The sequence below is a fragment of the Pseudoalteromonas sp. Ld20 genome (genome assembly GCF_045064175.1).
GTDB lineage: Bacteria > Pseudomonadota > Gammaproteobacteria > Enterobacterales > Alteromonadaceae > Pseudoalteromonas > Pseudoalteromonas neustonica.
Genome location: NZ_JBISHB010000024.1, coordinates 173,014 through 230,684 on the forward strand (window position 1 = coordinate 173,014; position 57,671 = coordinate 230,684).

The 57,671-nt window shown below is 39.9% G+C and carries 34 protein-coding genes and 3 pseudogenes (2 of these 37 only partly in view); 27 read left to right on the forward strand and 10 right to left on the reverse strand.

The window, feature by feature from the left end; genetic code table 11:
- Nucleotides 1-1,628: the 5' portion of a methyl-accepting chemotaxis protein gene (locus ACJJVX_RS01715; protein WP_405629761.1), read on the reverse strand. It extends 1,120 nt beyond the left edge of the window; the window shows 1,628 of its 2,748 coding nt (coding positions 1-1,628); the start codon lies at nt 1,626-1,628; the stop codon falls past the left edge of the window.
- Between the two features lie 221 nt (nt 1,629-1,849).
- Here ACJJVX_RS01715 and ACJJVX_RS01720 point away from each other — a divergent pair, with 221 nt between their 5' ends.
- Both ACJJVX_RS01720 and ACJJVX_RS01725 read left to right on the forward strand, forming a co-directional pair.
- A complete protein-coding gene (locus tag ACJJVX_RS01720; RefSeq protein WP_054205053.1) occupies nt 1,850-2,539 on the forward strand; it encodes a VC0807 family protein in 690 nt (229 codons plus the stop codon).
- A 136-nt stretch (nt 2,540-2,675) separates the two neighbouring features.
- On the forward strand, nt 2,676-6,014 hold the full coding sequence (locus tag ACJJVX_RS01725) for a methyl-accepting chemotaxis protein (RefSeq protein ID WP_054453954.1): 3,339 nt from the start codon (nt 2,676-2,678) through the stop codon (nt 6,012-6,014).
- A 184-nt stretch (nt 6,015-6,198) separates the two neighbouring features.
- On the opposite strand, the gene ACJJVX_RS01730 is transcribed toward ACJJVX_RS01725, so the two are convergent.
- Nucleotides 6,199-6,804: a TetR/AcrR family transcriptional regulator gene (locus ACJJVX_RS01730; RefSeq protein WP_054205055.1), complete on the reverse strand. Its 606-nt coding sequence runs from the start codon at nt 6,802-6,804 to the stop codon at nt 6,199-6,201.
- Between the two features lie 167 nt (nt 6,805-6,971).
- On the opposite strand from ACJJVX_RS01730, the gene ACJJVX_RS01735 reads away from it, so the two are divergent.
- The 3 genes from ACJJVX_RS01735 to ACJJVX_RS01745 all read left to right on the forward strand — a co-directional run bounded on the left by ACJJVX_RS01735 (nt 6,972) and on the right by ACJJVX_RS01745 (nt 15,193).
- Nucleotides 6,972-8,021: an efflux RND transporter periplasmic adaptor subunit gene (locus ACJJVX_RS01735; protein WP_405629764.1), complete on the forward strand. Its 1,050-nt coding sequence runs from the start codon at nt 6,972-6,974 to the stop codon at nt 8,019-8,021.
- Nucleotides 8,021-11,101: an efflux RND transporter permease subunit gene (locus ACJJVX_RS01740; RefSeq protein ID WP_405629766.1), complete on the forward strand. Its 3,081-nt coding sequence runs from the start codon at nt 8,021-8,023 to the stop codon at nt 11,099-11,101. The genes ACJJVX_RS01735 and ACJJVX_RS01740 overlap by 1 nt, the downstream gene beginning before the upstream one ends.
- 240 nt (nt 11,102-11,341) lie before the next feature.
- A complete protein-coding gene (locus ACJJVX_RS01745; protein ID WP_405629769.1) occupies nt 11,342-15,193 on the forward strand; it encodes a two-component regulator propeller domain-containing protein in 3,852 nt (1,283 codons plus the stop codon).
- A gap of 210 nt (nt 15,194-15,403) precedes the next feature.
- Here ACJJVX_RS01745 and ACJJVX_RS01750 read toward each other — a convergent pair.
- The 4 genes and pseudogenes from ACJJVX_RS01750 to ACJJVX_RS01765 all read right to left on the reverse strand — a co-directional run.
- Nucleotides 15,404-15,613 (reverse strand): annotated as a pseudogene (locus tag ACJJVX_RS01750) (alpha/beta hydrolase family protein); the annotation flags it as partial.
- An 83-nt stretch (nt 15,614-15,696) separates the two neighbouring features.
- Nucleotides 15,697-15,903: pseudogene (locus ACJJVX_RS01755) on the reverse strand (alpha/beta hydrolase family protein); the annotation flags it as partial.
- 95 nt (nt 15,904-15,998) lie between these two features.
- Nucleotides 15,999-16,205 (reverse strand): annotated as a pseudogene (locus tag ACJJVX_RS01760) (alpha/beta hydrolase family protein); the annotation flags it as partial.
- An 83-nt stretch (nt 16,206-16,288) separates the two neighbouring features.
- Nucleotides 16,289-18,733 (reverse strand): S9 family peptidase, encoded by a 2,445-nt coding sequence (locus ACJJVX_RS01765; protein ID WP_405629770.1) that lies wholly within the window; start codon nt 18,731-18,733, stop codon nt 16,289-16,291.
- Nucleotides 18,734-18,870: 137 nt separating this feature from the next.
- Here ACJJVX_RS01765 and ACJJVX_RS01770 point away from each other — a divergent pair, with 137 nt between their 5' ends.
- From ACJJVX_RS01770 to ACJJVX_RS01790, 5 genes are all read left to right on the forward strand, one after another.
- Complete coding sequence (locus ACJJVX_RS01770) at nt 18,871-19,878, forward strand: LacI family DNA-binding transcriptional regulator (RefSeq protein ID WP_054206709.1); 1,008 nt, start codon at nt 18,871-18,873, stop codon at nt 19,876-19,878.
- A complete protein-coding gene (locus tag ACJJVX_RS01775; protein ID WP_342884421.1) occupies nt 19,875-21,095 on the forward strand; it encodes a glycosyltransferase in 1,221 nt (406 codons plus the stop codon). The genes ACJJVX_RS01770 and ACJJVX_RS01775 overlap by 4 nt, the downstream gene beginning before the upstream one ends.
- Nucleotides 21,096-21,222: 127 nt before the next feature.
- Nucleotides 21,223-22,449 (forward strand): threonine/serine exporter ThrE family protein, encoded by a 1,227-nt coding sequence (locus ACJJVX_RS01780; RefSeq protein WP_082379074.1) that lies wholly within the window; start codon nt 21,223-21,225, stop codon nt 22,447-22,449.
- A gap of 1,002 nt (nt 22,450-23,451) precedes the next feature.
- Nucleotides 23,452-26,058 (forward strand): TonB-dependent receptor, encoded by a 2,607-nt coding sequence (locus ACJJVX_RS01785; protein WP_405629774.1) that lies wholly within the window; start codon nt 23,452-23,454, stop codon nt 26,056-26,058.
- A 227-nt stretch (nt 26,059-26,285) separates the two neighbouring features.
- Nucleotides 26,286-27,695, forward strand: coding sequence for a TonB family protein (locus ACJJVX_RS01790; protein WP_405629776.1), 1,410 nt, complete (start codon nt 26,286-26,288; stop codon nt 27,693-27,695).
- Here the strand turns inward: ACJJVX_RS01790 and ACJJVX_RS01795 are convergent.
- A complete protein-coding gene (locus ACJJVX_RS01795; protein ID WP_405629778.1) occupies nt 27,676-29,847 on the reverse strand; it encodes a winged helix-turn-helix domain-containing protein in 2,172 nt (723 codons plus the stop codon). The two genes, ACJJVX_RS01790 and ACJJVX_RS01795, sit on opposite strands and share 20 nt — an antisense overlap.
- A gap of 199 nt (nt 29,848-30,046) precedes the next feature.
- Here ACJJVX_RS01795 and ACJJVX_RS01800 point away from each other — a divergent pair, with 199 nt between their 5' ends.
- The 5 genes from ACJJVX_RS01800 (at nt 30,047) to ACJJVX_RS01820 (ending at nt 39,626) form a co-directional block, all read left to right on the forward strand.
- A complete protein-coding gene (locus tag ACJJVX_RS01800; protein ID WP_405629780.1) occupies nt 30,047-32,608 on the forward strand; it encodes a TonB-dependent receptor in 2,562 nt (853 codons plus the stop codon).
- Between the two features lie 92 nt (nt 32,609-32,700).
- Nucleotides 32,701-34,749 (forward strand): S9 family peptidase, encoded by a 2,049-nt coding sequence (locus tag ACJJVX_RS01805; RefSeq protein WP_054206714.1) that lies wholly within the window; start codon nt 32,701-32,703, stop codon nt 34,747-34,749.
- Nucleotides 34,750-34,978: 229 nt separating this feature from the next.
- Nucleotides 34,979-35,404, forward strand: a complete 426-nt coding sequence (locus ACJJVX_RS01810) for a hemerythrin domain-containing protein (RefSeq protein WP_405629782.1) — start codon at nt 34,979-34,981, stop codon at nt 35,402-35,404.
- Between the two features lie 269 nt (nt 35,405-35,673).
- Nucleotides 35,674-37,023, forward strand: a complete 1,350-nt coding sequence (locus tag ACJJVX_RS01815) for a flagellin (protein WP_054206716.1) — start codon at nt 35,674-35,676, stop codon at nt 37,021-37,023.
- Nucleotides 37,024-37,301: 278 nt separating this feature from the next.
- Nucleotides 37,302-39,626, forward strand: coding sequence for a TonB-dependent receptor domain-containing protein (locus tag ACJJVX_RS01820; RefSeq protein ID WP_054206717.1), 2,325 nt, complete (start codon nt 37,302-37,304; stop codon nt 39,624-39,626).
- Between the two features lie 60 nt (nt 39,627-39,686).
- Here ACJJVX_RS01820 and ACJJVX_RS01825 read toward each other — a convergent pair whose 3' ends face one another.
- Nucleotides 39,687-40,103 (reverse strand): hypothetical protein, encoded by a 417-nt coding sequence (locus tag ACJJVX_RS01825; protein WP_054206718.1) that lies wholly within the window; start codon nt 40,101-40,103, stop codon nt 39,687-39,689.
- 487 nt (nt 40,104-40,590) lie between these two features.
- Here ACJJVX_RS01825 and ACJJVX_RS01830 point away from each other — a divergent pair, with 487 nt between their 5' ends.
- The 12 genes from ACJJVX_RS01830 (at nt 40,591) to ACJJVX_RS01885 (ending at nt 55,088) form a co-directional block, all read left to right on the forward strand.
- On the forward strand, nt 40,591-42,921 hold the full coding sequence (locus ACJJVX_RS01830; protein WP_405629785.1) for a TonB-dependent receptor: 2,331 nt from the start codon (nt 40,591-40,593) through the stop codon (nt 42,919-42,921).
- Nucleotides 42,922-42,932: 11 nt separating this feature from the next.
- Entirely contained in the window at nt 42,933-45,086 is a 2,154-nt protein-coding gene (locus ACJJVX_RS01835) for an FAD-dependent oxidoreductase (RefSeq protein ID WP_405629788.1), read from the forward strand.
- A 37-nt stretch (nt 45,087-45,123) separates the two neighbouring features.
- A complete protein-coding gene (locus ACJJVX_RS01840) occupies nt 45,124-45,888 on the forward strand; it encodes a DUF547 domain-containing protein (protein WP_405629806.1) in 765 nt (254 codons plus the stop codon).
- Between the two features lie 55 nt (nt 45,889-45,943).
- A complete protein-coding gene (locus tag ACJJVX_RS01845; RefSeq protein WP_405629809.1) occupies nt 45,944-47,119 on the forward strand; it encodes an ABC transporter substrate-binding protein in 1,176 nt (391 codons plus the stop codon).
- Entirely contained in the window at nt 47,119-48,876 is a 1,758-nt protein-coding gene (locus tag ACJJVX_RS01850) for an ABC transporter permease (protein ID WP_405629790.1), read from the forward strand. Before ACJJVX_RS01845 ends, ACJJVX_RS01850 begins: the two co-directional genes overlap by 1 nt.
- Nucleotide 48,877: 1 nt before the next feature.
- On the forward strand, nt 48,878-49,531 hold the full coding sequence (locus tag ACJJVX_RS01855) for an ATP-binding cassette domain-containing protein (RefSeq protein WP_054206723.1): 654 nt from the start codon (nt 48,878-48,880) through the stop codon (nt 49,529-49,531).
- Nucleotides 49,525-50,151 (forward strand): CDP-alcohol phosphatidyltransferase family protein, encoded by a 627-nt coding sequence (locus ACJJVX_RS01860; protein ID WP_342884408.1) that lies wholly within the window; start codon nt 49,525-49,527, stop codon nt 50,149-50,151. The genes ACJJVX_RS01855 and ACJJVX_RS01860 overlap by 7 nt, the downstream gene beginning before the upstream one ends.
- A complete protein-coding gene (locus ACJJVX_RS01865; protein ID WP_170174517.1) occupies nt 50,141-50,929 on the forward strand; it encodes a sterol desaturase family protein in 789 nt (262 codons plus the stop codon). Before ACJJVX_RS01860 ends, ACJJVX_RS01865 begins: the two co-directional genes overlap by 11 nt.
- 167 nt (nt 50,930-51,096) lie before the next feature.
- A complete protein-coding gene (locus tag ACJJVX_RS01870) occupies nt 51,097-52,950 on the forward strand; it encodes a CIA30 family protein (protein WP_405629793.1) in 1,854 nt (617 codons plus the stop codon).
- Nucleotides 52,951-53,054: 104 nt separating this feature from the next.
- Entirely contained in the window at nt 53,055-54,038 is a 984-nt protein-coding gene (locus ACJJVX_RS01875) for a sensor histidine kinase (RefSeq protein ID WP_405629795.1), read from the forward strand.
- A complete protein-coding gene (locus tag ACJJVX_RS01880; RefSeq protein ID WP_405629798.1) occupies nt 54,035-54,823 on the forward strand; it encodes a LytR/AlgR family response regulator transcription factor in 789 nt (262 codons plus the stop codon). The genes ACJJVX_RS01875 and ACJJVX_RS01880 overlap by 4 nt, the downstream gene beginning before the upstream one ends.
- 82 nt (nt 54,824-54,905) lie before the next feature.
- Nucleotides 54,906-55,088 carry a DUF6435 family protein gene (locus ACJJVX_RS01885; RefSeq protein WP_054206734.1) on the forward strand — a complete coding sequence of 61 codons (183 nt, stop codon included), beginning with the start codon at nt 54,906-54,908 and terminating at the stop codon, nt 55,086-55,088.
- Between the two features lie 123 nt (nt 55,089-55,211).
- Here the strand turns inward: ACJJVX_RS01885 and ACJJVX_RS01890 are convergent, their stop codons facing one another.
- Both ACJJVX_RS01890 and ACJJVX_RS01895 read right to left on the reverse strand, forming a co-directional pair.
- The gene (locus tag ACJJVX_RS01890; protein ID WP_054206729.1) at nt 55,212-56,813 is read right to left on the reverse strand and encodes a hypothetical protein; all 1,602 of its coding nucleotides are present in this window, start codon (nt 56,811-56,813) and stop codon (nt 55,212-55,214) included.
- A 689-nt stretch (nt 56,814-57,502) separates the two neighbouring features.
- The coding region annotated (locus ACJJVX_RS01895) for a transposase (protein WP_405629800.1) crosses the window boundary (this coding region is incomplete at its 5' end): on the reverse strand, nt 57,503-57,671 show 169 of its 534 nt. Its footprint extends 365 nt past the window's final position.

The following is a 57,671-nucleotide window of genomic DNA, read 5'->3' on the forward strand; positions in this document are numbered from 1 at the left end:
ACTCCAATTGAAATACTATCAAGGTACTTTGTTGTTAACTGTACAGGTTCAATAATTGAATCCAGTGTTGAGTTAAAACCATGTATTATTTTTTTAAAATCACCTTGGTGATGCGTTTCTTCGGCGCGCTTTGAAAGCTGCCCGTGTGATGCAGCCGCCACCAGCATATTTGTATCGTCTATTAACTGTATGATTGCTTTGGTTGATGTCTCAAGACTCTGTTTTATTTCTAAAAATTCGCCATTATATTGTCCGGTTATTACGGTTGGTATATCCCCTTTTGCTATCTGATTTAGATAATCACGGGTTTGATGAATGGGGCTAACAATTGCATCTAACATCTGATTAATACCATCAGCAAGCGTCAACATAAACCCCGTGTAACCAACTGTACTTAAGCGAGATCCAAGCTTTCCTGCTACCGCAGCTTTAATGATACTGTCTATGTGTGACTCAGCTTGTCGTTGCTGAGTTAAATCTGTTAATTCATAAACTATGCCTGATGTTTTACCACTTTCATCAATCACAGGGTTAGCGATAATATTAAATACAATATGAGCAAATGTAACCTCGCAGCACACTTGCTCAGAGTGCGCTTGTTGTAATGTGGAAAGTTGCGTTTGGTTAATAAATAGCTTATCAATCGTTGCCACTTCTAATACGTCTTTATATCCTATGATGTCTTCGTAGGTTGTAAATAACGCGTGGCATTGTTGGTTAGCATATATTATTTGACCACTTTTAGTTGCTAGCATGACAGGTGACGTGGCGTTATCCAATGCTTGCTTTATACGACCATTTTCTTGAGCCTGCTCTCGTTGTTGTTCAACTTTTAGCTTTAAATCACATTGCATGTCATCAAGATTTGACTGCATCGTATTTAAATTAATAAGTAATTTACCTATTTCGTCATGACTACTAACCAAAATAGTATTTGAAAAATTGCCTTTTGCAATTTGTTCAGCAATATGTGAAGCACTTAAAATTGGACTAATAATCAATTTTTGCACGTAAATAGTCATAATAACGATAATAAAAAATGCCAAAACGATTAAAGCGATTGTACTTTGCGTAATAAATTTTTCTTTTTTAATAATGAGCTGTTCAGTTTTTTCACTCACTAACTCATCAATACTATTGTTTAGCTCCTCTAGCAGCATAGCCGATGCCCTATCAATCCCTTTTACTGCTCTATCACCTGCTTGCGTATTAAAATCGGCTTGTTGAAATTGCTCAAGCCCTATCATATATTGCTTACCCAGTTTGGCATGCTCGCTTTTAAACGTTTGTAACTGTTTAATCATCGCTGCAGGTAAGTGAGATGTGTTTATCAAACTATCGGTTAAACGTACGATGTCTTTTTCTCGCGCTTTAAATCGCGTCAGGTATTTGTCATATTGAGGTTCATCAAAGCCACGAATGAGGATATTTTTCCACTCTTGAACTTGCGATTTAAACTCGATCAATACTTGGCTAACTTGCTGGCGTGACTGTAACTCTTGATTTATTAAATCATCTAAATCCTTAGCCACCCCCTTTACAACTGACAATGCGAATAGAGCACCAAACACAATTGCAATAAATGCCCCAATAACAGTCAACATAAGCTTTGATTTAATACTGTTCATAATAACGTATTCCATGTTTATTACTTTTTCATTACACAGTTAAAATGTAGTAAGAAAATAAGCTTTAACAACTATTTATTTAATTCTGATACTGATACTGGTACTGGTACTGGTACTGGTACTGAAGATACTAATTTTATAGATACCTCACCGCGAGTAGTGACGCAGTAAAGAGATAGTTGGTATACTTTGCTCAATTGATGTTAAGGACAAGTACCTAAATGACCACAAAAACAAAAAAAAATAATTTTTTTAGCAATATCATTTTTAATATTATTTTACCTGCGATTATTTTAAGTCGCTTTAGCACTGCTGACACGCTCGGTCCAGTGTGGGCTGTCGTGGTCGCACTGGCATTTCCAATACTATTTGGTTTATGGGAGCTTAAGCAATCTGGGAAAGTTAACTTTTTCTCAGTATTGGGCATCATTAGCGTATTACTAACGGGCGGCATCAGCTTATTGAAGTTAGATCCATCTTATATTGCGATTAAAGAAGCAATGGTGCCGGCTATTATTGGCGTGATTGTACTGATCAGCCAATACACTCCTTACCCTTTAATACGTAAACTTTTGATCAACCCAGATATTCTTGATACAGAAAAATTGGCAAGTGTATTAGAGCAACATAATAATACGGCTGTGTTCAATGCTAAAATGCGCTTGGCTGGATTCATTGTAGCGTGTGCGTTCTTTTTATCTGCAACGTTAAACTACTTTTTAGCAAAAGCGATTGTAGTGAGCCCCGCTGGCACTACCGCTTACGCAGAAGAACTAGGCCGTATGACATGGTTGAGCTACCCCGTCATTGTACTGCCAACTATGGTTATGCTTATTGGCGCGATTATTTTTACATTTATGCAAATTGGTAAATTAACAAAACAATCAATTGATGAATTTATCTTGCCCTAATACATTATGACCCACTGATATTAAATGGTGGGTTTATTTGATGTCCCTTTTTCTTCATACTATTTCATTTTATTGCCTATACTCTGTGTGACATTAGTTTTTTAGCTAACTTAACTACAGGGTATAAGGGAATAGTATGGCCTCAACACGCTCCTCATTTAATCTATTAACCTCGTTACGTGCCAAATTGATCGGTGCTTTTTCTGCAGTGATGATCATTCTTGCCATTATCGGTTTAACCTCCTTTTTCGCATTAAAGTCCGCCTCTGATGGTTTTAAAGATTATCGCGAACTAGCACGAGATAGTAATCTTGCCGGAATTTTACAATCAAATATGCTTATGGTGCGTATGAACGTAAAAGATTTTTTGCTCACCGGCAGTAACAAAGATATTGAACAATACACACAATATTTTAATGATGTTGATGCCCTACTCAAAAAGGCCAAAACCGAAATTAATAACCCCCAAAGAGCTGAAATGGTTTCAGAGTTGAGCTTAGAAATAAATACCTACAACGCAACTTTTGACGTAATTAAACAATACAGAGTTGAACGAAACATATTGGTTAATGAACAACTCAATACCCTCGGCCCACAAATGGAGAAAGATCTCACCGATTTAATGTTAAGCGCTTCAAATAGTAACAATATTCAAGTCGCACATTTGGCTGGGCTGGCAATGCGCAACTTGTTACTTGGTAGACTTTACGTTATTAAATTTCTAGAAAGCAATGAAGAAAGCGCTGCGCAACGTGTACGTCAAGAATTTTCAGCATTCGATACTCAAATTGCACAACTTCAAACGGCCTCTGCTGCTGGCAATAGCCAATCCTTGATCAATAAAGTAAATGATAATCGAAATAGCTATTTAGATGCTTTTGAGCAAACCGTTAATATTATTAATGATAGAAACGATAAAGTAACCAATACCCTTGATGTGATAGGGCCTAAATTTGCAAGCTTGGTTGATGATCTAAAGCTCTCAGTTAAGCGTGACCAAGATCAACTTGGCCCACAGTTAAAAACTAAAAACGAAAATGCAATCAATCAAATTGTAATCTTCTTTAGTGCCGCTTTAGCGCTCAGTGCTGTTATTGTGTTTTTCTTAACGAAAGTCGTTATGAAGCAACTTGGCAAAGATCCTACTGAGCTTGAGCACATTGCACTGGCTATTGCTAAAGGTGATCTAGACCAAGAATACGACGAACACAAACCCGAGGGAGTGTTCAAATCAATGTTATCAATGCGAGATAACTTAAAAATCGGTCGTGACAAAGAAATGCAAGAACGTCGTATTGCACAAGTTAATGCGCGCATTAAAAATGCGCTCGATAACGCCAGTTCAAGCGTGATGATTACTGATAAAGATCATAATGTCATTTATATGAATGATGCCATAAATACGATGTTTAGTAATATCGAGAAAGACATCCGCACAGAGTCACCTGGCTTTAATGCAAAGCAAATCATCAATACTCCACTGGCGACCCAGTTTGATTATTTTAAAACTATACAAAACGATATCAATCACTTAACGAATGTTTTTAATGGCCAATTTGTTATCGGTGGCCGTACTTTTATTTTGGTTGCAAGCCCTGTGATCGTTGATAACCAGCGTGTTGGGACCGTTTTTGAATGGGAAGATAAAACAGATTGGCTCACACAAGAACAAGAAAAAACACGTATAGCATCTGAAAATGCCCGTGTAAAATATGCCTTAGATGGCTCATCCGGCCGAGTAATGATCACCGACAAATCATACAATGTGATTTATCTAAATGACGCTATAAAAACCATGTTTGCAGAGGCTGAAAATGCAATCCAATCTGTGGTTTCAGACTTCACTGTACAGGCAGTTTTAGGCGCAAAACTCGATACTCACTTTTCGCACTTCAGTGATTTACTAAACCAGTTTGATGATCAACAAAGTAGTATTAAAACAGAGCTTATTATTGCGGGTCATACTTTTAGTATTGTGGCGAGCCCTGTAAATGTTAATGATGAACGCGTAGGTACCGTTATTGAGTGGGAAGACAAAACACAATGGCTTGCACAAGAACAAGAAAAAACACGTATCGCATCTGAAAATGCACGGGTTAAATACGCCCTAGATAGTGTATCTGGTAATGTCATGATCGCAGATCCTGATCTGAATATTATCTATGCCAATAACGAATTAAAAACAATGTTTAATAATGTTGAAGCAGATCTTAAAACTCACATAAACAATTTTGATGCACAAAACCTCTTTACCTTAAGTATTGAACAGTTTTATCTTGAACCAGAGCAACAAAAACACACCTTTGAGGCACTAACAAGTACATACCGTAGCACAGAGCATATAGGTAACAGTGTCTTTGCACTCACGGCAAATCCTATTTTTGTTGATAATCATCGCATTGGCACCGTCCTTGAGTGGGTTGATAGGACTGCTGAAGTAAATATAGAAAAAGAGATAGACACAATAGTTCATGCTGCATCGCACGGCGATTTAAGTAAAAAAATAGATATTCAGGGTAAATCAGGATTTTTTGAAAAACTGAGTACCGGATTAAACTTACTCGTAGAGACCGTAGAAGTTTCTGTTAACGATGTAACCTTAATGCTTGGTGCAATGGCACAAGGGGATTTATCAAAACGTATAACCAATGAGTACGCTGGTACGTTTGGTCAATTAAAAGAAGATACCAATGCAACAGCAGATAAATTAACCGAAATTATTTTTGGTATTCGTTCTGCTGCTAGCAGTATTTCTCAAGGTGCTAACGAGATAGCTCAAGGTAATGCTGATTTAAGTCAACGTACTGAAGAGCAAGCAAGCAGTTTGGAACAAACTTCTGCAAGCATGGACGAAATAACTGAAATAGTGCAACAAAGTGCGGTCCGTTCAGAGGAGGCTAACGATCTCGCCCAAGAAGCAAAAGAACGAGCGGAATCAGGCGGCAATATTGTTAGCCAAGCAGTTAGTGCGATGCGCGAAATAAACGACTCAAGTAAAAAAATTGCCGAGATTATTTCTGTGATTGACGAAATAGCCTTTCAAACAAACTTACTAGCATTGAATGCCGCCGTAGAAGCCGCAAGAGCGGGTGAACAAGGTCGAGGGTTTGCAGTCGTCGCTGGTGAGGTAAGAAACTTAGCACAACGTTCATCTAGTGCAGCAAAAGGTATTAAAGATCTCATTCGTGATAGTCAGGTCAAAGTTGCCGAAGGCACCGAGCTGGTCAATCGTTCGGGTGATACATTACGCGAAATAGTCGAATCCAATGCTAAAGTCCGCGATATGATGCAAGAGCTTGCAGAATCAGCGAGACATCAATCTGATGGTATACGACAAATAAACTCAGCCGTTACTCAAATGGATGAAATGACGCAACAAAACGCAGCACTTGTTGAGGAGGCTGCCGCTGCCGGTGAATCAATGGCAGAACAAGCAAGAGGAATGAATGAAACAGTTGATTTTTTCAGAACTTAAACGAACCATTTAAAGGCTCTGAGTATAATTATGCAACAGAGCCCATTGAGCTTTTAAAATTGATATTCGCAATCTTTGGGCTATTTAATCGCGGCACGGAGTTTGTAATGCAACCCTAAAAAGCTCCCCCTAATAACACCTCTCTTTTAAAGTAAGGTGTTATTAGGGTACTTGCTTCAGACATCTAACTATATGCTTTAATAAAACGTGATACGCAGTCTTGAATATACGTATCAGGTGGTAACTCTCCTTCTTTAGCCTGGCCTAAAGCATGGCGCATTTTCCAATCCCCTTGTGTCATGCCTAATAACTGTAAAGTAGCAAATGTTGAATTTTCAATATTGAGCAAGCCCTCTTGCGCCATACACTGCAAGCAGGTTTCAACTTGCTGTAGCACCATTTTTGGTGCAGCTTCATAGAAGAACACACCTAACTCTGGGTATTCATCTTTATGTGCAACACATGTGTCGTACACTCTCAGCGCTTCTGGCGAAAAGACTAAAGCAATAAAATTAGTCACTACTCGTAAAAGATTCGATTCAACACTTTGTCCGACGTCAAATTGTTCTTTTCGTAAATTAGACGATGAACAATGTGCCGTTATTGTTTCAACAAACAAGTTATTTTTATCTTTAAAGTGGCTATAAACAGTTTGTTTAGAAACCTCAGCCAATTTAGCAATTTGATCCATGCTGGTATTAGGAAAGCCTTTATCCATAAATAATGTGGTTGCAGCTTTAATAATCTGCTGTCGTTTTTGTTCTGAACGGCTCAGGGTCGTTATTTCCATTATCACCTCAAATCAAACTAGACAGTCTAGTTTGATTGGTTTATATTTATTCAAAATTAGACTCATTAGTCCAATTCTAAATCATTCTGCGTGTGTAGCAAAGTGCTGCACGTTTAATACGTATGTAATACAGGCTCATTTAGCGTGACTACAATATGGATATACCGATGAAAAAACACCTGTTTGGAGCAATAATTTTACTTGCCCCCTTTTTAAATAACGCTCAAAACCTTGTCCATGTGGCAGCTTACACGGTAAAAAAACAAGCTGGCTATAATCAAACGCGCAAGCTCAGCGGTCAAGTTATTAAACAACATGACGCCAAATTGAGCTTTGAATTTTCGGGTAAGATTGAACAAATATATTTTGACCAAGGGCACACAATTAAACAAGGTGAGGTCATTGCACGTCAAGATACACAGCTTTTAGCCATTGAAAAACAAAAACTACACGCCCAAAAACAACGAACTCAAGCACAGCTTACATTAGCTAAACTGGAAAAAAACCGTTTAATAGAGCTTGATAAAAAAAATTACTCGGCCACCTCCGCCCTTGATCAAGTTAAAACGAATATCGCAGTACTTAATGCCGAACTCACAGGAATAGAAGCAAGTTTAAATGAAGTAAGTATTCGCACTCAAAAAGCGCATTTAACAGCTCCCTTTAATGGTATTTTAGGCCAACGCTTTGCATCACAAGGCGAGATTGTCGCAGCAGCTACACCCATTGTTCGTTTAATCGAAAACCAACACGCGCAAGTAAGCATAGGTATTCCACTCACATTAAAAAGTACCATTAAAAATAGCATGGATATTGAAATAGCTGGGCAAACCTTTGCAGCACAATCACTCAGTAAAGGTGCGAGTATCGACTCACGAACGCAAACCTTAACCATACGCTTTTCATTACCTAACCACGCAGTGGTTTACTCCGGTCAGTTAGCAAAATTAGCACTGCATCAATATCAACAACAAACCGGTTTTTGGGTGCCACTAGATGCCCTTGCAGATGGTATTCGTGGTACTTGGCAAGTTTACCAAATTACAGACAACATTTTAAAACCTATCATAGTTCAACTTTACTATGCTCATGATGGTTACGCATTTATTGGTGCGCCACTGCAAGATGGCGATCAAATTGTAGCCAATGGCATGCATAAGTTATCAGCCAATATTTTAGTTAATATTGTTGAAAATAAACCGACTAAGGTGTTGTGATGATCCAGTATTTATTTAACCATGGCCGCTTTCAGGCGTTACTGGTTGCGTTGCTTATTGTTAGTGGTTTAGCCGCAATTAATGGCCTACCGCGTACTGAGGATCCGCGTATATCGAATCGTTTAGCTATTGTTACCACAGCATTACCCGGTGCCAGTGCCGAGCGTATGGAAGTGCAAGTCAGTGAAAAAATCGAACAACGACTTAAATCACAAGCCGAAGTAAAACATGTATCGTCTATTTCTCGCCCAGGATTGTCGGTCATTACCGTCGAATTAAAAGATGAGATAACCCATGCACCACCGGTTTGGTCACGGATGCGTGATTTACTCGGTGATGTTCGCAGTCAACTTCCCGAAAACGCTGCACAGCCGCTACTTGATGACGAGCGCGGATACGCTTACACCCGAATTGTATCTGTTAATGCACGCGACGACTCTATTACAATGGCAACACTTAATCGCTACGCTAAAGAGTTACAAAACCAATTGCGTAACGTCTCCGGCGTTGAGCTTGTACATATATTTGGCCAAGCCGAAGAAGAAATTCGTGTTACTGTCGATCAACAAAAAGCCAGCCTTGCTGGTATTTCGCAAGCTCATATTCATGCAGCAATAAAGGGCGCTGATGCAAAAGTGGCTGCGGGCACATTAACCAATGATAAGTCACAAATGCAAATAGAGGTTACAGGTGCTTTTGATTCTGTTGCACGTATTGGTGCAATTCCCGTCAGTAGTAATCACACTGCTAGCCAATATCAACTCTCTGATATCGCAGACATATCACGCACAATTAAAACCCCAGTCAGTGAAATTGCATTAATTGATGGTAAACCAGGCCTATATATCGCCATTCGTATGTTACCTAAATTACGTATTGATAAATTTTCAGATAAAATCGATGTCGTTGTACAACAATTTGAGCTAGAACTGCCCAATCAAATTGAACTACAAAACATTTTTGATCAACGTGGTTATACCCAAGAACGCTTAGGTGATTTACTCGGTAATATTGCCGTAGGTTTTATACTTATATTAGCTGTATTATTTATTACCTTAGGCTTCAAAGCCGCGTTAATTGTAGGTACTGCATTACCGCTCACGGTATTATTCACCCTGGTAAGCATGCACTTATATGGTTTACCCATCCACCAAATGTCAGTCACCGGTTTAGTTGTTGCGCTGGGAATTATGGTTGATAACGCCATTGTGATCACTGATGCAGTACAGCGCTATCGTCAGCAAGGACTCAATGCTATTGCTGCAGTTGAAAAAGCCGTGGCGCATTTTTGGCTACCGTTACTTGGCTCAACCCTCACCACGATTTTAGCGTTTGCACCTATTGCTTTGATGCCCGGTGCTTCAGGAGAGTTTATTGGCGGCATCGCCCTAAGCGTGATTTTTGCGTTGATTGGTTCGTACATAATTTCCCACTCATTGGTTGTAGTATTTGCTGGGCAATTTATAAATAACGAGCAACGAACAGGCATATTTTATCAAGGTATACGCACACCAAAGCTCAGTAAACGCTTTGCAGCTACATTAAAATATAGCCTAGCAAAACCAAAACTCACATTGCTGCTAGTGTTTATATTTCCCGTTGCTGGCTTTTTCGGTGCAGGGCAACTCACCGAGCAATTTTTCCCGCCTTCAGACCGCGATATGTTTCAAATTGAAGTGCACTTTGCCCCGCAAGTAAGTATTGAATCCACCCGTCAAGCAATCAAAGAAATGGACGCCCACATTCGCAAGTCCCAAGGAATAGAAAAACTTGATTGGATGATAGGCACAAATTTCCCAAGCTTTTATTACAACATGATGCAGCGTAACCGCGGCGCAAATAATTACGCGCAAGCGATGGTCAAAGTCACCGATTTTAGGCGTGCTAATGAATTGATCACCGCGTTACAACATCAGCTAGACAGTGAGTTTCCACATGCGCAAACACTGGTAAGAAAACTCGAACAGGGCCCACCATTTAATGCGCCAATTGAAATGCGAATTTACGGACCTAATCTCGATACTTTGGCCGATCTCGGGCAACAGTTACGAACCCAATTAATCGCCCATAACGATATAACTCATACCCGGCCAACACTCTTATCTGGCTCACCAAAACTGTGGCTAAATACTGATGAAGCCGCTCTTACTCATGCAGGACTGAGCCTCAGCGGTATGGCAACACAATTGCAAAGCCAGTTTAATGGAGTGGTCGTAGGTAGTATTATTGATAACACAGAAACCGTCCCTGTCCGCGTTAGAGTCGCGGATAACCGCAGAGACGATATTAGCGCCTTATTTAGTACGCAATTAAATACAGCAGCCAACGCCACTCAATTAAACACTACACAGCCGCTATTGGTTGAATCATTTGCCAGTGCAACATTAAGCCCATCTCGCGGATCTATAGCTCGTCGCGATGGTGAGCGAGTTAACATTATCGAAGCCTATTTAGCAACCGGCGTATTACCGCAAACGGTATTGAATGATGTAACCGCAACAATTGCACAATCAGGCTTTGTGTTACCTCATGGCTACAGACTAGAGCTAGGTGGTGAATCACAAAAACGCAATGAGGCGGTCGGTAAATTACTCGGGCAAGTGGGTATTATAGTAGTGTTATTGATCACCGTGCTGGTTATGTCATTTAACTCATTTACGACCACCGCATTGATTTTAATCAACGCCTTGCAAGCAGCTATGCTTGGTTTGCTTAGTGTATTTATTGCCGGCTACCCGTTTGGTTTTACTGTAATCATCGGTTTATTAGGTTTAATGGGATTGGCTATTAACGCTGCTATTGTCATTTTGTCAGAGCTCAACTCGCTTCAAGCACTTACTGACAAAAGCAAAATCGTTGCCGCAGTAATGACCTGCTCACGCCATATCAGCTCTACCACTATCACCACCGTTGGTGGTTTTTTACCGTTAATACTTGCTGGCGGAGGCTTTTGGCCACCATTTGCCGTAGCCATTGCAGGTGGAACGGTGTTGACAACAATGCTATCGTTTTATTTTGTCCCTGTGGCGTATTATTTGCTGTCTAAGCGAAAAGTACATCAAAGCCAAATAGGCCCTTAACTTCTAAGTAAAACCTGTACGTTATGGCACATTTATTGTTCGTAACGTACTATGGCGCAAGTAACACACCGCTTTAAAAGGTGGCCATTAGTCTACTGTTCGTCACCTACTTAAAAATTTATTCATAAAAATAAAGTGAGCTATTTTTATTATTATGATCATAAACCTCAAATTGTTTACTTGCATTTATTGCAGGGTGTTCAATAATATAGCTATAGCTTATTTAAAAAAGTGCTCCGAGTGATCTTTTTAAAACATAATCAATTTTATTCATTTGTGTGGTGCATATTTTTTTCTTTCTTTTTACTCGCGACTTTATTCAATAACTCTGTAACAGCTGCACCATCAATACATGGTACAAAACTTACCGACTTTAAATACGCACAACCTTTATTTACAACAATTGATGACAACGCAAAGATTGTTAATGGCGCGATAACAAGTGGGATTGAGGCTAATAACGGCATTTTCTGGTTTGGCACCCAAAATGGATTAGTGAGTTTTGACGGCGTCAGCTTTACGCGTTTTGAACATCAACCCGGTAATAAAAATTCCCCCGCAGCTGATTACATAGTAGCTATAGCTCAAGATCAAGACGGGGGCATATGGTTAGCAACCCGTACTTCTGGTTTAACCCGCTTTGATCCTATTAGCAATGAATTCATTCACATCAGTACTCAAAGCCAAAACATGGCATTGATGAGCAATACCTTACGCACGCTTAAAATAGACAGCAATAACCAATTGTGGGTAGGCCATGAGTTAGGTGTAGAAAAGCTCGATCTTAATTCAAAACAAAGTACTCATTATATTTTGCCCACACAAGGGGAGATCACATATCACTTTTTTGAAACTAACGATGGCGCTATTTGGGCATGCTCAACTAAAGGTGTGTTTGTAAAGGGTATAAATGATACTCATTTTTCAAGTATTTCTCAGTTAAAAAACTTAGACATACGTTCAGTATACCAAGACCCGACGGGGACATATTGGCTTGGTAGTCGAAGTGGTTTATGGTTTTGGGATGGTGTAAGCGATCCTGTTTCAGCGAGTAGTGACAATTCACACGTTAATAGTAATGCTTATGTACGCTCTATTATTGCCTTAGATAACAACCAAGTGTGGGTTGCAACTTACGGTGAAGGAATTTGGGTATTTAACCTAGAAACAAAGCAATGGTTAAATACCTACAAACATGATCCTTCAGTTGCAACAAGTTTAGTTTATGATGAAATTGGCACTTTATTTTTAAGCAAAAATGGAACAATTTTAATAGGCACTTGGGGGGCTGGCCTACAAATATTGAATAGTAATACCGTGAATAATTTTGCAATGCTTCGCTATACTTTACTCCATGATAAAGGCTTAAGCTATGCTAATGTCCGCACAATTTTTGAATTAGAAAATGGCACAATACTTGTCGGTACTACGGGCAATGGTGTTGATGTTATTGAACCTAAAAATGGCCGGTTAAAAACAATTAACTCTGATCTCTCAGGTAAAAAAATCAGCAACGTCGTATCCCTTGCTGAGCAGAAGGATGGGACTTTATGGGCGGGAACAACATCGTCAGGGCTGGTAAAAATACATTTGAAAGAAGGTCATTTCTCACAATTAGAACTCACAGGGTTAGAGAAAGGCGCTATTTTGCGACTGTTGGTGCTCAATGATCAATCTCTAGCCGTTGGGACAGCTAAAGGTGTATGCATTATAAAACGAGGTAGTCGTCATTGTGAATCTCTGATAAAAAAATTAGACGGCAAAAAGATGAATGATACCGTTACGTCCATGATTCAAGATAACGCTAATTCGCTTTGGATCGGTAGCCATAATGGCCTTTATCGTAAAAGAGCGGATCAAACTGTGCTTGATCACTTCCAAACAGATAACTTATCACAAGGACTTAGTCATAATTACGTATTAGGGATGGTAGTTGATCAAGCAAATAATATGTGGCTCACCACCAGCACTGGTTTTGACAAAGTGACTGATTTGGAGCAAATACAACCAATATTTAATCAGATGAAAGGCGAATTTCCAATCGGTAAGCAATCACCTGGTGCTAATATGCTGATTGATAAACATCAACGAATTTGGAGTGCCACTAGTATCATTGATTTATCGACAAAGCAGTTTCGCCTTCTAAATAATGGCTACGGTGTAGACATTGGGGTTGCTTGGTTAGGATCGTATACTAAATTGCGCAGTGGGTTAATGGTATTTGGCGGTACAAAGGGCGTGCTTATAGTCGACCCAAATAAGTTTCCTTTTTCTATTACTCCGAGTAAATTGAATACAGTACGTCTAAAGGTCAATGGCGAATCAGCCCCTTTATCTCGCTTAAATAACCTCATCTTAAAACCTGAGGAGGCAAGTTTTAATATACAGATAGCGGTCAATGAATTACTTCACAAGTCACTTGTTTACGAATACCAATTATTACCAGATCAGCCTCAATGGCGACTTATTGATGCCGATGCTCCTTACGTACAATTAAGTAAGCTTTCCCCACAAGACTACACCCTAACAACACGGGCATATTATAAAAATAATACAGCACAGATCTCCCCTTCAGTACTCTCTTTTACTGTACAACCGACGTTAATACAAACACTGTGGTTTCGTTTATTAATTGTGGGTATTTCACTCATAATTTTGGGGCTCATTTTTCGCTGGAGAATTGGTATAGTCAAGGCTAAGGCAATAAAGCTTGAAGAGCTTGTCAGTCAACGTACACGCGAAATACAAGTAATTAATCAAATCGGACAACAATTCACACTCCAATTACTCTTGGATGAATTACTCAATGATATATACGCACAAATCAATGAAATTTTTCAAGCCGATCGTTTTGGAATTGGTATTATCAATAATGATAAAAATTGTTTAGAATTTAACTATGCAGTTGAGCGTGGGGTTCGTTACGTTGCTTATGAACGTTCAATGGAGGAACCAGGACAACTTGCTGTCTATGCCGTTGAACACAATCAATCTGTATTAATAAATGACTACGACACTCAGTTTCACCACTATTACCCTGAACAAGATAATGCTAATCATCAACTACACAGTGGTAGCAAAGAAATAAAAGCATTATCAATGATGTATGTTCCGATGCAACATAACGGAAAAATGCTGGGTGTAATTAGTATTCAAAGTGTTAAGCCCAATAGTTACCATGCACATGATTTAACATTACTAGAAAGCTTAGCGTCATATGTAACAATCGCATTGTCCAATGCACAGTCTCATCAGCATTTATTGGAAATGCACCAAACATTACAAAATAATATTGAAGAATTAAAACATACCCAAGAACAGCTAATAATGCATGAAAAAATGGCTCAATTAGGACAATTAGTTGCAGGGATTGCGCATGAAGTAAACACCCCTATTGGAATAACCATTACTGCTTCTAGTATATTACAAGATTATACGCATCAATTGCAAAAGCACTTTTCGGCGAATACTTTATCTCGCAGTATTTTTAACCAATATTTTGAGCGCGCGGATCAAAGTTTAATACTAATAAAAACAAACGCAGAACGTGCCGCAGAGTTAGTACAAAGATTTAAACAAATTGCCGTAGAGAACTCCTTTGAAATAGCTGAACCAATAAACATAGAAGAGTTTATTTACGACATAATCAAAAGTCATGCAAGCACAATTGCAGCAAAAAAAGTTCAAGTAGATATAAATATTGTAAATAAAGGAAAACTGATTAGTTGCCCTAACGCTTTAAGTCAGGTTTTGTTTTGCATAATAAACAACAGCTTAACACATGCATTTAATGATGTGAGCAACAAGGTAATTCATTTCAAAATTGAGTTCACACAAACGCAATGCTTAATTGACATTGCAGATTCTGGAGTGGGTATTGCAGCTGATGCAATAGATAAAATTTTTGATCCGTTTTATACAACAAACCGATCACAGGGGGGAACAGGTTTAGGTTTAAGTATCGCGTTTAATTTGATACATCAGGTTTTACAGGGCACTATTGAATGCGAAAGTGAAATAGGAGTTGGCACTACTTTTTCATTATGTCTACCAATAAATATACGTCACAACCTTGAACATGAAGGTCAGTAGTACATCTTTCCCTTATTCATTTAATTGAACAATTAAGCAATAAGACTATACAAGTATTTGCTGTGCTAATGAACTTTGCAAAACCCCATGCTGATATTTAGTTTTATAAAAAACAGACTCTAACACTTGTTAGAGCCGATTATAAAGCCTTTAAAAAATCGATCGGCTAGCTAAAACAATCAACATTAAATATATAAAGAGCTTTCATTTTTACTCGGTTACGACAGGCATCGCTTTTACAGGTGCTTCGTCACTCAGTAAATATCTATCAAGCCACTGCTCTTGCTCCCAAAGTACATGCAGCAAACTCTTACGAGCACGGTATCCATGCGCTTCGTATGGCAACATCACTAAACGGGCATCTTTGCCTAACCCTTTTAGTGCGGCATACATACGCTCGCTTTGCATTGGGAAAGTGCCGTGAGATTAAAGGCGGGATCTTCTTGTTTAGTGAGAGTAATAAAAACACGGTATCAAACCGCGTTTTTATTACTTGAATTCAATTACTCAGCTGAAATTACTGCGTCTGTGGTTTTATCATCACTCAGTAAATATTTATCAAGCCACTGCTCTTGCTCCCAAAGTACATGCAGCAAACTCTTACGAGCACGGTATCCATGCGCTTCATAAGGCAACATCACTAAACGGGCATCTTTACCTAACCCTTTTAGTGCGGCATACATACGCTCGCTTTGCATTGGGAAAGTGCCGTGAGATTAAAGGCGGGATCTTCTTGTTGAGTGAGAGTAATAAAAACACGGTATCAAACCGCGTTTTTATCAATTTAGAGTGAAACTTAACTCAATTACTCAGCTGAAATTACTGCGTCTGTGGTTTTATCATCACTCAGTAAATATCTATCAAGCCACTGCTCTTGCTCCCAAAGTACATGCAGCAAACTCTTACGAGCACGGTATCCATGCGCTTCGTATGGCAACATCACTAAACGGGCATCTTTGCCTAACCCTTTTAGTGCGGCATACATACGCTCGCTTTGCATTGGGAAAGTGCCGTGAGATTAAAGGCGGGATCTTCTTGTTTAGTGAGAGTAATAAAAACACGGTATCAAACCGCGTTTTTATTACTTGAATTCAATTACTCAGCTGAAATTACTGCGTCTGTGGTTTTATCATCACTCAGTAAATATTTATCAAGCCACTGCTCTTGCTCCCAAAGTACATGCAGCAAACTCTTACGAGCACGGTATCCATGCGCTTCGTATGGCAACATCACTAAACGGGCATCTTTGCCTAACCCTTTTAGTGCGGCATACATACGCTCGCTTTGCATTGGGAAAGTGCCTGAATTAGGGTCTTCTTGCCCATGGATCATTAGCATTGGTTCGTTAATTTTCTCAGCATGAAAAAACGGTGACATGTTTGCGTAAACGTCTTGAGCCTGCCAAAAATCGCGTTCCTCACCTTGAAAACCAAACGGCGTTAGTGTGCGGTTATAAGCGCCACTTCGAGCTATACCGGTTTTAAATAAGTCACTGTGAGCTAATAAGTTTGCAACCATGAAGGCACCGTAGGAATGCCCTGCTATCGCAATTTTATCTTTATCCGCAATGCCTTTTTCAACCAGGACATCAACGGCAGCTTTTGCACTTGCCACTAATTGCTTTCTAAATAAGTCGTTTGGCTCTTTGCCCTCAACACCTACGATAGGCATTTTAGGGTCATCAAAAACAGCAATCCCTTTAGCAAGGTAAGGCATTGGGCCCCAATAGCCTATATATGTAAATTCATACTCAGATTCACGTACTTGCGATGCCACCGCTTTATCTTTATATTCCAGTGGGTAAGCCCACATTAGTACAGGTAAAGTACCTTGTGTTTTATCATAACCTGGCGGTAAGTATAATGTACCTGATAACTCCACTCCATCATCACGTTTGTAACGTACTAGCTCCTTGGTTACACCTTTAAATGCAGGGTAAGGGTGCTCAAAGGTCGTAAGCTGAGTTAAGGTGTCCTTGCCTAAATCACGAATAAAAAAGTTTGGCTGCTCTTTTTTTGATTCTCTGATGGTGATTAGTTTTTCACCTTCGTCATCAAGCATCGCACGCACACGCTCATAATATGGTGCAGCAGATTGCCACAAGCGCTTGCTGCTATTTGTTTTTATATCATATTGATCTAAAAATGGTACATTACCTTGTTCTGATGCGCCATTTCCGCGTAAGAATATATAACGTCCGCCGACGACTTTGATTACGTTTTCGCCTAAATCATTACGCTCATAAATTGCATTACCGGGATCTTTATAAGCATCATTGTAGCTTCGCTCAGAGAACAAAATACGGTTTTTATCTGCGTTACGAGGTTGGATGACATAAGTACGTAATTGGCGATCGCTAAAACGCCATTCACTAAGCAACGCAACATTATCGTTGGCCCATTCAATACCCGCAAATCGACGTTCAACTTTAGCAAATAATTTAGGCTCACGTTTAAACGGCGAACGTAAACTATAAATGTGATCATGATGAGGCACATCTGTCTTCATATCGCCACCATCTTGCGCTTGTGCCCATATAACTTCAGATCCTTGATCAGCACGCCATTGAAAGCTTCGGCGACCCGTTCGTACACTATCATAACCCTGAGGAATATTGTCAGCCAGAGCCTGCTTAGCAAGTTCAGCTAACGCAAAACCTCGCATCCCCAGTATTTGCCATGTTGTCGCAAAGCGACTGTAAGGTACTTGATAGGAAAAAGGTTCATCAATGCTCGCAACTAAAATGTTCGTTGAGTCTGGTGAAATTGAAAATGATTTAAATAAACCCGCTTTCCCTATTGCTGTCGCCACACCACTGAGTGGAATATAGGTAAGTTGACCTTGCCCATAAAATTTAAACTGTTGTTCATCAAACGGGCTCGTCAATAAATTTTGATAAGTACGAGCAGGTGCTTTTTGGCCACTACTTTGTTGGATAACTGGCACCACACTGTCTGCATCACTAACCAAACGCGACTTACCGATATTAACAGCTGCATTAGCAACAATTGCAGTACTATCCGGCAGCCATTGGTATGGTGTTGCTGTTAATACTGAATTTAATGCAACTCCCGCAAGCTCACGCGCTTGTTTGGTTTGCGTGTTGTAAACCCACAAATGAGCCTCGGTAGGTTGCTCAACAATAAACGCAAGATATTCGCCATCACTTGACCATTTAGGTGAACGGATCACACCTTGTGGTAAATTATTAACTTCAACTACAGCACCTGTTTCAATGTGTTTTAATTGTAAGCTACTAAACTTTGAGCGAGGACGAGAGCGTGAAAAGTTAGCTGGGTTTAGTTTTATACCTGCTAACTTCACCTCTTCTTTTGCTAAGTCGTCCAATGTTTCAACACGTTTACGGTCAAATAATGCAAGCCATTGCCCATCCGATGATAAATAACTACTAGGCGCTAACTTTGCATCTACTAGTGCAGCTAAATCACTTGAAGGGGTTTGATAACCTTGTGTGCTATAGCTTGCACTGCTAAAACAAACACTGAGCCCGAGAGCAAATAAAAGCGTTATGCCTTTCATTTTTTATCCTTGGTATTTTTTATTAGGTGTGTATCTAAACATGTTTCGTAAAATCCATAAAGTTTTTGCGTTCATTACTAGGCTAAATTGCGTTAAACTCCCTAATTGGTCCATATAATCACTGTCTCGTAATCTAAATGAAAAATAAAACCGACAATATAACCATTTTTGACGTTGCCAAAGAGGCACAAGTTTCCAAGTCAACGGTCTCCTTAGTACTCACTCAAAGTGACAAAGTCAGTGATAAAAGTAAAGAAAAGGTATTGCAAGCAATTGATAAGTTAGGTTATGTATATAATCGCGATGCTGCTGCACTGCGCAGTCGCCGTTCTAACTTAGTGGCGCTAGTCATCAATGACTTAACCAACCCCTACTCTGCTCAGCTAGCTGTTGGGCTTGAAAACCATATTCATGCGCTTGGTATGCTGCCTATGTTGGTAAACACCGCAGAAAGTGTTGATCGTCAAACACAAGTTGTTAAAACACTTAAAGAGTACAACGTCGCCGCTTTTATAATGTGCCCGGCACCAGGAACTACACAACAGTGGGTTGATGAACTTATTAACAGTGGCTTTCCTGTCATTCACATCATGCGAGAAGTTCCCTTTTGTGCAGCCCCAACGATTTTACCCGATAACAAAAAAGGCAGCCACCTAGCCACCACCCATATTCTGCAACAAGGTATTGAAGACATTGCGTTTATAGGTGGAACCGACGATATCTCAGATTATCATGAACGTTTAGCTGGTTTTAAAAGCGCCTTACAATATTTCAAAATCAGCGATGATAAGCCATGCCTAAATGCAGTAACTAATCGCCAAGGCGGACGCGATGCATTTAACTCGCTGTATGCTCAATACCCTGATACAAAAGCAATCATTTGTTTTAACGATGTCATTGCTTATGGTGTTATTGAAGCGATCCGCGAGCAAGGCTTAATCCCAGGCAAAGATATAAAAGTTGTCGGCTTTGATGACTTAGCTGATTCATGTTTAATGTCACCTTCTTTGAGTAGCGTGACCATCAATGCAAATGAGATAGGCAAGCGAGCCTGCCACGTGTTGCAAGAATTACTTAGCCACGGCACGCCTGCGGTAAGAACATTAATCGACGTACACCTAAAAGTAAGAGATTCAAGTCAATGAAAAAAGTATTAGTAATTGGCTATGTGTGGCCAGAGCCCAATTCATCAGCGGCAGGCACGCATATGATGTCGTTGTTAAACACATTTACAGCCCAAGGTTGGGACGTTGAATTTGCCAGCCCTGCACAAAAAACTGAGCACATGGTAAACCTTAGTGATTTTGGTATTAGTAGTACAACTATCGCTCTCAATTGCGCTAGTTTTGATGAATATGTTGCACATTACGCCCCTGACATTGTCATGTTTGACCGTTTTATGATGGAAGAGCAATTTGGTTGGCGCGTAGATAAATACTGCCCTACAGCATTAAAAGTACTCGATACAGAAGATTTACAGTGTTTACGTAATGCCCGCCATGAAGCACATAAAGGAAATAGAGCGTTTGATCACAGCGATTTACATTCTGATATCGCAAAACGGGAAATTGCTGCTATTTTACGGTGCGATTTAAGTTTAATTATTTCCAGTTATGAAATGCAACTTCTTGGTGATGTGTTCAAAGTAGATAGCTCGCTATTACATCATTTGCCTTTTATGGTCGATTTAGCTGCACTGCCAGAGAAAACTAAATCGTTCGATGAACGTGAACACTTTATGACCATAGGTAATTTTCGCCATGCCCCAAATTGGGACGCAGTTTTATACCTGCAACAAATATGGCCACTGATCAGAAAACAGCTACCACACGCGCAACTGCATATATATGGCTCATATCCGCCACCAAAAGCCACAGCCCTGAACAATCCCAAAACAGGATTCTTAATTAAAGGCTGGGCAGATGATGCATACGAGGTTATGCAAAGTGCACGCGTATGCTTATCACCTCTTCGTTTCGGTGCTGGTATTAAAGGTAAGTTACTAGAGGCGATGATAATGCAAACACCAAGCGTTACAACGTCTATCGGCAGTGAAGGCATGCATAATGATCTGCCATGGAATGGGTCTGTTGAAAACGATCCACAACATTTTGCTGACGCAGCTGTTGCTCTTTATCAAGATAGCGTTTTGTTTGCACAAGCACAAAACGCGGGTGCGGCTTTATTAGAAACACATTACGATAAACATCCGCTGGCAAGTCAATTGGTTGAAAAAATTCAAAGCATCACTCAACAGCTCAAAGCTCACCGTGAAAGCAATTTTACGGGCCAAATGCTTAAACACCACACGATGCGCAGTACTCAGTACATGGCACAATGGATTGAAGCAAAGAACAAGTAAACTAAGTTAAGAAAAAACTAGACAGGCGGGGATTAGTGTTTAAAATCGCCGCCAATTACATAGGCAATTTAAGCTACATTGTCTATATTTTTTAACTGAACAATTTAACCTTTGGTTCAAACATCATTTGAAAACCGCAACGTTTACTGAAAAACGAAAATTTATCGTTAAGCTTGGCAAAATGCTCCATAAATATGGCACTCCAGCTTATCGACTCGAAGCCCATTTAATGGAAGTGGCAACATACCTTGATCTTAAATCATCGTTTGTTATGTCCCCCACATCCGTTACTTTTGTTATCTGGACTGACGGCCACGAAGACGAATACACTCACGTTGCACGTGTTGACCCTGGCGATCATGATTTAGGTTCACTCGCCGACACCGACGACCTTGTGAATCAGATGCTAAACGGCGAACTAACTCTGCAAGAAGTTGACCTTCAGCTTGATGCCATTTTTGTTATGCCCAACCCTTATAATAAAGTAACAACCGGTATTGCTTTTGCTACCTCTGGTGGAGCTTTTGCAATGCTAATGGGCACTAGCTGGAATGACGTATTCTGGTCTGCGACTTTAACATTAGTTGTTTATTTATTTGTAATGTGGTCAAGCCGCTCCAAAAGAGTAGCGCACATGCTTGAACCACTCGTTGCCATCGTCTCTGCTATTTTGGCATGTGCGATAAGCGTTTACTTAGATGTGGGCATTAATATACGGCTAGTCGTGCTGTCAGCCATCATTGTGTTTATACCCGGGCTTGCATTGGCATTAGGGCTTGCAGAACTCGCAGCAAGACATTTAGTGTCAGGTACAGCGCGCGTCATGGACTCATTTATGTTGTTGTTTAAGCTTTATTTTGGTGCCTTTATTGGTATTGCGATAGGATTTGCTATTTTCGGTCAGGTTGATTTTGTACCGCCAGAGCCTTTACCAAAATGGACTGCATGGCTAGCAATTCTACTTTTATGTAGTAGCTTAATCGTTATTTTTAGAACTAAACTCAAACATGCTTCATGGTCGATTGCGTCAGGTTTTATTGCTTATGGCACAAGTATTGGCTCTGCGATGTATTTGGATTACACCTTAGGGACATTCGTAGGGGCATTTTCTGTCGGTGTTTTTAGTAACTTATTTAATCGTATCGCTAATGCACCTGCGTCTATCGTTGCTATGCAGGGCCTAATAGTACTAGTACCGGGGAGTAAAACCTATATCGGGCTAAATTCACTTATTGAAGGGCAAGATTTTGTTTATGCTGAACATATCGGGCAGCAAACATTTCTAATCTTTATGTCACTCGTAGCTGGCTTAATCTTTGCTAACGTAGCATTACCACCGAAAAAGAGTTTATAAAGCACACACCCAAGTCATTTAAATGCGAGTTCACCTCAAACAAGTATATTGAGCATTTATAGTGACTTGGGAGCTACCCCTAAATCTATATCAGTTAGTTCCTGTTCATTAAATAGATTAAAAAAACCATTTAAAACTTAACTTATTCGAGTCGAAAATAATCCCAATTTTATTAAATACGTAACCATTCTCGCAAAATTATATAACTTACTGTGACAATAATTACTGATATACGCCTTGTATGGGGCCAAGTGGTAGTTCAATGCAGAGCAAGTGTCGAAGGTTATCAATTTATTTATTGACATAAGATATTTTAAAAGTGGCGTATGGCTTCGCATTCCTCCTTTCTAATGAACTACGCCAAGGCTTTTCGCTTAGGCTCAAATTCGCTTTGCGAAGAGGAGTATCTTAATTAACCTACGGTCACGTGCAAGCGGCAGAGAATTGAACCCAAAGAGATTAAAACCTTAATTTCAACTAATCACAACGTCACTCGATGTATGATATAAAATCGTAAATACAAACCATAATTAGCAACAACCCTCTTCGAGATATTTTATCTTTTTAGTTTCATTCATGACATCTACCCTATTAATTTTTAATCAACTAGTTGTGAATCAAAAGAGAATCAACAATAAAAATCAATAAGTAAACTTAATTTATTAAATTAATTCACATAAAAAATAAATATAAAACAATTGATTTTTATGGATTAAATTTAAATTTCACATCATTTTATTTTCAATTTAGTTACTTTCATAACTATTCACTTAAATTCAAGACTCTGATTTTAAAAAGGCGTTTAATAGAGTCACAAACAAAGCAGGCTCTCGTTACTTTCTATACAAGAGTAACTATTAACTAATTTTTTAGTGATCTGTATTTGTTTGTAAGCAGGGTTTTGCAAGATCATTCGGCTATTAAAAATGAATACATAAGTACGAATTGCAAACCGACAATTTGATACAACAAAATGAAGTTTTGATTCAAGGGGAATCGAGGATGTTAAAAGTAAAAATGAATAAACTGCATCTAGCAGTGAGCGCATCGCTTATTACATCAGCATTAAGCCTACCTATGGTAGCACACAGTGCCGAAGCAAAAAGTACCGATGAAGTTGAAGTAATACAAGTACGCGGTATTCGCGGCAGTGTCGTTAAATCACTTAATACAAAGCGTTACTCAGATTCAATCGTTGATGCTGTAACCGCTGAAGATATCGGTAAGTTCCCCGATCAAAACGTCGCAGAATCACTACAACGTATAACAGGCGTATCAATTAGCCGTAATTTTGGTGAAGGTGAACGAGTCAGTATTCGTGGTACAGCTGAAAGCCAAAACCGTACCTTATTAAATGGCCAAGCCGTTGGCTCTGCCGACTGGTGGACAAACTCAGCAGCGAGTCGTGGTTTTAACTACACTATGTTGCCTTCTGAAATTGTATCTGGCTTAGAAGTATATAAGTCACCAGAAGCTGACATAGATGAAGGCTCAATTGGTGGTACCGTTATTGTTCGTACACGTAAGCCTCTTGATTTAGAAGCCAATAAAATTGCTGGCTCGGTGCTCGCGCAGCACAGTGAAATTTCGGGTGAGACCGACCCACAGTTATCTGTCATGTATAACTTTAAGAATGACGATGAAACATTTGGTGCACTTATTTCATTAGTTCGCCAACAGCGTAATCTCCGCCGTGACGGAATTGAATCATGGAGCTGGGCAAAACGTGACATCACTTTAACTGATGGCACAGTTCATAAAAATGTATACAGCCCAGGCGGCGGCGGTTCAGCCATGTTCTTACAAGAGCGTGTCCGTACCGGTATTAACTTAGCCATACAATATCGCCCAACTGAACAATTAGACTTAACTTTTAATGCATTAGATTCAACGCTTGAAGCAAATAACGAAAATCAAAACTTCTTATGGATCCCAGGTTATGGTCAACGTGTAGCTGAGTACGACCAAAATGATGTTTTAACTCGCCCTGCAGATCCACATTACAATAGCGTAGACCTTATTAATCACGACAAAGTGGGTCAAATGTTAGTCGGTGGTGAGCTCGCATTGTCACCAACAGGAAACAACATTCTTGACGAAACCAAAGTACGTAACTCTGAGATTAAAACTAAATCATATGATTTAAAGGCTGATTACCAAGGTGAATTGTGGCTAACCAGTGTACATGTTGGTTATACCGAAGGCAGTGGTGGTTCAGAAGCTGACCGAAGTGTGGGCTGGGAAGGTAACTACGTACACAGCTTTGATACTTCTGCTGTGGAAGATGTACGTACCACATATGGTGCAGATCCTGCAGACGGTAAACAATGGGATTTAGGTTTTTTACGCTACGACAGCAACAATGCTAAAGATGATGAAACGTACTTACAAGTTGATTTTTCGCGCCCAATTGACATCGCTGTCTTTAATAATGTGAAGTTTGGTTTGAAATACCGTGATCATTCTCGCTTTAATACAAAACACACTACCGACAACCGTACAGATTTAAACTGGAATTTGGCTGATTACTCACTTTCAATGCCATCAGATTACCTATCAGGGCTAGGTTCTGACGGCACATTACGTAACTATGCAATCACTGATTCAAATAAAGTTCGTGCAGAAGGTGATGCACTAGACTGGAATTACCGCGTACTAAAAGCAAGTACCTTTGAAGTTGAAGAAAAAATCACCGCTGGTTATATAAAAGCAGATATTGATGTTGATGGTATGCGCGGTAACTTAGGCGTACGTTTAGTGCAAACTCAACAATCTACAGCAGCGTATGTTGGTACCAGCGGTTCTGAAGTATGGACTCATGATGATCGTGACTATTTTGATATATTACCGAGCATCAATTTAGCCGTTGACTTAGATGAAGATTTACTACTTAGATTTAGTGCCGCGCGTGTTATGTCTCGTCCTGATTACGCTGCAATGACACCATCTACATCTTATAACCTTGAAACTAAAACAGGCAGCGGTGGTAATCCTGAAATCGACCCGTACCGTGCTACACAATTTGATACGGGTATTGAGTGGTACTTCAGCGAAGCAGGCTTGTTCTCTGCGGTCGTATTTTACAAAGATATTCAATCATTTTTAGATGTTACACCCAGCCTAGAAACACACGAAGGCGTAGAAATATTAGTAAACCGCCCTACTAATGGTCGTTCTGGACGAATTCAAGGTTTAGAGCTTGGTTATCAACAAGAGATCTATGATGGCTTTGGTGTAAATGCAAACTATACGTTTGTAGATGGCGAAGCAAAAGACGCTGACGGTAACGATACTATTATTCCTGGCAACTCTGAGCACACAGTTAACTTAAGCACTTACTATGAAACAGAGACCTTTAGCACGCGTATTTCATATAATTTCCGTACTGGTTATAACTCAGGCCAAGGCCATGGCTATGTAGATGATTACGGTCAAGTAGATGCTAACTTTACTTATAATGTAAATGATAACTTAGCACTGGTATTCGAAGCCATTAACCTAACTGATGAGCATACGTTTAGCTATCAAGAAGAAGGCGTACAACAAGCACTTACAGGTGTGTATGCTGATGGTCGCCGGTTTGTAGCTGGAATTCGCTTTAACTTTTAAAGTCGTTTTTGTCGAACTCCAAGCTAACACAGGTATTCGACTCTCGCCATGGATGGCAGCCCCTATGCCCAGGGGTTTAAAGCAGGTAGTCATTTGACTATCTGCTTTTTTTCGTTGTAGGCAAATTAAAGTATTACTAAGGCAAACCCGCCCTAGTAATAATAAACAAAACAAGTACAATCAATAGTTAAAAACGTTACTTGGTCAACATCGGCGAAACTTAATACGTGTCAACAAGCGCAGCAATTCATCTTAAAATACAATACATAGGGTTTTGTAGTTACAAATCCTTAGTAATATTGTTTTGCCTGATTTTTACGCCATTAACGAAAGCAGATTTACTCAGCGCGACGCTTAATTACCACCAAGGAAGCTATAGCGAAGCGAAACGTGAATTTTTACAACTTGCCCATTTAGGTAATGCAGATGCGATTTATAATGTTGCAGTGATGTATTTACACGGTCAAGGTGTCGAAAAAAACAAAGCCCAAGCATTTGCTTGGTTTAGTTTAGCAGCAGATTTTGGCCTACTTGATGCTCGCGATACAGCTATGCTGATTGCGGAGCAAACAGATAATAAGCAACCACTTGATGATGCCTATAATGCATTACTAAAACAACTTAGCTTTCAATGGTATGACCAACAATTACGGCCAGAATTAAACGCCAGTCCTGCATTGCATTTGAGCCCTGAACGTCGCTACACAGTCGAGCCTAAATATCCCGAACACGCATACAAAAATGGCATTGAAGGTTGGGTATGGTTAGAGTTTGATATTGATAAAAGTGGCGCAGTCACTGATATTACTTTAATTGATTCATACCCTGAAAAAACCTTTGATAAAGCAATTATTAATGCCGTTAGACGTTGGCAATACCAAGGTAATAACCAAACCTTACCTTACTATAATCGCTCTTTGCTTTACCATTTTACAACCTACAAAGGCAAGCAATACGAACAAAGCTTTAAGAGTCAACAGCGTGAATATAACGAAAAAATTTCAGATCTAATCGATGCTGCTGAACAAGGCAACGCGTTAGTCCAATATTATATTGCGAATTGGCTGAGTTCAAATGATTACAATGCTACACGCTTACTAAAATATCATTGGCAACAAGCCAACGCCAATGGTGAGCTCTTGTTACGCTCTGCCGTAAACGGCTATGCTAATTCGCAGTATCGAATTGGTGCAAATATGCTGCGAGGTAAATATGGCAAAGTTGATCGCGAAAAAGGCTTAAACTGGATTTTACTTGCCGCACAAAGTGGTTTTGCTAGTGCGCAATACCGCTTAGGCCGAGAGCTATTAAATAGCCAGTATGTCGATTACGCCCCAAATAAGGCGCTAAAATGGCTAAGAGCCGCAGCGGAACAAGGGCTATTTAGTGCAAAACGCGATATTGCCTTGTTACTTTTTGATTTAAAAAAACCAATGCAGCAAGTCAGCACTGCCCTTAATGAAGCGTTGGCTGGTGATAATGAACACCCACAATTATTATTGCTAAAAGCGAAAATACACGCTGCTACTGGTAATTCAAATGATGCTAGAAAGCTTTCTAATAGCGCACTAAAGGAGGCGCAAACCCGCAACTGGGATCAAAGTAGCATTAGGCACTTTATTGCGACATTGCCTTAGCTGCTTTGTGTAATAAAATATCAGTCTCAATCCCATCTACTTGACTAAACACAACTTGACTTCCATCTTCAGAGCTACTGATATTGAGATTAATATCAATATCATAACCATATACACCAAGCTCTTTTATAAATACATTTCGGTTTTGCTGTGTTAAATAACAATACAGCAATAGTTGATGACCTTGACGTAACACATAATAAATCCCTTGTTTAAAAACCGCGGGTTTAAAAAGCTCAAGCGAAGGTAACAACTGCGAAAGCGGTAATTGATGTTCCAATACCCTCGATAGGTAAGTACGTACATGTAAATCATGTTCTAAATAGGAACTATTGAGCTGCCATAAAGCATGCTCTTCATCTAATGTTTCAAAATTAGTATTATCTGCAACCAATGTATTACTCATTAGCTGAATATCGTAGCGCCAATCTTGCCATTGTGGTTGCTTATTAATGCCTCGTGCGCTTTTCACTTGATAATAAATACTGTGGCTGTCTTGTGACCAATGCACCCCGTTGAGTTGATCAAAACCAGAAATAATGGGCACTAAGCGGCGTGAAAAAGTGTTAATCAAATAGATATTCTGCTGCTCGTCAGCCAACAACACATTGTCACCATTAGGAGAGAAAAGTAGATACTTTGGTGTAATATCACTGGGTAATGTGGCAATAAGGTTAGCCGCTTTACGCTGCTTATGTTTTAACCACACCTCGATATGTTTAAACCCTGTGATGCCTCTTCTTTGCAATGAAATAAACGCACTTTGCTGCCCGTCTGGTGATACGGCAGGCAAAATATCCATCCGTGCTGACGATGATAGTTGCATCGTACTTAGGATCTCAGGGGTATCTTTGCTTAGGTCTAATTCAATTTGATACAAATTCACCCTTGCCTGCCCTTCAGCATGAGCGATATCTCCGGTTTGCGGGTTAACAGCTAAATCAGCAATAAAACCTAATGGTTGGTGTACTACCTGTTCGTTACCTTGATAATCATAACGACGTAATGCATCATCTCCTAACCAATAATAATTGTCTTGCGTATCAAATAATAACGGTGCATGGCTATGACGGCTTCGTTTTATTTCATTGCGTTTAAGTGAGCCTGTTAAATCGACCTCACTGACGCTAAACCACCCCTGATCTTTTTCAAGTAACAACATTTTTTTATGGTCGTTTATATCAAATGTGATTGGCTTAAAATCACCGACTATTTCTTGATCTAATAAGGTTGGCGTAGGCGAGAAGCCTAACGTATATTTTACAAGGCGTGGCTGCTCATCTTGCCAATGAGTCGTATAAATAGTGCTTTCATCCACCCAATGTAATTTGCTAGGCCCATGACTTTGTTGGCATCGGGTTAATCTAAATTCAGGGCTCAAACGCCAAGTTTCAATCGCATTCGATACTGGCATAACACGGATATCACAGCTAATAGGATCATACCTAAAGTAAGCAAGCCATTTACCATCGGGTGACCATACTGGCGCTTCTTCTGAATAACCGGAACTTTTAATACTATGTACCGTTTTACTTTGGTGATCATAAACAGCTAAATCAAACTGACTTTGCTGATCGTTTGATTGGCTAAACGCTAAATATCTGCCACTGGGTGAGTAACGTAAAAATACTTCGGCACCAGGAGCTGAAGTAATACGAGATTGATATTCATAGTTTAGAATGGGCACGTTAGGAGAGAGTAAATACTGACTAACTAATGTAAGCCCGGCACCTAAAATTAAGCCTACAGCAACAAATAAAGCAGATATTCGCGGCGTTGTAGGGGTCACTTTTTCTAGGAACGAAGGGGCATCACTTACTTTTGCTATTAGCTGATAACCAACCCGCGGTACAGTACGAATAAACAAAGCCGTATTTTTATCATCATGCAAGCTTTTTCGTAATTGCGTGACCAACTGGCTTACTGAATTATCACTTACAACAACATTAGGCCACAGCGTATCCATAATTAAATCTCGAGATACTGGCTGCCCTTGATTGTTTAATAGTAACTTTAGCAATACCAATTGCTTAGCTTCAACTGCACACCAGCTTCCAGCAACTTTTATTTTTAAGGCTGCAAAGTCAACAAGTACATCATTAAGTAATAACTGTTTTGGTATGGTTGTAGGCATCGCTCGTTTTTCACACACGTTAATCTATGGTTAAATAAGCCAAGAAGGCGTATTATAGATAAATATGATTCATCATAACACAGCACATTAATAGCTACTTATTTTATAAGCACTTAATCCGTAGCGAAATTTTCAAATCGTTTTAATTGGGTCGGGTATGACGATAAACACACTAAAATTTGTTAACATAACGATTCTTTTCCCTCTTTGTTTTTTTATGGGTATAACGAGCGCTGTAGCTGACACTAATAAAAAGCAGCTAGAAACCATACAAATTAGGGGGTTTCATGACAGCGCTATCAAATCACTACAAGATAAACGTGATAGCAATTCGATTATAGAGGCTATTAGCGCACAAGATATCGGTAAATTTCCTGATAAAAATGTTGCTGAAGCACTCCAACGGATCACGGGAATTTCTTTATCACGCGCACAGGGGGAAGGTGAACGCGTAGGTGTAAGAGGCACAACCCCAGAACAAAATCGCACCTTTTTAAATGGCCAAGCTATCGCCTCCGCAGACTGGTGGATTTCAACTCAACCAAACCGTGGCTTTAACTATACCTTATTACCTGCAGACCTCGTCTCTTCACTTGAGGTTTATAAAACACCACAAGCCGATCATAATGAAGGTTCATTAGGTGGCTCTGTTAATATTAAAACACAACGACCGCTGCACACAGATAGCAACCACTTTGTTGCTAACGCACAAGTGCAATACAATGATTTATCTGGCGAATTTGATCCACAACTAGCCATTTTTTATAATTGGACAAATTCAAAAAAAGATTTTGGTGCGCTTATTACTGTAACGCGAAATAAACGCTCACTGCGCCGAGATGGCCTTGAGTCATGGGGCTGGCATGAACAAAATTTTAATAAAAACCCCGATGATACTCTAAGCCCCACGACCAATGAAAATGCTGATATTAAAAACCTTTGGACACCCGGCGGCGGCGGCTCAGCTATTTTTCAACAGCAACGTGTTTTAACCAGTGCCACAGCCAATTTTGAATACCAACCAAACTTAGATTGGAATATACAGCTTAACACCTTGTACTCTGTCCTCAATGCCGACAACAATAATCAAAATTTTTTATGGCAACCAAGTAGCGTATTTGCTCGCGGTGGTAGCATAAGTAATGTACTTATAAACGACAATACATTGAGCTACGCTCGTTACTCACAAGTCCCAGGTGATAATTCGCAAAATTTACCTTTTAGTACTGCAATGGAGGCTATTTGGCGTGATTCACAAATCAATACTAGCAGTGTTCATCTAATTATCAGTCAGCAAGCTCACTTGTGGCAAAATCAATATCAACTTGGTTTTACCAAAGGAGGTGGCGGCTCAAAACAAGATCATACATCACAGTTTTCAGCGAATACCGCGTTTAGCGTCGACACTAGGCAGCGCAAAAACATTGTTGCCAGTTACGACACTTCCCCACTCGATGCAAAATCATGGCAACTCACACAAGCGCGCAACGACAGCCAAGACTCCAATGATCAAGAATTATATTTGCAAGGAGACTTTGAACGCGCTATTGATCATTCAATTATCAGCGCGATCAAAATAGGGGCAAAGTACCGTGATCATCAACGCGATTTTATTCGTTATCGCTCATTCAATGGTGCATTTGATGGCATAGCGCAGCAACTTGACTGGACCTTAGCTGATTACCCAGCAACGTTCCCTCAAGGATTTCTAGCTGGTATTGGCAATCAACACACGCTAAAAAATTATAGCTATGCTGATATAGGTGCGTTGTCTGCAGACTTCGCAGACATCGATTTTATCCAACAAGAAGAAAAAGCCAGCCGCTTTGATATTCAAGAGCGCACTACCGCAGGTTATGTTAAATTAATGCTTGATGGTGATGAGTACCGCGCGAACCTCGGTGTAAGGCTTGTTAACACTCAGCAAAACTCGGGAGCATACCGACGCATTAGTTCTGTTGGCTCCGAGCAAGATCGTTTTATGTGGCAGCAACATAAAAAGGATTATCTAGACATTTTACCCAGCGCCAACATCAGTATCGATCTCAGCGAAAATATAATCGCCAGAGTAAGTGCTGCGCGAGTAATGTCACGTCCGCAGTATAATCACTTAATGCCTTCAACAAATTATAATGTTACTCAAGCACAAGGCCAAGGCGGCAACCCTGATCTCGATCCTTATCGTGCCAATCAATTTGATTTAAGCGTCGAGTGGTATTTTGATGATGCCGCCCTGCTCTCATTTGCCTTATTTAATAAAGATGTTGAATCGTTTGTTGAATTTAAGCGTAGCATTGAACAACACGAAGGCATTGATATGACAATAGATAGACCGATAAATGGCAGCGGCGGTACTATCCGCGGTGTTGAGATTGGCTACCAACAAGAACTCATTTATGGATTCGGCTTAATCACCAATTATACCTTTGTTAATGGTGATCGCACAGATAGTGTCTCAGGGCGCAATAATTATGTTCCTGGCACCTCAAAACACACCATTAATTTAACCAGTTACTATGAAAATGATTGGATAAGTTCACGTCTTGCGTACAACTACCGCACTCATTTTGCCACTGGCGTAGGGGAAACCATGATGGATGACTTTGGTCAGCTTGATGGCAGTATTACCTTTAAAGTATCTGATAGTTTTGACTTTGTTATTGAAGCGATAAACCTAACCGATGAGATCACTTACCTGTATGAACGTAATGAATATGCACCAACGGGGATTTACCAAAATGGTCGTCGCTTTTATCTTGGCGTTCGTTATAGTCATTAATCGTCAAATACGGAGCTTAATCGCATTTATTAGTTTGTTAGGTACATCCTGATATAATCCTTCGATAATTAAACTTGCGAAGGAAAATAACAATGCTAAAAACTAGCTTAGCACTGGCAATTGGGCTTACAAGCTCGTTGGCATTTGCCGCAACGCCTTTAACCGTTGAAGATATACCAAAAATTCAATCGGTTATTCAAACCAGCATTAGTCCTGATGGCGACAATGTTGCATTTACTCGCTCTGTACCGCGTGAACTTTACGTAGACAAAAATGGCACTAACTATAGTGAGCTTTACGTTGTTGACGACCAAGGCGTAGAGCGCCCGTTTATCACAGGCTCCGTTAGTATCAAGAGCATTCAATGGTCTAATGACAGTAAAACAATCTATTTTTTAGCCAAGCTAAATGAAGATAAATTTACCTCACTGTACCAAATTCCTGTAGATGGCGGTCAAGCGAGCAAAGTGCTTTCGTTAAAAGGCACATCAATTTCAAGCTATGAATTAAGCCCAAATAACAAGCAGCTAGCTATTTTAGCTATGCCAGCGGCTGATAAATCTGAAAAAGAACTTAAAAAGCTTGGCTTTATGGCTGAAGTTTATGAGCTTGGCTTAAAAGATAAACAGCTTTTTATTATTGATCTAGCCAAAGCTGACAAGCCTCTCACTCCTAATGCACTGAACATTGCCAACTACGTGAGTGAAGTTAACTGGGCAGCCGGTGGTGAAAAGTTACTGGTTAAAACTCAGCCAACCGCTTTAATTGACGATAAATATACTAAGTCACAATGGCACTTATTTGATATCGCGAGCAATAAAGTAACCATGTCATTTGCTACCGAAGGCAAATTAGGTGATGCTGAGTTATCGCATGATGGTAAATACATTGCAATCTTAGGCGCAGAAGATAAGCATGACCCATCAACAGGTCGTTTATTTTTAGCTGATACAAAAACCGGCGATGTAACTGACTGGCTGCCTAACTTTATGGGCCATGTTGTTGACTTTGAATGGTCTCATAAACGTAACACACTTAACTTTATTGCCAATGTTGGCACACAAAGTTTTGTAGCAACGATTAAAACTGGCTCTAATAAGTACAAAAAAGTTATTAAAGAAGGCAAATTTATTGCAGCAAACCTAAGTATATCTGATTCAGATAAAACCTTGGCGCTACGTGGCAATACAGCAACACACCCTAACGAAGTATTTATCATTCGTGGTAAAAAAACAGAGCGTTTAACTAATTCAAATACATGGTTAGATGACAAACGTTTTGCTAAACAAGAAACTATTTCTCTTAAAGCCCGTGACGGCGTTGAGATTGACGGCGTACTTGTCTATCCTCTTGATTACAGTGAAGGTACTCGCTACCCGTTAATCATGTCTGTGCACGGTGGTCCTGAAAGCCATGATAAAGATGGCTGGGTAACTAACTACTCTCGTCCTGGTCAAATGGGTGCGGCGCGCGGTTATGCAGTATTTTATCCAAACTATCGTGGTTCAACAGGTAAAGGCGTTGATTATTCAAAGCTTGGCCAAAACGATTACGCAGGTAAAGAATTTGACGATTTAGTTGATTTTAAGCAGCACCTTGTCGAAATGGGCCTAGTTGATACTAAACGTGTTGGTATTACCGGTGGCTCTTATGGCGGATATGCGTCTGCATGGGGCGCAACAAAACTGACTGAACATTTTGCGGCAAGCGTGATGTTTGTTGGTGTCACAAACCAATTGTCTAAATTTGGTACTACTGACATTTCAAATGAAATGAACCTAGTGCATGCGCGTTCATATCCGTGGGATAAATGGCAGTGGTATTTAGAGCGTAGCCCTATTTACTGGGCTGGCCAATCTAAGACACCACTGCTAATAATGCATGGTAAAGAAGATCCGCGCGTACACCCGGCGCAATCAATGGAACTTTACCGTTATATGAAAGTGCAAGGTAAGGACGTGCGTCTAGTTTACTACCCAGGTGAAGGCCATGGTAACCGTAAAGTAGCTGCACAATACGACTACAGCTTGCGCTTAATGCGCTGGATGGATAACTACTTAATTGATGGTAAAAAAGACATGCCAGCATTTGAGATCGATCATGCAGCAAAATTAAAAGCAGCGAAAGACGCAAACAAATAACATTATTTTTGCGTTAAATAAGTTAACTGGCCAACGTTCACGTTGGCCTTTTTATTTTTAAACATAGCTATCGTTAGGTGTAATATAAATACTGCTATCAGTAAAACTTACAAAAAAACCTTACCTGAAATTATGAATTTAAAAATAAATCATTATATAACAAAAGCTTAAAATATGGCTTTTACCTTGCAACATTCATTGAAATTAATGAACAATGTAAGGAAAAACCATGAACATTTTTGAAGCACTACGTCACGATCATGACAAACAACGTTCACTTGTCGATGCATTGATAAACACACATGGCGAGTCATCTGATCGACAATCAATCATGAAAGACTTAAAAAATGAGTTAGAAGAGCATGCAAAGTTTGAAGAGCGCTACTTTTATAATCCATTGATATGTGATGATCTTACCCAAGAGAAAGCGCGACATGGCATAGCAGAGCACCATGAAATTGACGACCTAATTGAAAAACTTGAAGACACAAAAATGACTTCATCGGCATGGCTGATTACCGCTAAAAAATTGCATCACCTTGTGCATCATCACCTTGCGGAAGAAGAACATGAAGCTTTTCAACTAGCAGGAAAAGTACTTACTGACACTCAAAAAATAACACTAGCAAAACAGTACAACGAGGCAATAAACTAATACTTTAAATTACACTCGTCCTTCGCGAATAAAACATGCAATGTCTGTACCGTGTTTTATTCGTATTAAAGGTCTTTTTAAATATTGTATTAAAATTACTACGGCAAAAAGTTGCCGTCACACTATCGATTACGCCCATAAAAAATATTAAACTTAATAACTTAGCGTCTATTTACACTATTTAAAAAGCATTAACCAAGTCAGCCCCTAAAAAAGGTACTTCTGGCACCAAATTTGCTGTATTAGCTTTTTTTGCCAAGGATGACAAATTGCTGACAGTTAATTCTCGCTTTTTAAATACGTTGCAATCATTAAATATTTCGACGACAAAAGAATCTCAGTTTGAGCAGCTCGCTTCAGGAAAAAGAATCAATAGTGCAAAAGATGATGCTGCTGGCTTACAAATAAGCAATCGTTTAGCTACCCAAATAGCGGTTAAACAGCAAACATTAAGAAACTTACACGATGGTATTAGCTACGGCCAAGTTGCAGATGCAGGACTGGAAGAACTCACTACCGCTTTACAACGTATGAGAACACTTGCATTACAATCTGCAAATGGCAGTAATGCTGAACAAGATCGCTTGGCACTGAACGATGAATACACTGCATTACAAAACCATATTGACTCAGTTACAAATAACACTGAAATTTTTGGCAAAAAACCATTAATGTCAAAACCATTAATAGAAACAAACTTAAATAACGTACCTCTTATTAGTGAAGCATTTACAAATAATATAGAAGAAAGGTTATCTTCAGGATACGTTTCTTTAGGTGTGATACCGCCAAACTCTACAAATGTCAAAATATCAATCGACAGTTTTGGACAAAATGATGATATAAACTTATTTACACAAACTGGTGAACATCTCGTCGGGCAAGATTTATCAACTGACCAAAATAACATAGAAAATCAGCTTTTTACGTCAGCTAACGGCTACCAAGGTAATGAAGCATACAGTAATACAAACTTATTTGATGGCGCTGGGTTTAACTTTCCCGCAGTAAATACTCAAACGGTTAAAGGCATGAACTTTACTTACTCTGGTAATGGTAACCCTGGTAATAATAACGAAGAAGTATCAATAGCAAATGTCACTGAGCCATTGCTATTAACTATTGTCGGGAATGGTAGCTTTGATATCACAGTATCCTGGGACACGTTAGGCACACTCTCATCACAGGTAAGTTCATCAAGTGATGGTCCTATGTTAGTCACATCAACTGATAGAGCAATCGGCGACGACGGTTATATTATCTTTGAGGATATTGATGCTAGCTCTAGCTCACTGACGATTGGTGGGACTTCAATTGCAACAGAAAATAATGCACAAAGTGCTATTTCACGTATCGATACTGCGCTTGCTCGCGTAGGTGCTTTTCGCTCAGAAGTGGGAGCGAAGCTAAACTCAATTCAAACAACAATACGTAACGAATCAAATCAATCGGGCCTCTTAAGCAACTCGAAGCAACGTATCCAAGAAACTGATTACGCTAAAGTAATGGCTGAGAAAATTTCGACTGACATCATTGAGCAGGCTGGAATATTAGTCGCATCACAAGCAAAAAATGCTGTCAAAGATGGCATTCTCACGCTGCTTTCACAAATAGAGTAATATATTTTATTTAAATTATTGCGTCGCAAACTGATTGCGCCCCCAAAAATTTTAAACATGTGAGTAGTAATCTAGTGTTGAAGTTGATCCCACATCACTCAAGTTGTTCCATTTTAATACAATCTTTTCTCATAAATCACTTTACTACCATTAATTTTGACGAATTAGGTCTTTTAAAGTAAATACTTCACATTTCAATTGATAATGATGCTGATAATCATTATCATACCCGCAAAAGTTACACTAACGATTTAGTTATCATTATTAAAGGAAGTACAATGAAATCCCGCCCGCTTTACTTGGCCTCACTGATCAGCACATTACTTACATCGACGACATTACTTGCAGACGATGTAACAGCAGAAAACATGGAAGTAATGATTGTTACTGCTTCTGGTTATGAGCAAAAATTAATTGATGCACCAGCCAGTGTCTCGGTTGTTTCACGTGAAGATTTACAAAATAAGCCTTTTACTAGCCTTGCGGATGCACTTCGTGATATCGAAGGTATTGATGTAGGTGCGGGACAAGATAAAAACGGCAATATTAGTATTACAATGCGTGGTTTGCCTGCCAGCTATACCCTAGTGTTAATTGATGGCCGTCGCCAAAGTGACGTTGGGAATATTGGCCCAAATAATTTTGGTAATAGCCAATTTATGTATATGCCACCTCTTGAAGCCATTGACCGAATCGAAGTTGTACGTGGCCCTATGTCTACTTTATATGGTGCAGATGCAATCGGTGGTGTGATCAATATTATCACACGAAAAAACCTCGACAGCACGCATGGTAGCGTTACTGTAAGTAGCAATATTCAGACTGATGATCAGTACGGTGATGATAACAAGATCGATTTATACCTTACAGGCCCTACTGGTGTGGAAGGTCTAACCTATGGCGTTCGCGGTAGTTTTTATGACCGCCAAGAAAGTAAGCCTACATACAGTGAAAATTTACCACTTCCAGATGGTAGCATGTGGGTAGATGATGGCAGTTTTGGTGATAAAAAAGTCGTTGCTGCACGTAACTTCAATGCAGGCCTTAGCGTTAATTATCAAATTGATAAACAAAATGACATCACTTTTGAGTATGACATTGCAAAGCAACGTTATGATAATACTCAAGGGCAAACTGGCACGCTTGATAGCCCTAATAGTTTATGGCGTATACGAAAAGGCATTGTGCATCCTCGCGTAGGTTATACACCTTACCAACGTGTTGAACGTGAACAGTTTGTTCTCGCGCACGTTGGCCGCTACGATGCTGGCACTTTAACCAGCAGTATTACCCGTAGCAGCAGTGAAAATTTTGGCCGCTCATTACCATTGAATGTACAAGAACGCTTAGGCGTTCAAGCTATTTGGGATAAAGCAGTACAAGATCAGGGTACTGACAAACCAACGCTAACAGATGAAATTTACACGCAACTTGATGAAACCTTTTTACCGCGCCCATTACGTGCTCTAAAACTTGATAACCTCATTATTAATACTAAGTTTGAGTCAAACATTGATAATCACTACTTTGTTATTGGCGCACAATATTTTGATGCTGAAATGGAAGATGGCGTATTTGGTATGTATGGTGATGCTTATAAAGCAGGCACAACTCAAGATCATCGTCAAACGGCCGTATTTGCTGAAGATAATTGGGAAATCACCTCTAACTTAACCGCAACGTTAGGTGCACGTTACGATCACCATAACATTTTTGGTTCGCAAGTGAGCCCTCGTGCTTATCTAGCTTACTCACCTGCTGATGAGTGGACATTTAAAGGCGGTATCAGTACCGGCTATAAAACCCCTGAGCCAAACCAATTATTTCCAGGAATTACTGGGTTTGGTGGTCAAGGCACTATTCCATTCGTAGGCACACCTGATTTACAGCCAGAAACTAGCGTTAACTATGAAGTAGCGGCTTACTTTAATGGTATGGATAGTTTCAGCGGTAATATCACAGTGTTTTACAATGACTTTAATGACAAAATAATTCGCCAAGACAGATTACCAAACTGTGAAATAGCCATTGCCGACGAACCTTGTGTAGAAATTGGCAAAGGCTGGGCGGGTATTGGTAGCACCACGTTTAGTCAAGCAGCTAACGTTGATGAATCTGCCACACGCGGTATCGAGATAGCCGCAAATTGGAAGATCATTGACAGCCTATCACTGCGTGGTAACTATACATACACGGACAGTGAAGTTAAAAGTGGCCGTGATACAGGCCTTCCTTTAGTTAACACGCCTAAAAATATGTATAACTTAACACTAGCATGGCAACCACTTGATGATCTGAGTGTGTCGCTTATCTCAGAAATTCGCAGTAATCGTTATCGAGGCACCGCTAATGTATCTGGCCCACAAGGACCTGAAACACAAAAGCTGTACTACAAAGCCTATGATTTATATCACTTAGCAGCTACCTATAAAGTAAACGATAGTCTAGCGATAAATGCACGCATTAATAATTTACTGGATGATGATTTATCTAGCCGCTCTTGCTTATTAGCAGCAACAGAAGACGAGTATGAATGCACGTCTGATTATAATACGACTCAAAAAGCCCGTAGTTTTTGGGTATCGATGAGTTATAGCTTTTAATTCAGCATTGCTATAAGTTAAAAAGCCCAGCAATGCTGGGCTTTTGTGTTTACAGTTAAATTATGATTTAACTGTAAACTTTACATCTTCATCACGCAGTAAATATAGCGCAAAACATGCCGCCCACATTGGCCAAGCAGCAAAGAATAGTAAGTTATTAAAACCATCAATATATTGGCCGTATGATGAAAGTGTTGATGCGCCATGCATTAAAAATATCAGTCCATAAGTAATACGCTTTTTAATTCCGGCCATAAAAGCTAAAACCAAAATCAATTGCAATGCCCCTAATATATAAGCGACAACATCAGTTGACCCGCTAATCCCATAAAAGTGCTCAAATATACGTGCACTGTGCCCTGGGTTTACAAATTTATCCAAGGTCCACATAAGCATTACAATAAAAACGCCTAAACGTAATGAAAAAAGAGACCATTGCAAGCGATTTTTTAAATCCGATGAGAAAGAGTGAGACATTTAAATTCCTTAAATTAAGTGTTGTCATTTCAGTAATGAATCTAACAAGACCGTCTTTTTAAAGTTTTATTGCATAACTTTTACTTTTTTATGAGCCTTACAGGCTAGGCTGGAATAGGCTAATGGATATGGTTGAAGCTACTGAGCTATTAAAAACGCTGCAGCAGGATACTAACTTGTGATCAAGAGACAGACACGGATGTGGATAAGGGGCGTGAGCAGGATGCACAAGCTTTGCTCGGTTTTTACTTATTCTCACATGGATGTGAACCAGTAGAATAACGCAGGAGCCGTTATCGAGCCCGCTAGGGTACAAACCTCGCGCCGTGATTAAACCGCCCCTAGATTAAACAAATTTCAATCAACAAAGGTCAACACGCCCTAATATCCTGTATCTAATTAAATTAATCAGTATCAATGAAAGTATTTTTAAAACCTTACGGTCTAATCCATCGTATATAACATATTTAACCACAGCGAGAGAGTTTTGAAATACGCATTTTTAGCACTTAGCATTTCCCTTAGCTTTTCAACATTGGCAAAAACTAATGACCCTATTGAGGTTATTCAAGTATCTGGTGAAGCGGTGAAACTTCGTAGTCTTTCACCAAAAGATAGCACCGTTGATGGACCGTTTGGTGATAATTTAGCGCTGTCAGATATTGCACGTGCAGTAACACCAATTTCGAGTGCGATGATCGAACAACTTAACATTACGACCCTACAAGACATGCTCGCAGTGGCTCCAAACAGTTATTCTGCAAGTGGCTTTGGCGCGCCAAGCTTGCCAACTTTACGCGCTCAACTAGGTGAATTATTTCAAGATGGTGTTCGCCGCCAAGCGGGGAATAATGGGTTTGGGATCCCAGTTTCATTTAATGCCATTGAACAAATAGATGTAGTAAAAGGTGCGCCACCGGTACTTTTTGGTAGTAGTCAGCGTAACGGGGGATTTGTAAATTTACGCTCAAAAACAGCCAGCACTGATCAGCAGCAAGGTAAAGTTCAGCTGTCAGCAGGACGTTGGGATCAATATCGGGCGCTAGTTGATTACAGTGCGCCTATTGTTGAAGGTCAGAGCGGCTTTAGAGTCAGTGCTGAACATATCGATAACGGTAGCTTTTACGACTACGCAGGATATGAAAGTGATAGTTTGTTTGCTGCACTGCGCTTTTTACCAGATGACAAAAGCAGCTGGGATCTCAACTTTGAGCTTTACAGTGTAGATTATACCGACAACGCTGGTATAAATAGGCCAACTCAAGCATTAATTGATGATGGCCTTTATATTACTGGTCAAGGCGTACAGCCAAATGGCAGTAACGTGCCTGGTGCAGGTGCTATTGTGTCACCAACGGGGCAAGTTGTGATCCCGAGAAACCAAGTTTTAACCGATCCAGATAATATCAATAATGCCACAACGTATTTATTTCACAGTATTTATAAACGTGAATTAAACAACCAAGCAACGCTTAAAAACATTACTTACTTTCAGCATTTACAGCGCGAGTCACTCGCTAAAAACAGCTTTGTTGAAATTATTGATGGCGCAGACACAGCACAAAATCGTACCGAACTGAGTTATCAATGGAATGATTCACAAACAACGGTATTTGCATTTGATGTACGTTATAACAAAGTAAAAGGCTATAGCCAATTTACGACTGAGGCCGATTTACCGATTGATTTAACTGGGCCACTTGAAAATCGCCGCATTCCTTTAACCGCACAGCAGCAAGCACGTTTAGTTGAACTGCGCCCCGGTGTTTTTGTCTCTCCTGGTGCGCAATACGATATAAACAATGATGGCAATGGTGATTTTTCACTATCTGACACCACTGACTCAACCAGCTGGCAAACAGGTGTTGCATTTCAACACGACAGTCAATGGACAAATAAACTGCGCACCAGTATTGGCTATAGACTAGATTATTATGATGTAGTAGCCAAAGATGCGCTCCCGCCACAAGGACACAGTGCCGCGCAAGACAGTATCTATGAAACGCTGCATTCAGGTCAGGCAAGTATCAATTATAAATTTATCCCAAGCACTACAGGCTATATTGCCGGCAGTTATAATCAAGCTACGTCAAACAGTATGGCAGGTGGTCACACGCTTGGCAGTGATAACAAAATTAGCGAGCAAAACTTTGCAACCGACAACACATTGCTTGAAGTGGGTGTAAAATACGCGCCAGAGGATAGCCCATGGTATATTGACGGTGCGGTATTTAATCAGCGTCGTAGTTTACGAAACCGTGATGGTAGTAATACTGGCATTCGCACTCAAGGTTTTGAAACCCAGTTATTTTATGATGCATCCCCTTATTGGTTAAGTGCAGGCTATAGCTATATTGATGCTCGCTATGATAATTCAGCGAGTAGCCAAGACTCAAGTCAAGTGGCCGACGCCTTTGATAATTCACGCCCAGACATCATCAATGGTACAAGTGTTGGCGCACCCAGTTTTACTGCATTTGCGCCTTCAACGCAGCGAGTACAAGGCATTCCAGAGCAATCCGTGAGTATTAATGGAGGCTGGTCTATCTTAAGCAATTGGCAAATTGGCTTTGGTGGTATTTATACAAAAAGCTACCCGCTTGATTTCTTAGCAACCGTTAATATTCGTGATCAATACACATTAAATATCAATACAAGTTATGACTTTACTGATCAAACAAAGCTGCGATTAGATATTAACAACGTTACAAATCAAGATAACTGGCGCCCAGTGTTTGAGGGCGGTTACTTTGGCTCGACCTTAGTATTTCCTGAGCTGCCAATTAATGCCAAGCTGACATTTCAGCACAGCTTTTAAGAGCGAACCCTATGTTTAAAAAAATTACATTACTTATTGTTGCTTTGCTCACCATTGGGCTGTTTTTTCACTTTGATTTACATCAGCTTTTAACACTTGATGGGTTAAAAGGATCAATGGATCAATTTAACCAATACAAAGAGCAATCCCCTTTATTAGTCATTGGTGGATTCTTTCTATTATACGTTGTCGTAACAGCCCTATCGCTACCAGGGGCGGCAATTTTAACCCTTGCAGCAGGTGCTTTATTTGGCTTAGTTGAAGGCTTATTAGTTGCCTCATTTGCCTCAACCATTGGCGCCACATTAGCCTTTTTAGTATCGCGTTACTTATTACGTGATGCGATTAAAAAGCGTTTTCCTGAGCGTTTAGCCGCAATTGATGCTGGCGTTGAAAAAGAAGGCAGTTTTTACTTATTTACCTTACGTTTAGTGCCTGTGTTTCCGTTCTTTTTAATTAACTTATTAATGGGTGTTACGTCAATCAAGTCATGGACTTTTTATTGGGTAAGCCAAATTGGTATGCTGGCCGGTACTTTTGTGTTTGTTAATGCAGGCACTCAACTGGCGCAAATTGACAGCTTATCGGGCATTTTATCGCTTAACTTGATCTTATCATTTGTGTTGCTTGGCATATTCCCATTAATAGCGAAAGCAATCCTCAACACGATTAAAAAGCGCCGTGTTTATAAAAACTATACTAAACCTAAACAATTTGACCGTAACATGATAGTTATTGGTGGTGGTGCTGGTGGCTTAGTGACAAGTTACATTGCCGCTGCTGTTAAAGCGAAAGTGACCTTAATTGAAGCGGGCGAAATGGGCGGTGATTGCTTAAATTACGGCTGTGTACCCAGTAAAGCAATTATCAAAAGCGCCAAAATCGCGGAGCAAATTAAGCACGCCGATAAGTACGGCCTAGAAAATAGCACACCGCAATTTTCGTTTAAAAAAGTAATGGCACGTGTGCATCAAGTGATTGCTGATATTGCCCCACACGACAGTGTTGAACGTTACACAAATTTAGGAGTAGAAGTACTTAAAGGCTACGCAAAAATTACTGACCCTTGGACCGTTGAGATTAAACTCAACAATGGTGGCACACAAACTCTTACTGCTCGCACCATTGTAATCGCCACAGGCGCACGCCCATTTGTGCCGCCACTGCCAGGCATTGAAGATGCAGGTTATATCACAAGCGATACGTTATGGAGCAAATTTGCCGAGCTTGATGAAGCACCTAAAAAACTCGTGGTGTTAGGCGGCGGGCCTATTGGCTCCGAGCTTGCGCAAAGCTTTGCACGATTAGGCTCATCAGTAACACAAATCGAAATGGCTGATCGCGTGATGATAAAAGAAGATACCGAAGTATCAGAGTTTGCAACACACGCCCTTAAAGCAAGTGGTGTGAATGTATTAACTAATCACCATGCATTACGTTGTGAAAAACGCGGCGAGCAGAAATTCATTATTGTTAAGCATGCTGAGCAAGAGCTCGAAATTGAATACGATGAGCTACTGTGTGCCGTTGGACGCAGCGCCCGTTTAAGCGGTTATGGTCTTGAAGAATTAGGCATTGAAACCAACCGCACTATCGTGACCAATGAGTACTTAGAAACCCTTTACCCTAATATTTTTGCGGCTGGCGATATTGTCGGCCCGTATCAATTTACCCATGTAGCCGCCCATCAAGGGTGGTACGCCGCAGTCAACGGCTTATTTGGGAATTTGAAGAAGTTTAAAGTGGACTACCGCGTGATCCCATGGACTACCTTTATTGACCCTGAAGTCGCCCGCGTGGGTATAAACGAGCAAGATGCGATTGACCAAGGTATTGATTATGAAATCACCCGCTTTGAATTTAAAGAGCTTGACCGCGCAATTACCGACAGTGCCACGCAAGGCTTTATTAAAGTGATCACACCAAAGGGTAAAGACAAAATTCTCGGTGTTACTGTGGTCTCTGAGCACGCTGGCGATTTAATTGCTGAGTTTGTACTGGCGATGAAACATGGTTTAGGCCTTAATAAAATTTTAGGCACTATTCACAGCTACCCAACTTGGGCTGAGGGCAACAAATACGCCGCAGGAGAGTGGAAACGCGCCCACGCACCGCAAACGGTACTTAATTGGCTAGAGAAATACCATACATGGCGTCGAGGGTAGTATTTTGAAATCGTTATTTTTTATTGTATTAACGAGTCTGCTATTTATAACGCATGCTAAAGCTGATGATTCACTTCATCAGCCTTGGCAGCAACTGCTCAGCAGCCACGTAAAATCGATTAACCACGGCGTTAGTACAGCAGTAGATTACAGCGCATTTAAAAAGCAACATGCACAACTAAAAGGTTACTTGAGTACCCTTAGCGATGTTACCCAGGCGCAATTTGAACAATGGGATAATGCGCAGCAGTTGGCTTTTTTGATCAACGCATACAACGCATGGACGGTCGAATTGATTCTAACTGAATACCCAAACATTAAATCAATTAAAGACTTAGGGAGTTTTTTTAGTTCCCCGTGGAGCAAAGAGTTTGTGCCATTATTAGGCGAAACCCGTAGCCTTGATAATATTGAACATACGCTTATTCGTGGCAGTGGTAAATACAACGAACCGCGCATCCACTTTGCGGTTAATTGTGCCAGCATCGGCTGCCCGGCACTGCGCGAAGAAGCGTATACTGCCGCTAAACTTGATACTCAACTTGAGCAACAAACTCAGCGATTTTTAGCTGATATAACCCGTAACTATGTAAAAGATAACACGCTTTATTTATCTTCTATTTTTAAATGGTACCAAGATGATTTTGAAAATAGCTTTCGTGATACGCAATCATTACAAGCATTTATCTTATTATACCCAGATGCGCTAAACTTAACGCCAAGTCAACAAGCAAAACTTAAAAGTAACACCATGAAAGTGAAATTTTTAGATTACAACTGGGCATTGAATGACAACCAGTAATTATCTGTTATTACAACCAAAGCGTATTAAACACTACGCCTTGGTATTTATTGCTATGCTTAGTTTTATATTTTCATCAAACAGCGCTGCAAAAAATTGGCAAACTGTGCTCGATAACGGCCAAAACCACAGTGTATATTTTCATGCTTGGGGTGGCGACCCACAAATAAATGCCTATATTCAGTGGCTTGAACAGCAAGTTAAGCAGCAATATAATATTGATCTACACCATATCAAACTCACCGATACCAGTGAAGCTGTAAGCCGCGTTTTAGCTGAAAAATCAGCAGGTAATCACAGCGAAGGAAAAGTCGATCTTATTTGGATCAACGGTGCAAATTTTGCGGCAATGGCAAAGCACGGTTTACTAACGCCTAATTGGGCCACTAAATTACCTAATTTTTCATTAACTAATCCCGCAAAAAACCCAGCGATGAGTTTAGACTTTGGCGTGCCAACTCAAGGCATGGAATCACCGTGGGGGCAAGCTGCACTTACTTTTTACTACGACAGCGTTGCAATAACTTCGCCACCTAAAACTCTCACGCAATTACTTACTTGGAGCACACAACATAAAGGTCGATTTACTTATCCCAAACCGCCTGATTTTATTGGCGTAAGCTTTTTAAAGTATGCACTGATTAGTTTAACGCCAGCATCACTACAAGCGAAGCTTTATCAACCTGTTACAAAGCAAAACAGCGCTTTATTATTGCCTAAATTATGGCAGTTTTTAGATACACTACACCCTAATTTATGGCGTGCAGGCCAGCATTTTGTCTCTAGCAGCACCGCACTTAGACGTTTAATGGGTGATACTGAATTGAGCCTTGCCATGACATTCTCAGCGCCCGAAGTCCCTGCTGCTGTCACCCGCTTTGATCTCCCCACCAGCATTCGCAGTTATGCTATGAGTGATGGTAGCCTCAGTAATATTCACTTTGTTGCTATACCTTACAATGCAGCGCATACAGACAGTGCTAAGTTGGTCGCTAATTTCATGCTCAGCGTAAATGCACAAGCTAAAAAGCAACGCCCAACTACTTGGGGTGATAATACCGTATTGGATTTATCTATTTTAGCTGCAGATCAAGTAACTCAATTCCAATTATCAAACCCGCACCCAAGCAGTTTAGCGCCAAACCATAATAGCCCAGCCCTTGCAGAGCCTCACCCAAGTTGGGTAAAAGTAATTGAGCAACAATGGCTTGAACGATATGGAGCGCAATAATGATACACGCGCGTGATATATTTACTCGGAGCATAAAATTAACCCCAACGCTATTAATGGCGCTATTAGTGATCCCAGTTGTAGGTGGACTAATTGGTGTATTATTACCCGCGTTTGGCTATATCCCTGCACTTGATAAAACCACGTTTACCCTTCGCGGTTTTTATTCGCTATTTAATACCGCTGGTTTTGCAAACATGCTGCTACTGAGTGCGATTAGCAGTCTTGTTAGCACGTTATTGGCATTTATTATTACCGTATTAATTTTAGCCTGTTATTTTAATAGCCCTTGGCTTTATCGTATACAGCGTTTATTGGGGCCTATTTTAGTGATCCCCCATGCCGCCGCGGCAATTGCAATTAGCTTTTTGATCACCCCATCAGGCATGATTTCGCGCTTATTTTCTCCTTGGCTTAGTCAATGGGACAGCCCACCTGACTGGATGTTTCCACACGATTCATGGGGGATAAGTATGGTGCTAGGCTTAACGTTAAAAGAGCTACCTTTTTTATTACTGATGGCGCTAGGTGCCCTTGCCCAAGCCGATTTAGGTGCAAAACTACGAGCCCAACATAAAGTCGCTTTGAGTTTAGGTTATTGCCCAATGACCGCTTTCTTTAAAGTAGTATTACCTAACCTATACCCATTTTTACGCTTACCAATTTTAGCCGTACTTGCTTATGCCAGTGCCAGTGTTGAAATACCGCTGATCCTTGGTCCAAATGCGCCTCCTACACTCGCGGTTGCTATTATGCACTGGTTTAACGATGTTGATTTAACCTTGCGCATTCAAGCCTCTGCGGGAGCAATCATGCAATTACTGTTGACCATGGGCTTGTTACTCAGCTGGTGGCTACTTGAAAAGCTCACAAAAAAGTTTAGCCATGGCAGCTTAATCAACGGCAGACGCGAATATGCTGGGCAACTTATTCAGCGTTTTACTCAGGTATTAACGTTTATTTTGCTCAGTATAATTATGCTCTCATTAGCGGGGCTCATTCTATGGTCATTTGCGGGGTATTGGCGTTTTCCTGATGCGTTGCCATCACAATTTGTGTTACTGCATTGGCAGCATGCTTTACAACAAATGCAAACACCTTTACTTAACACGGTTGTTATCGGGTTTGTTGCTACCTTAGTGGCTGTTATTTTGACCTTATTTACCTTAGAGGCAGAACAATTGCGTACGCGTAATTTATCCAATTTTGCCAGTTTGCTAATTTATTTACCTATGCTGATCCCAAGCATTGCGTTTTTATTCGGCTTAGTCTGGTTGCAGGAGCAAGTTGGTAGCCATCATGCGTATTTTAATGTGATATTTGGGCATTTATTATTTGTACTGCCCTATGTGTTTTTATTATTAGCAAGTAGTTACCGACGTTTAGACCCTCGTTTTTCTCACCTTGCGGCAAGCCTAGGAGCCACACCCAGCAAGGTGTTTTTACGGGTAAAACTACCACAATTATTAGCGCCTATCCTGATTGCATTCGCACTTGGCTTAGCGGTTAGTTTTAGTCAATATTTACCCACGTTACTCAGCGGCGGCGGGCGTATTAACACCATTACCACCGAAGCCGTCGCCCTTGCAGGTGGTGCAAGTCGTCGAGTGAGTGCCGTTTATGCATTAATGCAAATGTTGTTACCTGCTATTGCGTTTTTTCTAGCTTGGTTTATCCCTAAGCTCGTTTTTGCAAAACAAACTGCATCCCCGCATAAACTTCAACACCCAACCTTAAAACAACAATCTAAGGCCTAATATGCATTCGTCACTTAATATAAAAAACCTCACTATTTGGCGAGAAAAAACGCAACTTATCTCCTTAAATGAACGCATTAAAGGCGGTGAAGTTCTCAGTATTATGGGTCCATCAGGCAGTGGTAAATCAACGTTACTAAATTGGTTAACTGGCATGCTGCCACATGGTTTTAGCGCACAGGGGACCTTGCTTTTAAACGAACAAAACATTACTCAGTTAGCCAGCCATCAACGTCATGTGGGGTTACTGTATCAAGATCCTTTATTATTTCCGCACTTAAATGTAGCTGATAACATTGCCTTTGCGATGCCTAAAGGGAATAAAAAGCAGCGTATAGAAAAAATCAACGACTCGCTAACACAACTAGGATTAGAGGGCATGGCAGCACGCCACCCACATAGTTTATCAGGCGGGCAACAAGCAAGGGTTGCGCTTTTACGTGTATTACTGAGCGAGCCAAAAGCAATTTTACTTGATGAACCGTTTAGTAAACTTGATGCAACACTGCGAAAAGATACCCGCGAGCTGGTATTTGAGCAAATTCGTCAACGCCAACTTCCCGCAGTAATGGTCACCCATGATGACAGCGATGCACATGCTGCTGGGGGGAAAGTAATTACTCTCAGCGCACATATTCAGGAAACAACATGTTAGATAAATTTATTACACCTGCTATAAAACCACTTTTAAAACCTGTGGTTATAATACTGGATAAGTGTGGCCTCAATGCCGATAAGCTCACTGTTATTGGCTTTATTATTGGTATGCTTGCCTTACCATTACTCGCGTTTGAATTTTATTATGGCGCTTTAGTGGTGATCATTTTAAATCGCGTGTTTGATGGTTTAGATGGTGCACTTGCGCGTCATCAACAGCAAAGTTCATCAGCGGGTGGGTTTTTAGATATTTGCCTCGACTTTTTATTCTACGGCGCGATTGTACTAGGTTTTGCTTTAGCCGATCCCGCACAAAATGCTGTTGCCGCAGCCGCATTATTGCTGGTTTTTATTGGCACAGGATCAAGCTTTTTAGCCTTTGCCATTGCCGCTGAAAAATTTAGCTTAGCTAAACCTCAGTTTAAATATAAAAGCTTTTACTATTTAAACGGCTTAACTGAAGGCACTGAAACCATCGCATTTTTCGTCGCGTTTTGTATTTTTCCGCAGCACTTTAGCTTGCTTGCATATAGTTTTGCAGTACTTGGCAGTATCACTATTTTTACGCGTATTCATGGTGGTTATCATACTTTAAGGCAAATAAATAATGACGAATGAAGCACTGTGGCGATTAGGCGCTTTCCTTACTATTTTGACAGTTATGATGATAGTAGAAGCAATTAGCCCTGCGCGCACATCACCTGTGGCGGCACGTAAACGTTGGTTTGCAAATTTTTCGCTAGTCGTACTGGCTTCAGTACTAGCTCGACTAACCATTCCTATAGGTTTAACCAGCGTCGCGCTTTATTGCCAACAACACACAATTGGTGTATTTAATCAATTTATGTTGCCTTTGTGGCTGGCGGTAGTTTTGAGTTTACTGCTCCTCGATATCGTTATTTATTGGCAACATCGGTTATTTCATAAAGTGCCGCTACTGTGGCGCTTGCACCGCGTTCACCACGCAGACCCTCATGTTGATACTAGTACAGGCCTGCGCTTTCACCCGCTTGAGATTATTTTAAGTATTATAATCAAACTGATTATTGTAGTCCTATTAGGCGTGCCAGCATTAGCGGTATTAATATTTGAAATTGCCCTCAATGGCTTAGCATTATTTAACCACGCGAATATTAGCCTGCCAAATAAAGTGGAACGTGTACTGCGGTATGTACTTATTACCCAGCAATTACATCGTATTCACCACAGCCAAACTGTGACTGAAACCAACAGTAACTTTGGTTTTAGTGTAACGTGGTGGGATCGCCTATTTGGCAGTTATACGCCCTATGCAAAACTAAGTGATGATACTCTTAACATTGGCTTAAAAGAATTTAGTACTTCAAACTCACACTCACGTTTAGTCTCATTAATAGTCATGCCATTCAAAAAGTAACGACTGATAGTTTCTTTATCCAGTCCTTGGGTTATTTATTCGTTTATGTCGATTCAACCTTAAATCATGTCGGTTCACGCGAATAGTGCTGAACACACGAATAAAATCACCTACATTCCCTATCAACAGCACGTTACACCGTACACAGTTTGATAAGGAATATAATAATGAAAGTAATCACTAAAACAGCCATCACCTTGAGTTTATTGAGCCAGTTTAATGCACACGCAATTGATTTACGTGTAGATAATGTTCGTCTATATCAAAATAGTACTGCTAATTTTTCCCCCCCAAGCACACTTTATATAGAAAACGGAAAAATAGTTACTATCACTAAAGCAACTGATACTAAGCAAAAAGCAGGTGCCACTATAAACGCTAACAACCAATTTGCACTGCCAGGACTAATTGATTTACATGTTCATTTGGGCTCGTCAGGCAGCAACTTCTCTGAGTTTCAATACTTGCCTGTTAAGTCGCATTTTAATTCAAATCTTTATTTAGGCGTCACAAACATAGTCGATTTGTTTTCATTTAAGCAAACCCTTGATGAAGCTGCACAATTAAAAGCGACACACGTAACGCCTAACTTATTTTATGCTGGTACGTTATTCACCAATCCTGGCGGGCATGGCACCCAATTTGGTGGCAGTGTGTACGAAATTACAAAAGATGAAGATATTGATACATTATGGAACAAGCATATAGCCACTAACCCACATATTACTAAAGCCGTTATTGAAACATTCGGTGGTATGGGAAAATCGTTAACTGACAGTCAACTCACTGAACTTGGCAAACGTTCAAAAGCCGCTAATTTACCTTATTTTGTGCATGTATCAACGTTACTTGATGGTAAACGCGCTATCAAAGCAGGCGCTACGGCACTTGCTCATGGGATTAATAATGAAGCCATTGATGAAGAATTTATTACCTTAATGAAGCACCACAGAGTAACTTATATACCAACACTGGCTGTGTATCATAATCACAGTGACGAAAAACATAACCATGGAGTAAGTTCACAAAGCCAATTACTAAGAACAGTGCCCGCTAAATTACAAAAATGTTTATTTGAAAAAGTACCAGCCCCGTCTAAGTGGACAGACAATGCATGGCAAGCTCGAAATACGGCCTACGCCAATATTAAAAAGCTCCATCAAGCAGGCGTTGTTATTGGCACAGGATCAGATGCGGGTAATCCGTACACATTACACGGCACAGGGCTTCACAATGAGCTAGATGCGCTCAAAAAAGCAGGGCTATCAAATGACCAAATAATTAATGCGGCGACGATCAATGGTGCTCAAGCAATAAACCAAGGCGCCCATATTGGTAAATTAGCACCAGGATATGAGGCTAGTTTTATATTGCTCGCACAAAATCCACTCGTTGATCTTAAATCGCTTCATAACATTGCAGAGGTATTTAAATCAGGACAAAGAATCGATCGTTCAAAATTAATAGCTGAAAATAAAACCATAGAGCCACAAGGCCCAGCCTGTAACCCAACAATTACAAGCCGTAAAGCACACATAATGATAGACGACTTTATTGGAGAGTCACCATGGCAAGCATTAAGCGACAAAGTAATGGGCGGACAATCATCCGTTGAACTAAAGTCAGAAAAACAAAGCTTAACAATTAACACAGCAGTTGCTAAGGCAACTAACTTTGGTGCATGGGCGGGCGCTGAAATAAAATACCCGCAACTAGTTGATGCATCTACATTCAAAGGTATCCGCTTGACTTATAAAGGGTCGAGCATCCCATTTTCACTGTCTATTTATCATAGTGAAGTAAAAGACTGGGATAACTTTTCTGCACTTTTAATGCCTAGCAATGACTGGAAGACCCTTGAGATCCCATTTAGTGACTTCAAGCAATTTGGCTTTGGTAATCAAGTGAAATGGTCAGCAACTAAACTCTCTGGTTTTAACTTAATGTGGCGAAAAATGCCCGGTGCCAGTGACGACATCTTAAAAAACACACTTGAAATAAAAGAACTCGTGTACTTTTAAAAGTCATTTAACCTAAACTCTAGTTTACACTATTAAAACCAAAATTAGCCTTTGTTTTGGTTTTGTATAAACTGCCATATAACTTTAAAAACAAAATGACCAAAATGTTTAAACAGCCTTTTTTTAAATATAGCTTTTTTATATTACTTGCCATTGATATCGCCTATGCATTAGGTATTGCTATTGCAACTTCTTCACCTATTTCAGGCGGCACTGCTCTTGCAGCACTCGTATGGTTTGTAACCTTTTATTGGTTACCTGTTTGGGCAGCGGCTATTTTAATTTTTTATTTAAGATCAAAAAACATAAATAAGCTTGCACTTGAATGGTTAATTGTAACCTCATTTATGGCGCTAGGTAACACCATCACAGACTTGACGTTAACCACCCTGTTTGACCAATACCAACCATTAGGAATTTTTGTAATATTTAATGGCTTGTTTTGGGGATCAGGTATTTACCTAGCAACGATTTATATAGAGAGTAAAAAAAAGGTGGTAACTGAAAAGCACGCTCGCAAACAAGCTCAATTAGCCACCTTACGCTATCAGCTAAATCCACACTTTATGTTTAACAGTCTCAATACTATTTCGGCTTATATTCATACCAACCCAGATTTAGCCGATGAAGTACTGCACGAGCTAGCTGATATTTTGCGCTACTCATTAGATACCGCAGAGCAACAACTTATCCCACTGCAACAAGAACTTGCTATTATTGAGAAATATTTAAATATTGAAAAAGCACGGTTTGGTGAAAAACTCCAGATAAACTACAACATCCCCACGCCGCTTAAAAATATAAAAATACCCCCACTCCTTATTCAGCCCATTATTGAAAATGCCGTTAAGCATAATGCCCAACAAACCAAACTAATCCTAAACATTGCTATATCTACAACTGATAACGGCATAAAAATTATTATTAGCGATAATGGCAAAGGCTTTAACCGGCACGTATTACAACAAGGTTATGGCAAAGGTGTTGGAATGAAAAACATGCAGCAACGTATTCAACAATTAAGTAATAGTAAAGTCATGCTAAGTAATAATAATGGTGCAGTAATCACATTGGATATAACATTATGAGCGAACACACACCCGCTGCAAACAGTGAAAAAATTCGCTTAGTGTTTGCAGATGATGAACTCCCTGCACGTGAAAAGCTAAGCCATCAATTAAGTTTAATGGACAATATAGACGTGATTGGAGTTGCTACAAATGGTAAAGAAGCTATTTCGCTGATCAACTCACTCACCCCAGACGTTGTATTACTGGATATTCAAATGCCTGAAATCAATGGCTTAGAGTTAGTTGATTTACTTAACTACCAACCCATGATTATTTATACGACTGCGTACGATCAATTTGCAATTGCAGCTTTTGAACATGCCTCAATAGATTATTTGTTAAAGCCATTCCCTATTGCCCGATTGAAAAAAGCACTCGCCAAAGTACAAGCCCAGCTGAACCAACAACACGCCGTAGCGCATGTAAATAAACAAACTGTACAGCCTCAATTTTCACATAATGAAAATAAGCTCAACAAATTGATCAGTAAAAATGGCGAAAGAATATTTCTTTTATCACCAGCAGACATTAAATTTATAAAATCAGAACAAGGAAACAGTTTAGCTTGGAATGGGGAGGTATTTTATCACTTAACTGATACCTTAGATCAGTTAGAACAAGCTCTATCATCACAAAGCTTTATTCGTATTCATCGCAGTTACCTCGTTAATATCGATCATATTAAAGAAATTCAACGTTGGTTTAATGGCAAGCTCATGGTGATTATTAATGATGAAGAAAAATCAGAGCTCAGTACTAGCCGCGCAGGTGCTGATAAACTAAAATACATACTACGTATTTAAGCACTCTGTTATTTGAGCATAATGTAAACCAATATGCATGTTAAAGCGTATATATGTACATAAAAGACTAACAGAGCAATTTATGTTTTCACTATTTAAGAAAGATCCAACCAAAAAATTAAATAAACTTCTTTCGATTAAGTTAAAAGAAGCGATGGAAGCTCAACGCAAAGGTGATATACGCACATATTCTCAACTCACTTTTGAAGCAGATCAAATAGACAAACAAATAATTGAAATAGAACAAAAAAATACACAAGCATAATAACTAAGCTAAATTACAGATCAGAAATAAAACAAGTACGTTTTAACTAGCCCCGTATTTTTAATATACGACAGACATTAAAAAGCCGCAATTAATGCGGCTTTTAGAAGCTATATTAATGTATTAGCTGCCTGAACCAGTAGTACCCGTTGTAGTTTGACAAACCACTTCAAGTGCTAAAGACTCAGCTGTACCATCGGCTGTAATCGTTGTAGTTGCTTTAGTCGTATCGCCAACTAGTGGAGTACGCGCATTAACAAATACATTGTATGTGCTGCCATCAACTAAATCTGCAAGTGTGAATGTGCCCGCAGTACCAGAAGCCAGTGTTTTAGCCTTACCAGCTAAGCTATAACTAACAACAGCATTACTCATATCAACCGTTTTAGTTGTGTCATTCGCGCACGCAGCCGTCACTGCAAAGTCTTCATTTACTAACGTAGCTGGGTTTGCCAGTACCACTGCAGCGGCACCACACACATTAACTTCGCCATCTGAAGTAAACCAAGGTGTTCCGTTAACATCAAATACTTTTACAGTTGCTTTAGCATTTGCTGAAATGCCAAAGCGCTTTGTATTTAATGGTGAAACAATAACATTACTCGCCGCATTGGCTCTTAAATAGCTTGTAGCACTTGCATCTGATGAGCTCATAGATACATACAAACCTGATGCAGGCACTGCATCACCACTTAAGTTTACTGCAATACCGTCAGTACAAATAGGAGCACTTACAGTTGAGGCGAAAAAGGTTAAATGCGTTGTTTTAAAAGTACCAGTGTAAGTATTTGTCTGTGCGTTTAAAGCACCCACTTCTACTTTGTTAGTTTCACTTGCCCACACACCTGTATCTTCATTGTGTGATTTAAGACCTAGCATATCACCCGGCTGAATAGCTTCACCATTGAGCATGGTCGTCGCCGGAATAGTCATTGATACTGTAATTGGGTCTGAGAATTTTTTAACTTTTTTGCCTGTGCCATCAGCCATCGTTACATTTGCAACACCCACTGATTTTACAATTGACGTTGCATCTGCATCGTTTAAACCAGCAGGAACGATTGATGAAGCTGCACCAGTAGATGAATCAGCGCCATTAACTTTTAACGTGATTTCGCCTGAAACTGGTTGTTCACTCGCATCATATAAAATTACGCCAGCAGGAACACTTGCTGATGCACTTGATTTACCAGGATCCGTTGCAGCAGAAATTACCGCTGACGTTGTACCACCAGCTTCAACAGTAGACACTACCGATTTATTAGAGATACCATCAGCCGACTCAGAAACAAGGGCAAGTAATGCATTTACGCTCATCACGCCTTCTGCAGTCGTTAAATCAACAATAAAGCTTTTACCAATGTAATCATCAGCAGAAACATTGACTGTAACTTCACTGATATTAGCATCATCTTTAACTGTAAACGCTAAGCTACCATCAGCCAAGTCAACAGATGTTAGTTCATTACCATCAACATCAACTATATTTTCAGAAGCGACACCATTTTCAAAAAAAGTAACTTTGGCAGCAATTGCGTCATTTGTCACTGAATCAACAACATTCGCATTAACAACAACAGATAGCTCCGTAGGCGCGTCAGGCGCGACAACAACAGGAGGCACTACAACCGGTGGAACAACATCTTTGTCATTATCATTACAACCAGATAAAACAAAAACAGAAGCGACAGACAAAGCAAGTAACGTTTTTTTATTAGTAAGCATGGGGGGTCCTTTTTATTCCTTTTCAATTAGCGTATCTTTAATAAAATTATCATTATTAATAGACTGCTGCTAAATACAAATATTTTAAAATTAATGAAATGGCAATCTATTCATTTGCAATGGATATATTAACAACTCTATTGCATGCTTAATATTACACATTATTACAAACAAACATAATTTAACAAATACAGCTAAAACTTTACATCATTAAGCCATAGTTACAACATATAATTTGTAATCAAAGCGAATATAGCCAAGTGACCTCAAAATGCGAGCATCATTAGAATTAAATCAACGTATGCCATACCGGCTCAGGCTACCAATACGCCTTAAACGTTCTCGGTATTGCGCAACCATTTGATTAAAAAAGTACGCTCTGCTTTACGCAATTTTTCGCTCTGCACATACTTTTCGTCAGTAACGTACCTTTACGCAGCTTATGCCAGCTTGGAATAATGGCTTTAACATTAAGTCTATTGGCTTTTTATCATAAACATACAAGACTAAATTAGTGTGCTTTAGGTCAACTGTGCTGTTGTTAAATGTTCCTAACTCTTCGCTGGTTGCTCATCACTGCATAAGAACATACATAATTTCGCTAAGATGAGCAGCCGTTCTTCAAGCCACCCTCTTCGGTGATCATAGGACTGACCAGTAAAACGAGGTAAGCGTATGGCTAACGACACCTAGCCTTGCTTAATATTCCAAGGTAGCAGTGGTTCAAGGTTACTTGGCTGCTCTGCAATATGTTGCAAGCACGTTGATATGTAGTCATGCACTACAAGATCATTTGCCTTTGCGGTTTCAACAAGGCTATAGAGTATGGCGCTGGCATGCGCGCCATTGCAGGTATTT

Bases quoted from the DNA above. Each gene is read 5' to 3' on its own strand.
- ACJJVX_RS01720 (WP_054205053.1), top strand. From the start codon at position 1,850: ATGACCACAAAAACAAAAAAAAATAATTTTTTTAGCAATATCATTTTT.
- ACJJVX_RS01725 (WP_054453954.1), top strand. From the start codon at position 2,676: ATGGCCTCAACACGCTCCTCATTTAATCTATTAACCTCGTTACGTGCC.
- ACJJVX_RS01730 (WP_054205055.1), bottom strand. From the start codon at position 6,804: ATGGAAATAACGACCCTGAGCCGTTCAGAACAAAAACGACAGCAGATT.
- ACJJVX_RS01735 (WP_405629764.1), top strand. From the start codon at position 6,972: ATGAAAAAACACCTGTTTGGAGCAATAATTTTACTTGCCCCCTTTTTA.
- ACJJVX_RS01740 (WP_405629766.1), top strand. From the start codon at position 8,021: ATGATCCAGTATTTATTTAACCATGGCCGCTTTCAGGCGTTACTGGTT.
- ACJJVX_RS01765 (WP_405629770.1), bottom strand. From the start codon at position 18,733: ATGAAAGGCATAACGCTTTTATTTGCTCTCGGGCTCAGTGTTTGTTTT.
- ACJJVX_RS01770 (WP_054206709.1), top strand. From the start codon at position 18,871: ATGAAAAATAAAACCGACAATATAACCATTTTTGACGTTGCCAAAGAG.
- ACJJVX_RS01775 (WP_342884421.1), top strand. From the start codon at position 19,875: ATGAAAAAAGTATTAGTAATTGGCTATGTGTGGCCAGAGCCCAATTCA.
- ACJJVX_RS01785 (WP_405629774.1), top strand. From the start codon at position 23,452: ATGTTAAAAGTAAAAATGAATAAACTGCATCTAGCAGTGAGCGCATCG.
- ACJJVX_RS01800 (WP_405629780.1), top strand. From the start codon at position 30,047: ATGGGTATAACGAGCGCTGTAGCTGACACTAATAAAAAGCAGCTAGAA.
- ACJJVX_RS01805 (WP_054206714.1), top strand. From the start codon at position 32,701: ATGCTAAAAACTAGCTTAGCACTGGCAATTGGGCTTACAAGCTCGTTG.
- ACJJVX_RS01810 (WP_405629782.1), top strand. From the start codon at position 34,979: ATGAACATTTTTGAAGCACTACGTCACGATCATGACAAACAACGTTCA.
- ACJJVX_RS01820 (WP_054206717.1), top strand. From the start codon at position 37,302: ATGAAATCCCGCCCGCTTTACTTGGCCTCACTGATCAGCACATTACTT.
- ACJJVX_RS01825 (WP_054206718.1), bottom strand. From the start codon at position 40,103: ATGTCTCACTCTTTCTCATCGGATTTAAAAAATCGCTTGCAATGGTCT.
- ACJJVX_RS01835 (WP_405629788.1), top strand. From the start codon at position 42,933: ATGTTTAAAAAAATTACATTACTTATTGTTGCTTTGCTCACCATTGGG.
- ACJJVX_RS01845 (WP_405629809.1), top strand. From the start codon at position 45,944: ATGCTTAGTTTTATATTTTCATCAAACAGCGCTGCAAAAAATTGGCAA.
- ACJJVX_RS01850 (WP_405629790.1), top strand. From the start codon at position 47,119: ATGATACACGCGCGTGATATATTTACTCGGAGCATAAAATTAACCCCA.
- ACJJVX_RS01855 (WP_054206723.1), top strand. From the start codon at position 48,878: ATGCATTCGTCACTTAATATAAAAAACCTCACTATTTGGCGAGAAAAA.
- ACJJVX_RS01860 (WP_342884408.1), top strand. From the start codon at position 49,525: ATGTTAGATAAATTTATTACACCTGCTATAAAACCACTTTTAAAACCT.
- ACJJVX_RS01865 (WP_170174517.1), top strand. From the start codon at position 50,141: ATGACGAATGAAGCACTGTGGCGATTAGGCGCTTTCCTTACTATTTTG.
- ACJJVX_RS01870 (WP_405629793.1), top strand. From the start codon at position 51,097: ATGAAAGTAATCACTAAAACAGCCATCACCTTGAGTTTATTGAGCCAG.
- ACJJVX_RS01875 (WP_405629795.1), top strand. From the start codon at position 53,055: ATGTTTAAACAGCCTTTTTTTAAATATAGCTTTTTTATATTACTTGCC.
- ACJJVX_RS01880 (WP_405629798.1), top strand. From the start codon at position 54,035: ATGAGCGAACACACACCCGCTGCAAACAGTGAAAAAATTCGCTTAGTG.
- ACJJVX_RS01885 (WP_054206734.1), top strand. From the start codon at position 54,906: ATGTTTTCACTATTTAAGAAAGATCCAACCAAAAAATTAAATAAACTT.
- ACJJVX_RS01890 (WP_054206729.1), bottom strand. From the start codon at position 56,813: ATGCTTACTAATAAAAAAACGTTACTTGCTTTGTCTGTCGCTTCTGTT.